This window comes from Nocardioides sp. InS609-2, assembly GCF_023208195.1.
Classification (GTDB): Bacteria; Actinomycetota; Actinomycetes; order Propionibacteriales; family Nocardioidaceae; genus Nocardioides.
Genome location: NZ_CP060034.1, coordinates 3,412,760 through 3,467,119, shown reverse-complemented (window position 1 = coordinate 3,467,119; position 54,360 = coordinate 3,412,760). Strand labels below are relative to the sequence as shown.

Sequence of the window (54,360 nt, the reverse complement as noted above, 5' to 3'; positions counted from 1 at the left end):
CATCGCGGTGATGATCACCTCGACGGCCTTCGAGAACAGCTCGGAGTCGAAGGTGTCGTCCTGCTTGAGGAACTTCAGCAGGTTGAGCGACGCGAGGTTGCACGACGAGTTGTCGAGCGACATGTATTCGGAGCACGGGTTGGACGCCGTGATCCGGCCGGTCTCGGGGTTGGTGTGCCAGTCGTTGATCGTGTCGTCGTACTGGAGGCCGGGGTCGGCACACTCCCACGCGGCGGTGCTGATCTTGGTGAACAGCTCACGGGCGTCGACGGTCTCGATGACCTCACCGGTCGAGCGCGAGCGCAGGCCGAACGGCGTGCCGTCCTCGACCGCGCGCATGAACTCGTCGGTGACGCGGACCGAGTTGTTGGCGTTCTGGTACTGCACCGAGGTGATGTCGGAGCCGCCGAGGTCCATGTCGAAGCCGGCGTCGCGCAGGGCGCGGATCTTGTCCTCCTCGCGCGCCTTGGTCTCGACGAACTCGACGATGTCGGGGTGGTCGACGTCGAGGACGACCATCTTGGCCGCGCGGCGCGTCGCGCCACCGGACTTGATGGTGCCGGCTGAAGCGTCGGCGCCGCGCATGAAGGAGACCGGGCCGGACGCGGTGCCGCCGCTGGACAGCAGTTCCTTGGACGACCGGATGCGGGAGAGGTTGAGGCCGGCACCGGAGCCGCCCTTGAAGATGAAGCCCTCTTCCTTGTACCAGTTGAGGATCGAGTCCATCGAGTCGTCGACCGAGAGGATGAAGCAGGCGCTGACCTGCTGCGGTGAGGTCGTGCCGACGTTGAACCACACGGGAGAGTTGAAGGAGAAGTACTGGTTGACCAGCAGCCAGGTCAGCTCGTGCTCGAAGAGCTCGGCGTCGGCGGGGGTCGCGAAGTAGCCGTGGTCCTCGCCGCCCTTGCGGTAGGTCTTCACGACGCGGTCGACGAGCTGCTTGAGGCTCCACTCGCGGGCGTCGGTGCCGACGGCGCCGCGGAAGTACTTGGTGGTGACGATCGTGGAGGCGTTGACGCTCCAGAAGTCGGGGAACTCCACACCGCGCTGCTCGAAGACGGTGTCGCCGGTCTTCCAGTTGGTCTGGACCACATCGCGACGCTCCCAGGTGAGCGCGTCGTAGGGGTGCACGCCCTCGGTCGAGAAGACGCGCTCGATGCGCACTCCCGACTGCTTGTGCGCGCCCTTTGCGGTGCCGGTGTTCACCGTCTCGGTCATGGTTCTCCCTTGATCCCTCGTGAGTTGATCTTCAAGTTGATGACCCATGTCGTGCAGTCATCGAAGTGGTACGCCCGGCACGCAGCTTCCCCACTACGTGCCGGGCAGTCTGTGGTCAGCCCGTTTCGACGAGGACCGCTTCAGCGGTCTCCGGCGGGCTTGGTACGGCGCGCTCGGCGCGCAACATCGCTATCTCGTCCTCGAAGTCGTCGGCCGACTCGAACGCCCGGTAGACGCTGGCGAAGCGGAGGTAGGCGACTTCGTCGAGCTCTCGCAACGGCGCCAGGATCGCCAGGCCCACCTCGTGGGCCGGGACCTCGGCGAAGCCGTCGCTGCGCAGGGCGTCCTCGACGGCCTGGCCGAGACAGGCGAGCTGGTCCTCGGTGACCGGGCGGCCCTTGCAGGCCTTCCGGACCCCGGAGATCGCCTTGTCGCGGGTGAACGGCTCGGTGGCCCCGGAGCGCTTGAGGACGACCAGCTGCATCAGCTCGACCGTGCTGAACCGCTTGCCGCAGTCCTGGCAGGTACGTCGCCGGCGGATCTGGCCGCCGTCGTCGGAGACGCGCGAGTCGATGACCCGGGTGTCGGTGGTGCGGCAGTAGGGGCAGTGCATCTCGCGGCCTCCTCTCGTAGCTGGCCAGTCATCGTCGGGGCGCGACAAATAGCACCCTTCGTAGGGTGTAACGCCTGTGGATGAAGGTCTGATTCCTGTGGATGAACTACTGCTGTGCTGTGGGCCACACGCCGGGCAGCTGTGCACTAGATGTGGATAACTACACCGGTGTAAGTCCTAGATGTTGTGGTAACCGTACGTCGCGGCACCAGGGATTGGCAAGCCGAACCCGACAAGTTTTCCAACGGGCCCAGACGGTGCGACAAAGGTGCAGGTCAGGGGCCGAATGACTACTCATTTCCGGTCCTTGGTAGCGGCGTGTCGTGCGCGTCGACCGGATCGGTCACAATGTCCTCGTGACGGGGAAGAGTGCTGGGTCGCGGAGGGCTGCGAAGCAGTCGCGAGTCAACCTCTCGGCCGCCCTCGGCTATGCCATCGGCATCACGCTGCTCATCGTCGCCTGGGGCTATCTGGTGTATGTCGCCATCGACTTCGGCAGCTCGGCCCGCTCCGGACAGTCGGCAGGCTGGTGGCTGCTCGGCCTGGCCTCGCTGGGTGCGGTGGCGTGCCTGTTCATCGGGTTGCTTCTGATCACCCGGCTGCTGCGCTTGCTGGAGCAGCGGCCCAAGGCCGACGATGGCCACCCCGCTCCCCCGCGCATCCCGGGCGGTCGGCGCGCAGCGCGCTGAGTCTCGGCTCTGCTCGACCACCGCAGGCCCCGGACGCCGCGAAGGGCGGGCCAGATGGCCCGCCCCCCGTCTTCCCCGGCCCACCAGCCGGGGTCGAGTCGGCTGGTGGAATATTCAGTTGTAAGTCATTCTGCGATGGGAACGCGCAGCTTCTGGCCGGCGGTCACCATCGCGGTGTCGAGCGCATTGAGCCGTTCGATCCTCGAGACCATCTCGCGGGTGCTGTCGTCCCCGGCCGCCTCCGACGCGATGCCCCACAGGGTCTCGCCCTCGCCCACCATGACCACGCGTGTCGGCTCGGGCGTGCCGCCCTGCTCGCTCGCCACGGAGCCGGTGCCCAGGAAGACGCCGATCACCAGGGCAACAGCCAGCGTCGCGAGGAGCACGACGAGCCGGCCACGCCGGGTGAGGCGTAGCTGAGCAGCGGCGGGCTGCGGCGTCGTACGCACGGGGCGCAGGTCGCGGACCGGAGCCAGCGTCAAGGTGGGGTAGGGCGTGGTGGTCATGGTGCTCATCGGGACCTCCTGGGGAAGGGGGCGGTCTGCCTAGTTGGTTGTTGATCGATGTCTAGTGGCGACCACCGACAGTCTCGGTAGGTCGATCAGACGTTCGATCGAACATGTGTGCGACATTAGAGCATGTGTTCGAACAGGTCAAGCACCTGCCCGAACAAATGTTCGAGGCGTGTCGCCGCGTCGTGGCTGTCCACAGGCTCCGGGCGACGGCAGCTGAGCGGCCAGCGTCTATCTAGGCTGACAGCGGACCGATGGTTCGGAATCGGCCGTCTCGCGAAGTTGGTCTTGCATGGCGCGCAGCCGCCTCGGCCTACTCGCTGCTTGTTGCCCGCTGTCCGGGGCTGCTGGCGTTGGCGAGCCGGTCGGACCACCCCGACGCTGGCGCCGTGGGTGCGCGTGTCACGAAAGCCGGTATGAGTGCGGCCGCGATGAAGTGCCCAGCGGCGGCCACTCGCGGAAGGCAGGCCCGGTGAGCGAGGAACAGACTGACCCGAAGCCATACACGCCGAGTGCTTACCCGACCTGGCCGGCCGAGGCAAGCTCTTTGACCAACACGACACTGCCGAGACGATCACGCCGAACCCGACCTCAACGAGCACCGAACCGGGCCAGTGCCCGCCGAAGGGCAACGCCGCGAGACGAACCCCCAGGCGATGGCACCGCGCCAGCGAAGACGCTGGTCGCTGCGGCGTAGAAGGTGTAGAAGGCGGCGAAGGCCCCGCCCGCGGCGACTGCGGCACCTCGCGCGCCGTGGGCGGGGACAACGGCCCTACTCGTGATGGTCGAGCCTCCTAGCTCGTGACCTCGTGCTTGGTGCGCGGAATCTTGGGGCTGTCGGCGAGCTTGAGCCAGACGACGCCGCCGATGATGACGGCTAGCCAGAAGGCACGGACCGGGGTCAGGACCTCGTCGAAGAAGACGGGCCCCAGGAGCGCGGCGCCGACCGCTCCGATCCCGGCCCACACGGCGTAGCCGATGCCGACGTCGATGGCTTTGAGAGCGACGCTGAGGCAGAACAAGGTGAGCAGGAAGAAGACGAAGGCGGAGATCGACCATCCGAGGATGGTGAATCCTTCGCTGCCGGCCACGCTGAGCGCGTAGCCGATCTCGAATGCGCCGGCCAGCAGCAGGACCAGCCAGGCGCCGGCCTTCTTTTCGGTGTTCGTGGTAGTGGTCATCACATGGGTCCTTTCAGGATGGTCGGGGAGGGACCGGTTATGCGGCCCCGCTGAGCTGGAGTCCGACGACACCGCCGATGACGACGGCGATGCCGAGGGCCTGCTTCCAGTACAGGCGCTGGCCGAGGAACAGGGCGCTGACGATGACGATCCCGACGCCTGCCACGCTGGTCCAGATCGCGTAGCCGACGCCGACGTCGAAGGTCAAGAGGGCCAGGCCGAGGAAGAAGGTGGCGATCGCACCGCTGACGAGGGTGCCGGTTGTCCACGACAGTTTTGTGAAGCCATTTGCCTTGCTTGCGAAGATGCCGACGGCGACTTCGAAGATGGTGGCAATGCCTAGGTAGAGCCAACTCATGATGATGTTCCTTTCATGTTCATTCGATGGAAGAGGTCGAACGGTTCCCGGCCGCGCTCGACCGGGAGCGGGCGGACGAGGTCGGTGGGTCGGGAGCGGTCGATGCCGAACGCTGGGTAGCTGTGGCGGTAGTCGAAACCGTGGGCTGCGACGGTGTCCGCGTCGACGGCTACGTAGATTCGCTCGATACCGCGGTCCATGGCGAACCGATAGCACAGGCCACAGGGTTCGCCGGTGGCCAGCAGACGCAATCCGCGCAGGTCTGGTGCGCCGCGGTCCTCCATGGCCTGTCGCATGGCGACGATCTCGGCGTGCGCGGATGGGTCACCCGTCCTGTGGACCTCGTTGACGCCGAAATCGCTCTGGTCTCCGCAGTCGTCCGAGATGACGCCGACGAAGGGCAAGCCACCGGATGCCACGTGCCGGATGCTGAACTCGACCGCCTCGGCCATCAGCCCGGCCAGCTCGGGTTCGGTCCCGATCACGATGCCTGCTCCGAGCCGGTGGCCTCGTCGGTGGCGCGCTTCAGCCGGTCGGCATCCAGAACTCCGGAAATCAGCCGGCCGTTCACCCGGAAACTGGGCACGGCAGTGACCCCCACCGTCTCGACCGCGTGCCGCTGGTGAACGAGCTGGCGATCGCGCCGCTCCTGGCTGACAAGGGCCTGCTCCACCTGCGACCGGTCGAGCCCGGAGGACGCGGCGACGCCGATGACTACATCGTCCTCGCCGATGTTGCGGTCCTGCTGGAAGAAGGCGCGGAACATCGCGGTCGAGTACTCGCGCGCCAGTCCCTGCTCCTGTGCCAGCTGCAGCACGGCGAACGCCTTCGCGGTCCGGGGTTGCGGAGACATCGTCGGCAACGCGATGTCCACCCCGATCCGCCGGGCCATCGGATAGACCGAGCGGCGCCAGATGCGAGGCAGATAGTCGTCCTCCGCCCTCAGTGTGGGTACCGGGTCCGGTCGCAGCTCGAACGGGCGGATCTCGATCTCCACATCGCGATCCCGCTCGAGTTGCGCCACAGCGTCCTCGACCAGGAAGCAGAACGGGCAGACGTAGTCCACGAACACTTCAACTTTCGTGCTCATGACCATGGGCTCCTCTCGCTGGATCTTTCTCTGCATGTACACACATGCACCTAGGCATGCTTTGGGATTGCCGCAATGACTCTCGTTCAGGGAGTGATCAGGGATTCGACCTCGCGGAGGGCGTGGCCGAGTAGGCGCACGTCCAGCTGCGGAAAGTGCACGGCAGCCTTGCTCAGGAGCTCGTGCAACCGGTCCTCGTAGGGACCCCGCACCTCGCGGAACAGTGTCTCGCCTTGATCGGTGATGACTGCGTAAACGCCGCGTCCGTCATCCTCGCAGACATCGCGCCGTGCCAACCCCTTCGCCTCCAGCCGGCTCACCAGGCGCGTCGTGGAACTCTGGTTCAGGCCGACCCGCTGCGCGAGGTCGTTGACCCGGAGCTCCCTATCTCGGGCTTGACTCAGAAAGGTCAGGGCGCGGAACTCCGTCAGCCCGATCCGATGGGTGTCCGCAAGCCACTTGTCCAGGCTGGCGTCGACCGCAGACGCGAATGCGGCCACCTTGGACCACGCGACGCTCACGTCACGCCCACAAGAAGTTCTTGAATCGATCTGCCTGCATGTGCATGCAAATAATGTACCACAGGTCGATGCCCTGCCAAATGCGCGTCAAGCGAGCCCCAGGGCCGGGTCGACGGCACTGTCACCAAGGTCGACGAGGCCCAGGAGCTCGACGTGCTCGAGTCCCGGCCAACCCTGGTGAACTGAACGCTCAGCGGCGCTTGGCGATCGCCCGGCGACCGAGCGCGGCGAACAGTCCGAGACCGTGGGCCGCCACGCCGGGCGCAAGGGTGCTGGCACGGACGAGACCGCCGCGCCAGGCAGGCACCGCGAGTACGACGCGGCGCGAGCCGACCAGCCCGACGGCGGCACGCGCCACGTCGTCGACGGTGAGGATCGTGCTGGAGTGCACGAGCTGGGAGCCGATGCCGTCCGGGTTCTGAGCGTTGAGCATCGCCGTCTGCACCCCGTCGGGGCAGAGCGCGTGCACGCGCACGCCGCGTGGGGTCTCGGCGTCGCACGACATGGTCAGTGAGACGACAGCGGCCTTCGTGGCGGCGTACACGCTGTAGCCGGGGACGGGTCCGAGGCCGGCGATCGAGGCGGTGTTGACGATGTCGCCTCCACCCGGTCCGAACGCCTCGAGGGCGGTGCGAGTGCCCCACATGCAGCCGAGGACGTTGACCTCGACGAGGCGGCGTACCTGCTCCTCGATCAGCTCGGAGAGCCGGCCGTCGTCGCCGACGCCGGCGTTGTTGAACCACGCGGTGAGTACGCCGTGGCGCGAGGCTGCCGCGGCGACGACCCGGTGCGACTCGGGATCGCGGACGTCCTGCGCGATGCCCTCGGCGGCCCCGATCTCGGCCGCGGTGGCCGTCGCGGCCGCTCCGTCGAGGTCGGCCACGACCACGTGATGACCGCGACGAACCATCTGTTCGGCGATCGCCCGGCCGATCCCGCGACCGGCTCCGGTGACCACACAGCTCGTCTCCATGCCGGGAGTGTGGCACGACACGCCGTTCGAACACTTGTTTGAAGTCATGCCGTGATCGGTCTACGGTGAGGCAACCGGCGAGACGATCCACAGCGTGACATCCAGGAGGACCCATGGCCAAGACAAGCGGCACCGGCAAGAAGGTGCTCGAGATGCCCGACGGGCCCCCCGACGCCACCGGTCTGACCCCCCGCCAGCAGCGCGTGCTGGCCACGATCAAGGACGCCATCGAGATGCGCGGCTACCCGCCGAGCATGCGCGAGATCGGCGAGGCGGTCGGGCTCACCAGTTCGAGCAGCGTCGCCCACCAGCTCAAGACGCTCGAGGAGAAGGGCTTCCTCAAGCGCGACCCCAACCGGCCGAGGGCCCTAGAGGTGTTCCTGCCCGAGGTGATGGCCGCGCGTCGGTCGCTCGGCAACTCGGCCGAGGAGAGCTCGATCGACGAGTCCGACATTGGCGACGCGATGCCGCCGGCCACCTACGTCCCGATGGTCGGGCGCATCGCCGCCGGTGGTCCGATTCTCGCCGACGAGCGCATCGAGGAGGTCTTCCCGCTGCCTCGCTCGCTGGTCGGCGAGGGCACGCTCTTCATGCTCGAGGTCGCCGGTGACTCGATGATCGACGCGGCCATCTGCAACGGCGACTTCGTCGTCATCCGCCAGGAGCAGACCGCCGAGAACGGCGACATCGTGGCCGCGCTGATCGAGGGCGAAGCCACCGTCAAGACGTTCCAGCGCAAGGACGGCCACGTCTGGCTGCTCCCCCACAACGACGCCTACGACCCCATCGACGGGTCCAACGCCAGCATCCTCGGCATCGTCACGGCGGTCCTGCGCCGCATGTGACCGCGGTGGGTCGGTCACTGTCGGCGCCTGCACATAAGGTGCCCGGGTGACCGATCAGGACGACATCCCCAGCAACCCGCACAGCCGGGTGCACGAGGTGCTGTCCGAAGCGGTCACTGCCCTCGGGGGCGAGCAGCGCGACGGCCAGGTGCAGATGGCCGACGCCGTCGCCGACGCGATGGAGGGCGGCGAGCACCTCCTCGTCCAGGCCGGCACCGGCACCGGCAAGTCGCTCGGCTACCTCGTGCCGAGCCTGCTGCACGGCAAGCGGGTCGTGATCGCCACCGCGACGCTCGCCCTCCAGCACCAGCTGGTCGAGCGCGACCTCCCCCGCCTGGTCGAGGCGGTCGGCGGCACCATCGACACGTCGTACGCCGTGTTGAAGGGTCGCTCCAACTACGCCTGCCTCCACCGCATCCGCGAAGGCGTGCCCGACGACCAGGGCGTGCTCGTCGACCTGCCCACCGGGTCGCTCGGCGGCGAGGTCATCAAGCTGCGCGAGTGGGCCGAGAAGCAGAGCTTGGACGGCGGTAGCGGCGAGCGCGACAACGCCCCCCGGCACACCGACCGGGTCTGGCGGCAGGTCAGCGTCAACCACCGCGAGTGCCTCGGCGCCACCAAGTGCCCGTTCGCCCAGGAGTGCTTCGCCGAGCGCGCCAAGGAGAAGGCCCAGCGCTCGCACCTGATCGTCACCAACCACTCGCTGCTCGCGATCGACGCGATCGAGGGGGTGCCGATGATCCCCGACTACGACGCGGTGGTGATCGACGAGGCCCACGAGCTCACCGGACGGGTCACCCAGGCGGCGACCGACGAGCTTGCCGCCAACGACGTCGAGCGAGCTGCGCGTCGCGCCCAGCGGCACATCGACGGCGAGCAGGCCGACGACCTGTCCGACGCCGGCGAGGCGCTCGCCGACGCACTGTCCCGCACCGAGCCGGGTCGCATCGACACGATGGGCGAGCAGCTCTCCGACGCGCTGGTGCTGGTGCGCGACGCCGCCCGCGCGTTGGTCTCGGCCTTCCCGAAGGAGTCGGCGGGCGACGGTGACTCCGACGCCGGCCGTACCCAGGCAAAGGGCTTCGTGCAGGAGGTGTTCGTCAACGCAGAGCGGATGGCCAAGCATGCCGAGGCCGACGTGCTCTGGCTCAACGAGGCCCGCGACCGCATCCCGGCCCGGCTCCACGTGGCTCCCCTCCAGGTGTGGGGGCCGATGCGCGACAAGCTGCTGACCGACACGACCGTCGTGTTCACCTCGGCCACCCTGATGCTCGGCGGCGACTTCAACGCGGTCGCCACTTCGCTCGGGCTCAAGCCTTCCGAGCGGGTGCTCGACGAGCCGATCAAGCGTGCTGACGGCGTGCTGCCCTGGCGCGGCATCGACGTCGGGTCGCCGTTCAACTACGGCCAGCAGGCCATCCTGTACGTCGCCCGCCACCTGCCGCCGCCCGGCCGCGACGGCCTCGGCACTGCCCAGCTCGACGAGATCGCCGAGCTGGTCGACGCGGCCGAGGGCCGCACGCTGGGCTTGTTCTCGTCACGACGGGCCGCCGAGGCCGCCGCCGAGGCGATGCGCCTGCGGCTCCCCCACCTCACGATCCTTGCCCAGGGCGACGCTCAGCTGCCTGAGCTGGCGAGGCAGTTCGTCGACGACCCGCACACCTGCTTGTTCGGCACGCTCTCGCTGTGGCAGGGCCTCGACGTCCCCGGCGAGACGTGCCAGCTGGTGATCATCGACCGGATCCCGTTCCCGCGGCCCGACGACCCGCTCATGTCGGCGCGTCAGCGGGCCGCCGACAAGGCGGGCGGCAACGGCTTCATGCAGGTCGCGGCCACCCATGCCGCGCTGCTGCTTGCGCAGGGGTCCGGGCGGCTCATTCGCACGACCACCGACCGTGGCGTGGTCGCCGTACTCGATCCTCGGCTGTCGACCGCGAGGTACGGCGGGTTCCTCAAGGCGAGCCTGCCGCCGATGTGGACCACGACCGACCCGGCCGTCGTGCGCAAGGCGCTGTCACGGCTGGCGGGCAACTGACCCGTCGGTCAGCGCTTGCGGTTGATCTGCCGGTTGACGCGGCCCTCGGACTGGCCGAGCACCTTGGCCAGCAGCGGGACCCGCATCTTCCACGCCACTGCGGCCACCACGACAACGAGCAGGATGATCAGAAAGGTCATGTCGCGAGCGTACGCCGGCGTTCCTTGGGGTAGTCCGGGGCAGATCGCACCTGATTTCGCCTCGGAAGGTGCGATCTGCCCCGGACTACCCCGAGAAGCGGTCCGTCAGATGACGGCGCCGGAGTCCCGGGGCTCGCTGGTGCGCGGCACCTTCGCCGCGCGCGACATCGGCCAGCGCTCCTGGAAGTAGGTCACCAGCGGGGTCGCGGTGAACACCGAGGAGTAGGTGCCGATGATCAGGCCGAGCAGCAGGGCGATGGCGAAGTCGCGCAGCGAGTCTCCGCCGAGCACGGCGAGCGCGGCCAGGATGAACATCGCGCCGAGGCCGGTGTTGACCGTGCGCGGCATCGTCTCGACGGCGGCCTTGTTGGCGAGCCGGTTGAAGGTCTGCTCGGGGCGGGAGCCCTGCCAGCGCTCGCGCACCCGGTCGAAGACGACGACGGTGTCGTTGACCGACAGTCCGACGATGGTCAGCGCGGCGGCCAGGAAGATGCCGTCGATGGGCTTGCCCAGCCAGGCGAAGACACCGGTGACGATGACCACGTCGTGGAACATCGCGAGCACCGCCGCGACGCCGAAGGTCCACTTGAAGCGGAAGGCCAGGTAGACCATCTGCACGAGGAGCGCGATGCCCAGGGCGATCAGGGCCTTGTCGCGCAGTTCGGTGCCGAGTGAGGCACCGATCTTCTCGTCGCGCTCCTTGGTGGCGCCGCCAGCGGCGTCGCCGATCGCCGTCTCGATCTTGATCGCCTCGTCGTCGCTGATCTGGCCCGTGCGCACGGTGATCTTGTCGTCGTCGGACTCCTGCACCGTGGCCTCGGGGTAGCCGACCTCGGAGACAACCTCGCGTGCCCTGTCGGCGGAGATCGGCGTGGTGGTGGAGTACTCGAGCACCCGCCCACCGGTGAACTCGACACCCAGGTTGAGCCCCTGGCTGACGATGCCCGACACGGCGAACACCAGGGCCGCACCGGAGACGGCCAGCCACAGCGCACGGCGCGACATCAGGTCGGGGTCGCGGCGCTCGAGCCAGAGGCGGACCCTGCCGACCGAGCCGATGCCGCTGAACCCCGGTCGCTGCTCGACCCAGCGGTTGGAGACACCGATCTCGGTGAGCACTCGGGCGATCACCAGCGCCGAGATCATGGAGGCCACCACACCGATCGACAGCGTGACACCGAAGCCCTTGATCGGACCCGAACCCAGGATGAAGAGCAGCGCCGCCGCAAGCAGCGTGGTGACGTTGGAGTCGATGATGGCGCTCCACGCCTTGTTGAAGCCGATCGTCAGTGCTCGTCGCAGGCCGGCGGACGGGTTGGCGGCGTACTCCTCACGGGCGCGCTCGAAGACCAGCACGTTGGCGTCGATGGCCAGACCGATCGCGAGCACGAAGCCGGCCAGGCCGGGCAGCGTCAGGGTCGAGCCGAGGCCGACGAGCATGGCGTAGGCGAGCAGCGCGTACGACGTCAGCGCGAGCGCCGCGAGGAGGCCGACGAACCAGTAGACACCGGCAATGAAGAGGCCGGTCAGCAGCAGCCCGATCAAGCCCGCCTGCCACGAAGCGTCGATGGCGGCCTTGCCGAGCGTCGGGCCGACGACGCGCTGCTCGATGACCTCGACGGGCAGTGGCAGGGCGCCGCCCTCAATCAGGACGGAGAGATCCTTGGCCTCGGTGAGGGTGAACGAGCCGGTGATGTCGGTGGTGTCCCTGATGGAGCCACCACACGGCACGTTCACGCTCGGGGAGGAGATGATCTCGCCGTCGAGCACGATCGCGATCCGGTTGGGGTCACCCTGGGCACAGGCCGCCGCGGCCGGGGGCAGGGAGGTGGCGGGCGACGCACAGGATTGCCTGCTGACCGTAGTCGAACGGCGACCCGACGTGGATCCCCCGCCACGGCGACACGGCGCCGGAGCGAGACAGCGCCTCGCGCTCGGTCGGCTTGAGGCCGAGCGAGGCGGCGACCGCGTTGAAATCGCACCGAGCATCAACGTCGCGCTCGTGAACACCAACGTCTTGTCGGTCAGCAGCTTGTCGCGCATCGGCCCCCACAACCTGCAGCGGCGCGACGTGCAGCAGCGCGGGGACGCGGACGCGCGCCTCGTTGAGCCAGAGCACATCACACTCGAGGTTGGCGGCCATCCGCTCGGCGTTGACGATGACCTCCTGCACCATGCCCTTGTCCTGGGTGCGGCCGGCGTCGCCGTCGGAGAAGGCGCGTCCTTGGGGTAGGCCGACAGGCACTTGCGGCGGTGGCCTCGATCGCCTCCGCCAAGGAGTCAGCGGCCTCGCTCAGCGCATGGGCCGACTCGTCCTCGACCCCACGCTGGGAGCGCCAGGATGCCCGCTCGACGTCGTTGACCGCCAGCTCGTCGATCCCCGCCTGGGTGACCCGCGCGGTGAGCTCGTGCGCCTCGTCGATCGCCACCGCGTCGTAGCCGGGGATCATCGGCACCCGCTCGATCGCGTCGATCGCGAGCAGCGAGAGGTTGGTGACGATCAGGTGGGACTGCTGCGCCTTCTCCCGCGCCCGCTCGGCGAAGCAATCAGAGGCAACCGGGCGCTTCGTCGCGCCGAGGCACTCGCGGTGGTTGACGCTCACCTGTCGCCATTCGCGGTCGGTGTGGCGAGGAGCGTTGTCGCGCTCGTCGCTGCCGCCGGCCTCGTCTCCTTCTCAGCCCATGACCGCAACTCGAGCACCTTCTCGGCCATCGACCCCGTCGGCACGTCGAGGAGACCCTGTTCGTCGGTCACGCCCTCGCGGATGCGGTGCAGGCAGGCGTAGTTGCCCCGACCCAACAGCACGGCGGACGTCGCATCGGCCTCGTCGCCGCTCGCCTCGACCAGCCGCGGGATGTCCTGCTCGTTGGGCTGGTGCTGCAGGGTCAGCGTCGCCGTGGCGACCACGACCCCGGTCGTGGTGGAGCAGGCTGGGGGCGACGTAGGCCAGCGACTTGCCGGTGCCGGCCCGGACGAGGAGATGCTTTCCGGCGCCCAGCGCCCGCGCGACCGCCTCGTCCATCTCGATCTGGCCGCCGCGCTCCTGCCCGCCGAGTGCCTTCACCCAGTGGCGAGCACCCCGGAGACAGCGGGGGTGGAGCGCTCGGGTTGGTCGTCGGAGTCAGGCACTCAAGAACCCTACGGGCGCGCACCGACAACGCGGGCATCGTTCCCTGCGGTGCGCTCTCGACCTGCCCAAGACGGCCGACGACCGACGACCGGTCTGGCAACTGGACCACCAGCCGGCCGCCGGTCAGTTCGTCACCGTGCAACACCCCGGTCAATCTTTGTTGGGGTTGAGATCCGTCAGAATTCGGAGATTCTGCCGGTCGGCTCTGTCAGCTTGCCTTCCACTTGTATGCGCCGCCCAGGAAACCGGGCTGAACCTTGGCGCGGACAGCAGGGGACGACAAACCACTGGACGTTCCCGACTGCACGTTCGCAGTGCCGCCCGTCCCACAGCCAAGGGTGGTCCATCGGTACACCCATTGCCCGTCGACCCTGACTGTTCGGCGGCCTTCAACACAGATTCGCGTGTTGGTTCCCGGCTGAGTTTGCCACGTGTAGGTCCAAGTCCCCCCATACATGCCGCAGTTGGGCTCGGACGTGGCCCACGACCCAAGTCCAGCTACGGCGCTCCGCCATTCGTAGCAGCCCGATGCTTTCGCTCTAGCCGCCGGCACTGCACTGTGCGCTGCGATCCGAGCATCGAGCGTTCCTTCTCTCGGCACGACTGCCGACGAGGGCGCCGTCACCGCACCGCAAGCCACGGTCAAGCCCAATCCAACCAGCCACTTCGTCCACGCATGAAGTCTCCCGAGATCAAAATGATGACGCGCCTTAAATGAACCGGCAATTGGCTCGTCACAAGTTATCACCGGGGGTGACTGCGACGATGACCAGCGCTCATCCCAGATGACCGCTCAGATCACGGCGCCGGAGTCGTCGGGGGTGCGGACCATCTTCTCCCGCTTGACGCGGCTCATCGGCCACTCCCCCTGGAAGTAAGTGAGCAGCGGTGTGGCGGTGAACACCGAGGAGTAGGTCCCGACGACGAGACCCACGAGCAGCGCGATCGCGAAGTCGCGCAGCGAGTCGCCACCGAGGATGGCAAGCGCCGCGAGGATGAACATCGACCCGAGGCCGGTGTTGACCGTCCGCGGCATCGTCTCGACCGCGGCCTTGTTGGCCAGGAAGGTGAACTTGTCCTCGGGGCGCGAGTTGTGCCAGCGCTCGCGGATGCGGTCGAACACGACGACGGTGTCGTTGATCGACAGGCCGATGATCGTCATCGCCGCGGCCAGGAAGACGCCGTCGATGGGCTTCTGCAGCCAGGCGAACAGCCCGACCACCAGGACCACGTCGTGGAACATCGCGACCACGGCGGAGACCCCGAAGGTCCACTTGAACCGGAACGCGAGATAAATGAGCTGGACCAGCAGCGCCACACCGAACGCGATCAGTGCCCTGTCGCGCAGCTCGTCGCCCAAGGCGGCGCCGATCGTCTGGTCGTCGACCTTATCCACGTCGCCACCGACGGCGGCGAGCGCGTCCTCGATCTGCTGCACCTCGTCGTTTGTGATCTCGCCCGTACGCACCGTGAAGTCGGCGGTGTCAGCGCCCTGCACGACCGCCTGGGGGAAGCCGGCGTCGGCGATCGCCGCACGCGCGTCGTCGACCGAGATGGTCTTGCTCACGGAGTAGTCGAGCTGGCGCCCACCGGTGAACTCCACGCCCATGTTGAGACCCTGGGTGAAGATGCCGGTCAGGGCCAGCACCAGCGCGGCGCCCGAGATGCCGAGCCACAGCTTGCGCTTGCCCATCAGGTCGGGTTCCTTGTTGTCCAGCCAGGTCCGGACGCGACCGATGTTGCCGAGACCGCTGAGCATCGGCCGCCGCTCGACGAACTTGGTCGCGACGCAGATCTCCGCCAGCACCCGGGCGATGATCAGCGCGGAGATCATCGACGCGACGACACCGATCGACAGGGTGACGCCGAAGCCCTTGATCGGGCCGGAGCCGAGCAGGAAGAGCAGGCCGGCGGCGAGCAGGGTGGTGACGTTGGAGTCGATGATGGCGCTCCACGCCTTGTTGAAGCCCATCGCGAGGGCGCGCCGAAGGCCGGCCGACGGGTAGGCGGTGTACTCTTCGCGCGCACGCTCGAAGACGAGCACGTTGGCGTCGATCGCCATGCCGATGGCGAGCACGAAGCCCGCCAGACCCGGCAGGGTCAGCGTCGAGCCGAGCGCCAGCAGCATGGCGTAGGCGAGCAGGGCGTACGACGCGAGCGCCATCGTGGCCATCGCGCCGACGAGGCGGTAGACGAAGATGATGAAGAGGCCAGTCAGGATGATGCCGAGGACGCCGGCCTCGAGCGAGGCGTCGATCGCCTGGGCGCCGAGGGTCGGGCCGACCAGGCGGTCCGAGATCAGCTCGAGCTCGAGGGGCAGCGCGCCGCCCTCGATGAGGGCGGCCAGGTCCTGGGCCTCGGTCAGGGAGAAGTCGCCCGTAATGTCCGTGCCGCCGCCCTGGATGCCGACATCACAGCCCACCCCCTCGTTGACCTCGGGCGAGGTGATGATCTGCTTGTCGAGCACGATGGCCACGCGACGCTTGGGGTCGCCCAGCGGGTTGCAGGCGGCCTTGCCGGTTATGTCGGCCCACGCGTCACCCCCGGCACCGCTGAAACTGAGCACCACGACGTAGCCGACGGCCTGCTCCCGCTGGAGCCCGTCGGCGCCAGTGATGTCCTCGCCGGCGAGGGCGGTCGGACCGATCTCGAGGAAGTCGCCCTGGTCGGAGGGCAGGATCTGGCGGTCCTGCTCCTCGGCCTTGGCCAGCTGCTCCTCGGTGGGCTCGGCCCGCAGGCTCGTGATGACCGGGTGGGCCGAGAGCTGGGCCGTCTGGCCGATGCGCTCCTCGGCCTGCTGCGCCTCCTCGTCGTTGGTGACGCCCGGGAGCTCGACGAGGATCCGGTTCTCGCCCTGGCGGACCAGCGTCGACTCGGCGACGCCGAGGGCGTCCACGCGGCCGCGCAGGACCTCGAGCGTCTTGTCGACGTTCTCGGCGTTGGCAGGAGCTTCTTCAGTGCCGGTCGCCTGGAAGACGAATTGTGCGCCGCCCCGGAGGTCGAGCCCCAGGTTGGGCTTCACCGTCAGCGCGAGGGCCGCACATCCGCCGAGGAGGCCGAGGACAAGCAGGAGACGGACTAGCGCACCGCGAGACATGGTGCGAATCCTCCCCCAGTCATGCGGGCTGCCCCAAAACTTCGGGTAGTCCAGTCACGTGCGGTCGTCGTCGGTGGTGCACAACGACAAGAAGTGACTGGACTACCCGAGATCAGCGGCGCCTCTTGGAGACCACGCCCGCGGCGCCACCACCACGTCGTACAGGCTCGGCCACGGCGGTGACCTTGCCCTTCCTTCCGAACTCGATGGCGGTCGCGGCACCGATCTCGGCGGCGCTGGTGAACGCGTCCCCTGCGGGCACCAGCTTGTGACCCAGCGGCTTGAGCAACGCGTCGTACGCCGTGATGAAGGCCGGCTCGGCGGTGACGTTGGCGGTGTTGCGCTGGGTGGCACGCGGCGCCGCGATGGCCTCCTGCACCGTCATGTCGCGGTCGATGCGGTTGAAGATCATCTGCAGCACCGTGGTGATGATCGTCGAGCCACCGGGCGAACCGAGCGCCAGGAACGGCTTCCGGTCCTTGAGGATGATGGTCGGCGACATCGACGAGCGCGGACGCTTGCCGGGCTGGATGCGGTTGGGGTCGGCCGCGACGTACACCGTGGAGAAGTCGGTCAGCTCGTTGTTGAGCAGGAATCCGCGGTGGGGTACGACGATGCCCGAGCCACCGGTCTGCTCGATCGTGAGGGTGTACTCGACGACGTTGCCGTCCTTGTCGGTCACGGTCAGGTTGGTCGTCGAGATGTTCTCGGTGTCGGTGTCGACGGCGCCGTTCTGGGCCGCAGCCGGCGTGCACACTCCGTCGTACGCCGCGACGTCACCGGCCGCGACCGGCTTGGTGAGCGCCTTGGCCGGGTCGATCGAGCAGGCCCGCTCCTTGGCGAAGGTGTCGCTCAGCAGGTTGTCGAGCGGGACGTCGACGAACCTCGGGTCGCCGAGGTACTTGCCGCGGTCGGCGAACGCCAGGGCACTGGCCTCGAGGTAGCGGTGTAGCGCGTCGGCGTCAGACATGGAGCCGACGTCGTACTGCTCGAGGATGTTGAGTGCCTCGCCGACCGTCGAGCCGCCCGACGACGACGGCGCCATGCCGTAGACGTCGTAGCCGCGGTAGCCCACCTTGCTCGGCTTCTGCGGGATGGCCTTGTAGTTCTTGAGGTCAGCGCGCGTCATGGAGCCGACCGGCACCGGCAGCTTGGTGGTGCTGGTCTTCGGCGGCGCGGTCACCGCCTTCACGATCTCGCCCGAGAGCTTGCCGTTGTAGAACGCCTTGATGCCCTTGCGGGCGATGATGGCGTAGGTGCGGGCGAGCGCCTTGTTCTTGAACACCGAGTCGACGGCCGGCGCGTCGCCGCCCGGCAGGTACAGCTCGCGCGTGGACGTGAACGCGTCGAAACGCACCTTGTTGTCCAGTGTCTGCGAGCGGAACGTGTCGTCGACCCGGAAGCCCTTGCGGGCGACCTTCCTGGCGGGCTTCATGGCGCCGGCCAGGTCGAGGGTGCCCCACTTGCGCATCGCCCTGTCCCAGGTGGCAAGGGTGCCGGGCACGCCGACCGAGACGCCGCTGGTGACCAGCTCGGGCGTGAAGTTGTAGGGCTTGCCGGTCGCCTTGTCGATGAACGCGTCGCCCTTCATCGCCGCCGGCGCGGTCTCGCGTCCGTCGATGGTGGAGACCTTCTGCTTCTTGGCGTTGTAGTAGACGAAGTAGCCGCCACCGCCGATGCCGGCGCTGTAGGGCTCGGTCACGCCGAGGGCGGCGGCCGTGGCCACCGCGGCGTCGACCGCGTTGCCGCCCTGCTTGAGCACCTTGAGGCCGACGCGCGTGGCCGTCGGGTCGACGCTGCTGACGGCGCCGCCGTAGCCGGTCGCCGTGGCCTGCTTGGCCAGGCCCCCGGCTTGCTGGCGCGCGGGCGGCGCAGCCGCTTCGCGCTTGCCGCTGTCTTGCGCCGAGGCCTGGGTCGCGGTGAGGGCGAGCGAGCCGGCGAGTGCCAGGGCCAGGCCGGGTACGAGCAGGGACCGTGGAGTGACTGGACTGTTGGACATGTGGGGGGCCTTCCGAGTCGTCGTCAGATCACCCTCTCTCTCAGGGCTGGGTTTGTCGAGACGACCTGCCGACGTCAGACGTCAGACGGCGTACGCCGCGAGCTCGCCCGCAAGGTCGTCGTTGGCGCGGCCGGTGACATGGGTGCCGTCGGCGGTGTGCTCGAGGGTGGCGATCTCGCCCTGCTGATGGATGCGGTTGAGCAGGTCGCCGCGCTCGTAGGGCAGCAGCGCCGCGAAGGCGACGTCGGGTCGCGGTAGCTCGCTCTCGATGACGGCCAACGCGTCGGCGATGCCGACACCCGTGCGAGCGCTGACCACGACTGAGTGCGGCTCGCGCTGTCGCAGGCGGGCGATCACCATCGGGTCGGCGGCGTCGGCCTTGTTGATCACGACGAGCTCGGGCACCCGATCGGCCTTGATCTCGGCGAGCACCTCACGCACCGCAGCCAGCTGGCCCTCGGGGTCGGGGTGCGAGCCGTCGACGACGTGCAGGATCAGGTCGGAGTCGCCGACCTCCTCCAACGTCGAGCGGAACGCCTCGATCAGCTGGTGCGGCAGGTGACGCACGAAACCGACGGTGTCGGACATCGTGTAGACGCGGCCGTCAGTGGTCGTCGTACGACGGGTGGTGGCGTCGAGCGTCGCGAACAGCGAGTCGTCGACCAGCACGCCGGCGTTGGTGAGCCGGTTGAGCAACGACGACTTGCCGGCGTTGGTGTAGCCGGCGATCGCGACGCTGGGGATGTGGTGGCGGACCCGCTCCTGGCGCTTGGTCTCGCGGGTGCCCTTGAGGTCCTTGAGCTCGCGGCGCAGCTTGGCGATCTTGGTGTTGATGCGCCGCCGGTCGGTCTCGATCTTGGTCTCACCGGGGCCACGGCCACCGATGCCGCCACCGTCGGCGCCGACGCGGCCACCGGCCTGACGGGAGAGGTTGCCACCCCAGCCGCGCAGCCGCTGCTTCATGTAGTTGAGCTGGGCGAGTTCGACCTGCGCCTGGCCCTCCTTGGACTTCGCGTGCTGGGCGAAGATGTCGAGGATCAGCGCGGTCCGGTCGATCGCCTTGACCTTGAGCTTGTCCTCCAGGTTGCGCAGCTGGCTGGGCGCCAGGTCACCGTCGAGGATCACGGTGTCGGCGCCGGTCGCCTGCACGATCTCGCGGAGTCCGTCGACCTTGCCGCGCCCGATGTACGTCGCGGGGTCGGGCTTCTGGCGGCGCTGGTAGATCGCCTCGAGCACCTCGGAGCCGGCAGTCTCGGCGAGCAGGGCGAGCTCGGCCATGGAGTTCTCGGCGTCGGCGACGGTGCCCTCGGTCCAGACACCGACGAGTACGACGCGCTCCAGCCGGAGCTGGCGGTACTCGACCTCGGTGATGTCCTCGAGCTCGGTGCGCAGGCCGTCGACCCGGCGGAGCGCGTGGCGCTCGGCGAGGTCCTGGGCGCCGATCGTGGGGTCGGCTTCCGGATCGGGGCCGTCGGCGGAGACGCGCTCGTAGGCGTCGCCTTCTTCGTCCCAGCCCTCGGTGGCGGCCAGCTCGGTGTCGAGCGTGAAGTCAGGTGCGTTCGTCATATGTCCCCAAGAGTAGGTCGGCGGGGGTCACGAGGCGAGCGGGTTCGGCGGACTCACACGAGCAGGGCCTCAAGCGCCGGCTCGGCGGCCTCGCGCGGCAGGTGCCCGAGCATGATCAGCTGGGCCATGCCGTGCACGGTCGACCACAGCGCCGCGGCCAGCGCCAGGGGGTCCCGGCCTGCGTAGCCGGGCTCGGCGACGAGTGCGGCCACCTCGCCACCCAGCAGTTCCTCGTTGCGGGCGATCAGCGGCACCATCTCGGCCGATGGTGCACCGACCGCGCAGTACTCCGGGTCGAACACCAGCGCGAACGCCTGCGGGTGGTCAGCGGCGTACCCGACGTAGGCCGCGCCCAGCGCGCGCAGCCGCTCGACGGGTTCGGTGTGCGCCGCGACCGCGTCCTCCTGGGCGGCGAGCAGGTCTGCCATCGCGCGGACTCCGAGGGCGCCGAGCAGCGCGGCCCGGTCGCCGAAGTGGTGGTACGGCGCGTTGTGGCTCACGCCCGCGCGCCGTGCGACCTCGCGGAGGCTGATCTTGGCCGCCGGCTGGGTCGCGAGCAGTGAGAGCGCGGCGTCCTCGAGGGCCGCCTGCAGATTGCCGTGGTGATAGGTCGCGCTGGATCTTGACACGAGCAACATCCTACCGCAAAGTGGTCACTGTCCAGATTGTTGACAGTGCCCAAATAGGAGAACTCCATGACCCGCACCCTCGTCATCGACGGCCATCCCGACGCCGGCTCGCTCACCGCCGCCCTCGCCCAGCAGTACGTCCTCGGAGCCGGCGACACGGCGGTCGCCCTGACCCTCCGCGACCTCGACATCGACCCGATCTCGCCCGGGCCCGCGAACTGATCGAGTTGAGCGAGCACATCACCGTGCTCACCCCGGTCTGGTGGGGCTCGGTGCCTGCAGTGCTCAAGGGTTTCCTGGACCGCGCGCTGATCATCGAGTGGGCGTTCAGCTACCAGGAGAACGGACGACCGGAGGGTCTGCTGCACGGCCGCACCGGCCGGTTGATCGTCACCTCGGACTCGCCCCGTTGGTACCTCCCGTTCGTCGGTGACTCCACCGTCAAGCAGATCAAGGGCAGGACGATGGAGTTCTGCGGGATCAAGCCGGTGACCGTCACCCGCTTCGCCGACGTACGCAACGCCACTGACGCGAAGCGCGCCGGGTGGCTGGAGCAGAGCCGGGCGCTGGGCGAAGTCGACGCAGGTGCCAGGACGCAGACGAAGGTGGCTACCCCCGCCTGAGGTGGGTCACTTTGGTGGCATCCGGATGCCGCCGTCGACGCGCACCGTCTCACCGTTCATGTACGAGTTGGTGACGCACTCGATGACCATGCTCGCCAGCTCGTCGGGCTGACCAAGGCGCTTCGGGAACAGCACCGACTCCCCCAGCTTGGCCTTGAACGCCTCGGCCTGCTCGCCCTCGCCGTAGATCGGGGTGTCGATCAGGCCGGGCGCCACCGTGTTGACGCGCACGCCGATCGCCGCGAGGTCGCGGGCCACTGGAAGGGTCATGCCGACGATGCCGCCCTTGGAGGAGGAGTACGCCGCCTGCCCGATCTGGCCGTCGAACGCCGCCACGCTGGCCATGTTGACGATCACGCCGCGCTCGCCGGTCTCGGTCGGCTCGAGGAGGCCCATCGCGGTGCCGGCGACCCGGATCGCGTCGAACGTGCCGATCAGGTTGATCGCGATGACCAACTTGTACATCTCCAGGTCGTGGGCCGACTCGACTGTGCCGTCACGGCCGACCGTGCGGGCAGCCGGACCGATGCCGGCGGAGTTGACCAGCACGCGCAGCGGGCCGAGCTCGCCGGCCCTGGCCACGGCGGCCTTGATCTGCTCGGTGTCGGTGACGTCGACGTGCGCGAACACGCCCCCGATCTCGGCGGCTAGAGCCTCGCCCTTCTCGTCCTGTACGTCGGCGACGACGACGTGTGCGCCATTGGCTGCTAGCCGGCGGGCGACGGCTGCGCCGATGCCCGAGGCGGCGCCGGTGACGAGGGCGGAAGCTCCGGTGATGTCCATGCCGAAGAGGTTAGTGGCCTCAGATATCGGTCACGCCGCTGGCCACCACGACGGCCGGGCCGGTGAGCAGCACGTGGTCGTCGGCGGTCCAGGTGACCGCCAGCTCGCCCCCGGGTACGTCGACCCGGTAGGTCACCGGGCGCTCTGCACGGTCAGCCAGCGCACTGGCCACCATCACCGCACCGGCGCCGGTGCCGCAGCTGCGGGTCTCGCCCGCGCCACGCTCGTGCACGCGCATGGCGACATGGCGGTCGCCGCGTCGTACGACGAACTCGACGTTGACTCCGTGCGGGTAGATCGCGTGGTCGTGGTCGGGCGGCGCGAGCAGGTGCCCGGCGTCGGCCAGGTCGTCGACGAAGGCCACGGCATGCGGGTTGCCCATGTCGACGTGCAGCGCCGGCCAGGACAGATCGCCGACGCCGACCAAGGTCCCGCCGAGCGTGCGCGGGCTGCCGAGGTCTGCCGTGAGCAGGTCGCCGTCACCGTCGATGGTCTTGACGCCCGCGCGCGTGCCGATCTCGACCGGCAGCGTGGCCAGCCCGTCGTCGACGAGGTGGCGCACGAACACCCGGATGCCGTTGCCGCACATCTCGCTGGCCGACCCGTCGGCGTTGCGGTAGTCCATGAACCACTCCGGACCGTCGACGCCCATCGCGACCGACCGGATGACCCGCAGCACACCGTCGGCACCCAGCCCGGCCCGGCGGTCGCACAGGGCGCGCACCCGGGCAGCGTCGAGCTCGCCGTGCACGGAGCCGTCGTGGTCGGGCAGCAGCACGAAGTCGTTCTCGGTGCCGTGGCCCTTGAGGAACGCGTAGGTCACCCGACCAGTCTCGCATCGAGTGCGGTCACTTCACGACGGTGAACCTGCTGCAGACCAGCTCGCGGTTGCGCACCACCTCCTCCAGCTTCAGCTCCAGCCGACGCGGCAGCAGGGGCGCCCCCGAACCGAGCGTCACCGGCGCGTGCTGCACCCAGATCTCGTCGAGCAGCCCCTCGTCGGCGAACTGCCCCACCAGGTCGCCGCCCCCGACGATCCACACGCCCTTCCCGTCGGCCGCCTCGACCATCGCCTGATGGATCTCCGCGACCGGAGCCTGGGTGAACCTCACGCTCGGAGCCGGCGCGAACCCACGATGCGTGAAGACCCACGTCGGCTTGGCCGACCAGCCGTCGGAGTCGTTGTCGCAGATCCACTGCCAGGTCGTCGCGCCCATCGCGCAGGAGCCGATCAGCGGGCTGAACGTCTCGAAGCCCATGTCGGCCCCGTGATCGACGTCGCGGCTCAGCAGCCACGACAGCGAGTTGTCTGCATCGGCGATGAAACCGTCCAGCGACGATGCCGTGTAGTAGTAGGTCGTCATGGCGCCATGCTGCACCCGACCACCGACACTCCCCTTGATCAGAGTTGCGCCGCCTCGGCAGCCTTGTCGACGCGCTCCGGGTCGTCGTACCGGATCCAGACGACGCGCGGGTCCTTGCGGAACCACGAGTCCTGACGGCGTGCGAAGCGACGCGTGGCGAAGACGGTCTGCTCGCGCGCGGCGGCCAGGCTCAGCTCACCGCGGAGGTACGCCGCCACCTCGCGGTAGCCGATCGCGCGACCGGCCGTGACACCCTCCGCCAGCCCCTCGCCCAGCAGCCGGTCGACCTCGTCGACGAACCCCGCGTCGAACATCGCCTCCACCCGCGCCTCGATGCGGACGTCGAGGGTGGGCCGGTCGATGTCGACGCCGATCTGCACGCTCGCGGGGTCGGCGTACTCGAGCTGCGGGAGATTGGCGCTGTAGGGCCGGCCGGTGAGGGCGATCACCTCCAGCGCGCGGACGATGCGGCGGCCGTTCTCGGCGAGGATGCGCCCGGCCGCGTCCGGGTCGAGGCGTTCGAGCCGCTGGTGGAGGGCAGCCGGGCCGACCTCGGCCAGCTCGCTCTCGAGCTCACGCCGTAGGGACTCGTCGGTGCCGGGGAACTCGAACCGGTCGAGGATGGCGCGGGCGTAGAGCGCCGAGCCGCCCACCAGCACCGGGGTGCGGTCTCGGCCACGGATGTCGGCGATCGCGTCCCGCGCCCACTGCTGGAAGTCAGCCACCGTCGCCGTGTCGCGGACGCCCAGCATGTCGAGCAGGTGATGCGGGATCCCACGCCGCTCGGCGACCGGCTGCTTCGCCGTCCCGATGTCCATGCCGCGGTAGACCTGCATCGCGTCGGTGTTGACGATCTCACCGCCGAGTCGCTCGGCCAGGTCGAGGGAGAGACCGGTCTTGCCGGACGCGGTCGCGCCGACGACGGCCACGACGCGACGGGGGTGTGCGGGGATGGCCACGCTGGCTAGTCTTCCAAACAGCATTGTGTTCCTACTTAGGAGACGTCATGGGATTCCTCGACAACGCCAAGGACAAGCTCGCGAAGGCTGTGGACCAGCACGGTCACAAGATCTCCGACGGCATCGACAAGGCCTCGAAGGTGATCGACGACAAGACCGGTGGCAAGCACTCCGTCAAGATCGCGTCCGGATCGGCCCGGGCCAAGGACGCGCTCGACAAGCTCGACGGCAAGAACGACGACATCCGCGACACCACCACGCCGCCGGAGCCCTACGACCCGACGATCCCGACGCACCCGGCCCCGGTCGACCCGACCGACCCCATCCCGCCGGGCCCGCCCACCGACCCGGCGAACCCGACCGGATCGCCGCGACCGTAGGACGTCTAGCCTGCCCAGCATGCGATTCGTCGTCGTACCCGCGGCCTACATCTACCTGTTGCGCGACACCGGCGGCGGCACCGAGGTGCTGCTGCAGCTGCGCCGGGGCACCGGCTACATGGACGAGCACTGGGCCGCAGCGGCAGCCGGGCACGTCGAACGCGGCGAGACGGCGTACGACGCGGCCCACCGCGAGGCCCGCGAGGAGCTCGGCATCGGGGGCCTCGACCTGGTCTTCGAGACCACGATGCAGCGGACCCAGCACGCCGATCCGGTCGACGAGCGTGTCGACTTCTTCTTCTCGGCGCGCTCGTGGACCGGCGAGCCGGTGATCGTCGAGCCGGAGAAGTGTGCGGAGCTGCGCTGGTGTCGTCTCGACGACCTCCCGGAGCCGGTGGTCCCGCACGAACGTGTCGCACTCCATCATCTGGGTACCGGCACGGCGTACCTCACCCACGGTTTCTGACGAACGGAGCAGTCATGGCGGACGACAGCAAGCTCAGCCCCCAGCCCGAACCCGAGATCGAGCCGGGTGAGCCCAACCCCGGCGGCGCCGACGCCGTCGAGCAGACCGAGCACACCCCGCTCGCCCGCGACCTAGACCCCGAGGACAACCCGGCGGTCGACGAGGTGCTCCCCGACGAGGTGGCCGAGGCCGACGACAAGTCGCAGGAGCCCACCACCGACGGCGCCAGCGACCCCCAGTCGGAGTCACCCGCCTGATCGTCGTAGTCGAGCGGGAGTATCCAACTGAACCGGCAGGCGCTCAGGCGGAGCGGCACCCGTGGCACAGCTGATGCTCCCGCTCGACTACGGCCGCTGCCAGCGCTGACCGCACGTTTGCGGGCTCGAGCATGACGTCCTCCCAGGTGAAGCGCAGGACCAGCCAACCTGCGAGGCCGAACCGGTTGTAGCGGCGGGCGTCGCGCGCGAGCGCGACCCGGCTACCGTGCCACTCGAATGAGTCAGCCTCGAAGACGATCCGCAGTCGCTCGTCGATGAGATCGGGGCGACCGAGGAAGCCGCCTTCGTGGATGGAAACCTGCGGCTCGACGTGCAGACCGGGGACTTCGTGACAGATCGCCCGCAACCCGGACTCGAACGGGTTGGCCGCTCGAGGGTCCGCGTTCCGGGCAACCCGGCGGACCGCTGCTGAGGATGGTCCCCGGGCGGACAGCGCGAGCGCCACAAGGCGGGCTTGCGGGAACCCGTTGCGCACTGCGGAGTCCGCGACGGCCAGGGCCTCGGCGTACGGCAGCGTACGGAGGCAGTCGACCAATGTGCGGTCGGCCCTGGTGACCATGCCGTCGACATCTTCGGTGCCGAGCCGCGACCAGTGCAGCGCGACGTCACGGCGCTGCTCCATCGAGACATGCCGGTTGCTGGACACGGTCACGTGCGGCTGGTCAGGAGGACGCATCACGCTCCAACCGAGCGAAAGCGCGGCGCTGAGATGTGACACCACCCCGCTCAACCGATGCGCTTCGAGAACCGCCCGCTCCGCCTGCGGTAGCGCGTAGCGACCACGCGCCAGCACCGTGAGATCGCCAGCAGCCAGGGCCGCGTCGACCGCCGCACGTGAGCACACCCGGACCAGGGTCGCGCGGGTTGCCACGCCACCCATCCGCTCGAGGTGCTCCAGCACTGACATGCCCCGAGCATGACCCGAAGTCAGCTCAGCGCGCGGAGCTCATCCACAGGCAGGGGCGGACGGCAGCGGCGCGGGCACGCCGAGCGCCGGCATGCCCAGCCCGACGGCGGCCGGGCCGGGGGGTGTGACGTTGCGAGCCTCCCAGGCATCTCCCGAGCGAGTACGACGCACGTCCAGCACCGCACCGTCGGCGACCAGGTGGTGCGGGGCTGCCTTGGTGATCTCGACCTCGACCATGTCGCCGGGACGGACTCCATCGGCACCTGAGGGGTTGAAGTGCACGAGCCGGTTGTCGGGACCGCGTCCAGAGAGGCGGTGGGTCGCGGCGTCCTTGCGCCCCTCCCCCTCGGACACCATCAGCTCGACCGTGGTGCCGACCAGCTTCTTGGCCTCTTCCCAGGCAACGTCGTTGACCAGCTCGACCAGCCGGTTGTAGCGAGACGAGATCACCTCAGCAGGCACCTCACCCGCCATGGTCGCGGCGGGAGTGCCGGGGCGCTTGGAGTAGATGAAGGTGTACGCGCCGGAGAAGCGCGCGCGGCGGACGACCTCCAGCGTCTGCTCGAAGTCCTCCTCGGTCTCGCCCGGGAAGCCCACGATGATGTCGGTGGTGATCGCCGCGTGCGGCATGGCTTCGCGCACCCGATCGATGATGCCGAGGTATTTCGACTGCCGGTAGGAACGGCGCATCTCGCGCAGCACCTTGTCGGAGCCGGACTGCAGCGGCATGTGCAGCTGCGGCATCACCGTCGGCGTCTCGGCCATCGCGGCGATCACGTCGTCGGTGAACTCGGCGGGGTGCGGCGAGGTGAACCGCACGCGCTCGAGCCCCTCGATCTCGCCACACGCGCGCAGCAGCTTGGAGAACGCCTGCCGGTCGCCGAACTCGACGCCGTACGCGTTGACGTTCTGGCCGAGCAGCGTGACCTCGCTGACGCCCTCGGCAACCAGCGCGCGGATCTCGGCGAGGATGTCGCCGGGGCGGCGGTCCTCCTCCTTGCCGCGCAGCGCCGGCACGATGCAGAACGTGCACGTGTTGTTGCAGCCGACCGAGATCGACACCCAGGCGGCGTACGCCGACTGCCGCTTCGTCGGCAGCGTCGAGGGGAAGACCGACAGCGACTCGAGGATCTCGACCTGCGCCTCCTCCTGCACCCGTGCGCGCTCCAGCAGGGCCGGCAGCGAGCCGATGTTGTGGGTGCCGAAGACGACATCGACGTACGGCGCCTTCTCGGTGATCGTCGCGCGGTCCTTCTGCGCAAGGCAGCCGCCGACGGCGATCTGCATGCCGGGGCGCGCGGCCTTCACCGGGGCCAAGTGCGACAGGTTGCCGTATAGCTTGTTGTCGGCGTTCTCGCGCACGGCGCAGGTGTTGAAGACGACTACGTCTGGATAGCCGGCCTGCTCGCCTGCGGGGCTCTGTTGAAATGGGGCGTACCCCGCGTCCTCCAGCAGGCCGGTCAACCGCTCGGAGTCGTGGACGTTCATCTGGCACCCGTAGGTGCGCACTTCATAGGTACGCATCGCGCTATCAGAGTACGGCGACCCCTCGCGGCGGCTCGAATCGCGCCAGGGTCGCGCCATAGGTAGGGCACACACCTCATGATCGGGGCCCGTCGCAGGTTGGTCCCCGACGGATGTAAACTATCGTCCAGCCGTCCGCCGCTTCGCGGCGATATCAAAAGGAGACTGTTCTCGTGCGTCAAATGATTGTTGGAATTGCGGTCGCACTGGCTGCAACAAGTTCCATCGGCCTGATTTCGGTTGAGTCAGCTAATGCTGCTACCTGCGGTGCGTGGCGCCAGACCAATGGAAGCCAGGAGGGCGCTTATGCATGGTGCGACAACGGGCCAAGTCGAGTCTCGATTCGTTGCGAAAGACTGTCTCAAGAGTATATTCGCCGAGGCCCCCTCGTTGGTGCCGGGAGTTCCTCTAACGCTTGGTGCGACGAGGGCTGGCGACTCACTGACTACCGACGGCTGACGAGTTAGTTGTCGCAGAAACCTGCATGATTGAACCCTGATCCACCGATGACCCGCGGACGACACCAGGTTCGGGTCATTGAAAACTGGTGAGATTTTGTGAGATACTCGCATCTATGAGATGACCCTTGCTGCTCGGCGAATCGTGTGTGGTAACTCCGATTCTCCAACCCAGCAAGGGTATTCTCGTTCTACGCCACGCTCACGCCGGCACCTTCTGGTCCCGGTGCTTCTCTTGGCCGAGTCCGCGGGCTTGCACGACCTGTTTCGCGAGCACCTCACGGTGGACTCGCAAAACCGGGTGGTCAAGGCGGGCTGCCTCGTCTGCGGGATGCTGGCCGGCGCCGACAGCATCGACGATCTGGACCTGCCCCGTCACGGGGCGATGGGGAGGCTGTTCGACGGGGTCCGGGCGCCCTCCACGCTGGGCACCTATTCTGCGCTCGTACACCCACGGGCGCGCAGCAGTTGGATGCGGTCTCCTCCCGGCTGCTGGCCGGGCTCGCAACTCAGGCGCCGGGACTGCTCGCCGGCGGCGGTAACGAGGGGATCGCATTCCTCCATGTCGACGACGCCATCCGCGAGGTCCACGGTCGGGGTCTGAACTTCCAGGTGGCCGCGTTGTCCACCCCGCTCGCGTCGCCGGTGATCGCCGGGGCCTGGCTCCGCAGGGGCAGCACTGCCTCGGGTCGGGGCAGTGGCCGGCTGCTTGCCCCCAAGCCATCAAGACCGGCCGTCGGGCCGGAGTGAGTGGCCAGATCATGGCCCGCGCCGACTCCGCCCACTACGGTCACGACTTCGCCTCCGCCGCGATCCGGGCCAAGGCCTGGCTCTCGGTCACCGCCCGGATGAACCCCCAGGTCACCGCGGCGATCGCAGCGATCGACCAGGACGCATGAACGCCGATCAAGTACCCCCACGCGGTGTGGGAGGAAGACGAGCACGCTGAAGGACCCGGTGAAGGGCACCGGGTCTCCAACGCCGAGGTCGCCGAGGTCGCCGAGGTCGCCGAGGTCGCGATCACCGTGTTCACCTCCCGCCGCAAAGCGGCTCTTCCTACTTCAGGTGGGGGTGGCTGAGTCCGCCGCCGATGAGGAGCATCCGTAGGCGGTAGTTGTCGGGGTTGCGGAATCCTCGGGCGACGCGGCGGTGGAGCTCGATGAGGCCGTTGATCGCCTCGGTGCCGCCGTTCTTCAAGCGGCCGGTGTCGAAGTAGGCCAAGAACGCGTTGCGCCAGCGCTTCAGGGTGTGGCCGAGTCGGGCGATCTCGGGGATCGGGCAGGTCGGGAAGGTCTCGACGATTCGCTCGGCGATCTTGCGGCCCTCGATGGGGTCGCGGTGGCGGTAGGCCGAGCGGAGCTGCTGTGCGCACGACCAGGCGACATAGACCTCGAGGTGTCGTTCGGCGGCGGCGATCGCGGTCTCGACTCTGGTCCACTGCTTGTCGGTGAGCTTCTCGGCGCCGGCACTCATCGAGTGCGGCGGTGCCGAGCTTCACGATGTAGAAGGCCTCGAGGACCGCAACGGCGTCCTCGAGCATGTCATCGATCGCGGTCTTGTACCTGGAACCGGTCCAGGGCGGCGACCTTCACGCCCTTGCGGAAGCCCTCGCCACGTTCGGTGAGCCAGTCGGCGTAGGCCTTCCCCGACCGGCCCAGCACCAGGTCGAGCAGACGAGCACGGACGCGTCCTTGCTGGTCATGGGTCAGGTCGACCATCCCTGTCAGCTCCTTGGGACCGCGGCCACCGGCGCCGATCGGCTTGGTCGACACGTGGTGCCAGATGTGTTCGTCGACGCCCAGAGAGGTGACGTTCTCGAACCGTGCCGGGTCTGCGGCCATGACCTCGAGCAGCGGCTTGATCGAGCGCCACACGGTCCGCCACGTCGTGCCGATCTGGCGGGCCAGACCCTGCACGGAAGCGCCCTCGCGGCGGAGCTGGTTGATCGCCCACCAGCACGCCCGCACGCTCAGCCACGACCTCGGGCCGGCGAGGTCGTTGTTCTGCTCGATGAATGACCCGGCCGGGCACTTCTCCTCGCCGCAGCACCATGTTCGTTTGCGCCAGATCAACCTGACCGGGCGTCCGAAGCAGGGCACGTCGACCAGGCGGACATCGCGTCGGCCGTGGCTGTGCGCGACAACGCCGCACGCCCGGCATCCCATCGGCTCGACGGGTGTCTCGACCACGACGCGGACCACGACGGCGCGTTCGCCGACGTCGATGACGTGGAACCCGTCAAGGCCCACGAGAAGGTCGCAACGGGTCGCAGTAGCAAGGCGGTTCAGAACGTGGGCGTGCGCGGTCGCACGCCGTAGGCTCGGACATCGTCGAGGCCTTCCGGGTTGAGCGGCTTAGTCACTGCCGATCTTGGAAGGTCTCGACCCGATTTCAGGGTCAGGCGCTCAGGGCGTGTCGCTCACTGCCCCCACCGCAGGTAAGAAGAGCCGCCAAAGGCCTCGCCAACCTGCTCCATCTGCCAGCTTCATCCTGCATGTTGTGGTCCCCGAGCCATAGCCCCGTGGTCACCACACCCGCGTAGCGAATGCGAGACTCATGAGCGTCACCCTTGAACGCATCTAGTGGTCCGCGTGGGAAATAGTCATCGGGTTGATGAAGTGAAATCATGGGCGCATGGCGAATCGACCTGCTCCGGCCCTGGTGCTGCGTGATGGTGACCGGGACAAGCTCGAGCGACTGACTCGCTCCTCGACGGTCTCGGCTGGTGCGGCTCAACGGGCTCGGATCGTGTTGCTGGCAGCCGACGGGGTGCCGAACGACCAGATCTGCGAGCTCGTCGGGTGCGGCCGTCAGAAGGTGCTGCAGTGGCGGGGCCGCTACCAGGGCAAGGGCATGGCCGGGCTCCTCGACCGGCAGCGTCCGGGCCGTCCGCGCACGATCGACCATCGCAAAATCGTGGCCGAGACACTGAAGCCCCCGCCGAAGAAGCTCGGCGTGACGCACTGGTCCACGCGGCTGTTGGCGGCTCGGTTGAAGGTCAGCGCCTACACCGTCGCGGAGGCTTGGCGTTCCTACGGGGTCAAGCCGTGGCGCTCGGAGTCGTTCCGGTTCTCCACCGATCCCGAACTCGAGGCCAAGGTCATCGACATCGTCGGGCTGTACCTGAACCCGCCAGAGAACGCGATCGTGCTGTGCGTGGACGAGAAGTCCCAGATCCAGGCACTGGACCGCACCATGCCGGTCCTTCCGATGCAACCCGGGCTCGTCGAACGCCGCTCTCACGACTACGTCCGCCACGGCACCACCACCTTGTTCGCCGCGCTGGAGATCGCCACCGGGAAGGTCACCGCCGCTCTCAAGCCGCGGCACCGCAACCAAGAGTTCCTCGCGTTCCTCAAGCAGGTCGAACGCGCCTACCGCGACGTCGTCGACGAGACCGGCCAGCCCGTCGATCTGCACCTGGTGATGGACAACTACGCCGCCCACAAACACACCAACGTGAAGAACTGGCTCATCGAGAACCCGCGCTTCAAGATCCACTTCACCCCGACCCACGCCTCCTGGATGAACCTCGTCGAGGTCTGGTTCTCCCTCATCGAACGCCAAGCCATCCGCCGCGGCGTGTTCACCTCGGTCAAGGACCTCAACACCAAGATCCGCACCTACATCGACTGCTGGAACGAACGCTCCCACCCCTTCGTCTGGACCAGGACCGCCGACGAGATCCTCACCAAAGCCAACCGGATGAAGACTTCAAATCCGGACCACTAGTCGGTTGCGGTCGTAGTTGAACGCGTCATACATGAACTCGCTCATGTGATGCAGAGCTTCCTTGGCAGACGTCAGGACTTCACGCTGACGCTCACGAAGATGCTTGTCTCGTTCGTGCTCGAACTTATCTCGCTCCAGCGACAACGCCTCGCGGCGGTCGTCAGACTCTTTGCGAGTTGCGTAGACGGTCGCGATGGACCCCATAACGCCGCCGGCGATGAAGGTGCTGACACCGACCCACAAGGTTCCCCAGTCCATGACCACAGCGTGTGATCGCCCCCCGTAGCCATCCGTCAAGAACATCCACGCATCGGCAACGCATAGTCGTGACCGCGTAGCGGGGCCGTCAGGCAAGTTTCATCTGGCACCCGGAGGTGCGCACTTCGTAGGTACGCATCGCGCCTTCAGAGTACGGCGGTCGCCCGAGGCGGCTCGAATCGCGCAGCCACCGCCAGCATCTCGGTCCGGCAACGAATTGCCGTCCCCCTCGCGCCGCCGTAGCCCGTGGCTGCGAGGTAGGGATAGGTTTCCGCCATGTCTGTGCAGCAGGAGCCGGCCAGCGCCGGCCATGGGGAGCCTCTGGTCGTCCTCAAAGGCGTCGACAAGTACTTCGGGTCGCTGCACGCCCTGGCCGACATCAACCTGTCGGTCAAGCGCGGCGAGGTCGTCGTGGTGATCGGGCCGTCGGGCTCGGGCAAGTCGACCCTGTGCCGGGCCATCAACCGGCTCGAGACCATCGACAGCGGCTCGATCACCCTCGACGGCAAGCCGCTTCCCCAGGAGGGCAAGGAGCTCGCGGCGCTGCGCGCCGAGGTCGGGATGGTCTTCCAGAGTTTCAACCTCTTCGCTCACAAGACGATCCTCGAGAACGTCACGCTGGGGCCCATCAAGGTCCGCGGCATCAAGAAGGAAGCGGCCGACAAACACGCCCGCGAGCTGCTCGAGCGCGTCGGCGTGGGTCACCAGGCCGACAAGTACCCCGCCCAGCTCTCCGGCGGCCAGCAGCAGCGCGTTGCGATCGCACGGGCGCTGGCGATGGACCCGAAGGTGATGCTCTTCGACGAGCCCACCTCCGCGCTCGACCCGGAGATGATCAAGGAGGTCCTCGACGTCATGGTCGAGCTGGCCAAGGACGGCATGACCATGGTCGTGGTCACCCACGAGATGGGCTTCGCGCGTACGGCGGCACACCGGGTGGTCTTCATGGCCGACGGCGCGATCGTCGAGGAGAACACTCCCGAGGAGTTCTTCACCAATCCGGCGTCCGACCGCGCCAAGGACTTCCTAGGCAAGATCCTCAAACACTGAAATCACGGGAAGAAGGAGAAGAGATGCGATTCAAGCGCTCCAAGGCGGTGTTCGCCGCCATCGCGCTCGCGAGCACGCTGGCGGCCTGCGGCAACGCCGGCGGCGACAGCGAAGGTGTCGATGTCAAGGCGAAGGAGGTCGACGCTGGCAAGTTCGAAGCAGGCAGCAAGATGGCCGAGCTCGCCGATGCCGGCAAGATCACCGTCGGCGTGAAGTACGACCAGCCCGGACTCGGATTCAAGGACGCGTCGTCCGACATCCCCACCGGCTTCGACGTCGAGATCGCCAAGCTCCTCGTGGCCGACCTCGGCATCGACCCCACCGACACCGGCGCGGTGACCTACGAGGAGACGATCTCCGACAACCGCGAGCCCTACCTGCAGAAGGGTCGCGTCGACCTCGTGCTGGCGTCGTACTCAATCACAGACGACCGCCGCAAGGTGGTCGGCCAGACCGGTCCGTACTTCCTCACCGGCCAGCAGGTGCTCGTCGCCGCTGACAGCGACATCAAGGGCATCGAGGACCTCAAGGGCGAGGAGGTCTGCTCCGTCACGGGGTCGACCTCGCTGGAGAACGTCGAGGCTGCGGGCGCCGTCGGTGCCCCTGCTGACACCTACTCCCAGTGTGCTGAGGACGTCCTCAACGGCTCGGTGAAGGCCATGTCCACGGACGGCTCGATCCTGCTCGGCCTCGCCGCGCAGAACGACGGCGAGCTCAAGGTCGTCGGCGACGAGTTCTCCGAGGAGCGCATCGGCGTCGGCTACTCGCTCGACTCCCCGGAGATGTGCGGCTGGATCAATGGCGTACTCCAGGAGGCCTACGACAACGGCGACTGGGCCAAGGCCTTCGAGGCCACCCTCGGTGGAGACGGCGTCGAGACGCCCGAGCCGCCGGCCCTCGACGACTGCGCTGCCTGATCAACGTCTGAGGTGAGGGCGGCCGGCACCTCCGGCCGTCCTCACTCCACCTCTCGCCAACATCCCCCGGAAGGACGCCGCTGGTGAACGCGGTCCTCGACAACCTCGAACTGGTGCTGCGCGCGTTTTCCTACACCGTGCTGCTGTTCCTGATCTCGGGCGTCCTCTCACTCGTCTTCGGCACGCTGCTGGCCGCGTTCCGCGTGGGTCCCATCGCCGTGCTCAGCAGGGCCGCGGCTGTCTACGTCACTGCCATCCGCAACACCCCGCTGCTCATCATCTTGATCTTCTTCCGGATCGCCGGGCCAAAGGTCGGCATCAACTTCAACTTCATCGACATCAAGATCGGGGACCTCACCCTCAACAACCTCTTCGCCGCCTGCGTCGTTGGTCTGACGGTCTACACCTCGACCTTCGTGTGCGAGGCGATCCGTTCCGGCATCAACGCCGTCCCGCTCGGCCAGGCGGAGGCCGCCCGTGCGATCGGGCTGCCGTTCAGTGGGGCGATGCGCGAGGTGATCCTGCCGCAGGCCTTCCGCGCCTCCGTGCCCCCCGTGGCCAGCGTGCAGATCGCCCTGCTCAAGAACACCACCGTCGCGGGCGCCCTGGGCGTCTTCGAGGCGTTCGCCCGCATGAAGAGCCTCATCAACGACGACGTTGCCTCGCGCAACGCCATCTTCTTGACCTTCGCCGTGATCTTCGTGGTCCTGGTCGAGGTCGTGTCCTTCGGGGCCAACCGACTCGAACGCCGCTGGAGGATCGCGCGATGACCGCACCCGCCGTACTCTTCGACGCCCCCGGCCCGAGGACCATCGCCCGGCACCGGCTCTACACGATCATCGCCGGGGTCGCGCTGGTCGCCGTACTCGCCTTCGTCGTCTGGCGACTCTACGACCGCGGGCAGCTCGAGTACGCCAAGTGGGAGGCGTTCCTCACGCCGAAGTACATCTCGGCACTGCTGCTCGACGGCGTGCTGGTCACGATGAAGATGGCCCTCAGCGCCGTCCTGGGCGCGGTGGTCTTCGGACTCGTCCTGGGCGCGGGCAAGCTGTCCGACCACGCAAGCGTGCGCTGGCTCAGCTGGGCGGTCGTAGAGTTCTTCCGCGCCGTCCCCGTGCTGATGCTGATGATCTTCATCTTCTTCGCCTACGGCATCAGCCGCGGTGACAGCGGTGCCTACTGGAGCGTCGTCATCGCCCTCATGCTCTACAACGGCGCCGTACTTGCCGAGGTCTTCCGCGCGGGTGTGCTCGCGGTGCCGAGCGGGCAGGCCGAGGCGGCGTACGCCATCGGCATGCGCAAGTCGCAGGTCATGAACATCATCCTGCTGCCCCAGGCAGTGAAGATCATGCTGCCGGCGATCATCAGCCAGTGCGTGGTGGCGCTGAAGGACACCAGCCTCGGGTACGCCGTCGCAGCTCCTGGTCTCACTAAGGTCGGCCAGTCCATCTACCAGGGCTTCGGCAACCAGGTGCCCACGGTGATCGTGCTCGCGGTGCTGTACATCCTGATCAACCTGGCGCTCACGACCATCGCCACCTGGGTGCAGAAGCGCTTCGTGGGCGAGAAGAAGGTCCTCGAGGTGTCGATGGTGGGCAAGACCGACGCCGGGTCGGGCCTGTCGGTCTAGCGACCGGTCACTTCTTCGGCGTCACCCAGAGCCTGATGACGCCCTCGATGACGACCGTGCCGTCGTCGCGCACGCCCTTGACGCGTACGCCGACGTCAGGGTCGCCGCCGGTCCACTGCCCCGGGTCGGTCTCCGCGCTGCAGACGATGTCGCTGGTGGCCTTGGCGGTGTAGGCGACCTCCATCCCCTTCGGGATCCAGCGCTTGTCGCTCGGGATGCTCGACTCGGCCAGCGCACCCATCGCGGCCTCCAGGCCGTTGCAGAGGGCGATCGCGTGCACCGTCTTGATGTGGTTGTGCACGCCGCGGCGCTTGGGGATCACGAGCTCGGCGTAGTTGGGCCGGATCTCGGTGAAGCGCGGCCGGATCGTCGCGAAGTACGGCGCGCGCTGCGAGAAGAGGATCGAGAAGATGCGCTTGCCCTGCGGCAGGGCGCTGGTCTTCTTCCAGAGGTCGAGTACCTGAGTCATGCAGACATGTTACCCACAGGTAATGACCCTCGGTTTCGAGGCTCACTACGCTCGCACCTCAACCAGCGGAGAGCCAGGTCAGGATCTCCGCGGCAGACTCGGCCGGCGACAGCGCGCTGTTGTCGAGGCGCAGGAAGCGGTGCCGGTCGAGCAGGTCCTCGGCGACGGTGCGACGCTCGGGGCTGGTGTTCATGACCAGGCCCTCCGCCTCGCGCACGTTGCCGTCGGACCACTCCACGTCACGCTTCGACGCCTTGTGGGCCAGCCGGTGCTCGGTGCGGTTGCGCTCGAGCCGGGTGTCGAGCGGCGCGGCCAGCTCGACGAACGCGACCTGCTTGCCGGCATCGACGTACGGTGCGATGTAGCTCTCGACCACGGCCAGGTCGTCGACGTCGTCGAGCGGCCACAGGAACGTGAAGACCAGGCGCACATCGGAGGCGGCGGCCTCCTCGACGATCCGGATGCGGAACTCGTCCCTGAGGATGTTGAACGGTCGAGTGCCGTAGCCGAAGAGCTCCAGAAGCGGCTCGATCGTCATGTGGTTGTGGAACAGCCGGAAGTCACTGGCGTCGGCGACGGCCCGGCCGACGGTCATCTTGCCGACGGCCGGCGGGCCGAAGATCAGGAGCAGCATGGGCGCGATGGTGTCACGCGGCGTCGTCGGGCACGACGAGATATCGGCTCAGACCAGCGCCAGGCGGACTAGCGCCCGGACCGCGGCGGCCCGGAGCCCCTCCTCGTCCAGGTCGATGGGTTGATCGCGCAGCGACGGGTCCTCGACGTAGCAGTCACACTCGACGAACAACGTGTCGAGAATGAGCCACGCCTGCTCGTCCAACCCGTCGGCGAGGTGGAAGAGCCCGCGGAAGCGCTCGTCGTACGACGCGGCGTCGATCTCCCCCATCAGGAGCTGACCGGTCAGCTCGACGAGCGGGCGGATCTGCTCGCGATCGCGAGACCGCCGGAGCCAGGCCATCGTCAGGGACGACCGAGGTCGGCCTCGTAGGCCTGACCCGCCTTGATCGCCTCGGCCCGCTCCTCCGCGCTCATCGACGACCACAGCTCGTCGTAGGCCTCCATCCCGCGGGTGGTGAACGCCTGGAACTCCGAGTCCTCCGCGAGCTCGCGGATGCCGAGTCGCCCGGTGAGTACGTCGCGGACCCGGTCGCCCAACGGCGTGCCTGCGTAATCCTTGGCCATTGCCTCCAGGGAGCGTCGCATGATCTCGCCACCGGCGGCATCTCCGGTGAACGCGTCCAGGTCGTCGCGCCCGACGCCGGTCACGCGAGACCAAGCCGGGTCAGCGCGTGGGTCGCCGCAGCCCGCAGACCCTCCTCGTCGAGGTCCGTCTCCTCCAGCCGAAACTCCGGCTCCTCGATGTAGTCGGAGCAGGCGACCGCGAGGTTCTCCAGCGCGAAGAAGGTCTCCTCCTCGAGGTGGGGCATGCGGGAGAAGATCTCGCGAAATCCTTCGTCGAAAGTCGAGGCATCCATCTCACCGGCCAAGAACGACTGGGTGAGCACGATCAGGGGTCGCGCGGTCTCGTCCATCATCCTCCTCCGAGTCTGCCCGTCTTGATGACGTGCTGCAGTTGGTCATAGCTGAGCTTCCACGCCGAAACGAACTTACCGTCGGGCGAGAGGATGACGCACTTGCCGTTCGCCGGGTTGAAGCTCAACGTGCATGGGGTTCCCCTGTACTCACCCGTGCGTGACTTCGTCGCGGGATTGCCCAGGATGTCATCAAGCGACTTCTTGAATGCGTCGAATCCCTTGCGACCCCGCGGTAGGTCGACTCCCATGGCCTTGGCGTGCTTGTATTTGGCCTCGAGCTGCTTCAGGGGCGAGGTCATCTTCGGCGTGGCCACGGTCTTCATCTTGACCAGCGCGCGTGCGTCTCTTCAGCTTCTCGAGCGCTGACCGGACGCGGTTGAGCTTCGGCGCGTTCTTGGACAGGACCAGCACCGCGCGTGCGGCCTTGAGGGCCTTGAGGGCGGTGATGATGCGGTGGGCATAGCGGATGGCCCGAGCGGCGATGACGCCGGCGCCCACGGCCGCCGCGCCACCGAAGGTGACGAAGCTGAGTGCCACGCTGACGCCGGCCGTGACACCGCACTCGATGGCCAGGTCCTTGAGCAGGTCCTTGATCGCCTCGCGCGTCTGGTCGACCTGGGTGGCGTAGTCCTCGCACGCATCGCCCTGGGCGCGGAGGCCGTCGGCGAGGTCGGTGATGTTGGTCTTCGTGGTGCCCACGATCTGCACGGCTATCGGGATCTCAGGTGACCGCTGAGCCTCGAGGTGACCGATGGCCGTGTCGAGCCGGCCGGTGAGCCCGTCCACCGTGCCGCCGGCGGCGCGCCACGCGCCGGCGGCACTGCGGAGCTGGTCGGTGTTGGTGCTCGGCCAGCCCCAGCCCTGCAGGTGGTCGACGACGTGGTTCCACCAGTCGGGCAGGTCCGCGTTGTCGCCACCGAGCGAGCTCGGCAGGCTGCGTGAGGCGACCTGGACGGGCCCCTTGCCGGTGTCGCCGCCGTCGTACGACGGACGGGGCCGGTTGTAGACAGAGTCGGCGTTGGCCTGGCGGTGGTTGGCCACCGACGCGGCCGCGACGTCGCCCAGGTTGCCGAGCCCGTCGACCAGGCTGCGCAGGGCGTCGACGGCGCTCTGGGCGGCGGCGTCGTACTCGCGGACGAAGTCCTCGGAGCTGGTGTCGTCCCCGCCCAGGGCCTGGAAGCCGGACAGCTTGTCGGTGAGGCCGTCGTAGGCGATGGCCGCACTGTGGTTGGCGGAGTAGAGCGCCTCGGCCGCCGAGTCGTAGGTGGTGCCCTCGATCTCGAGCCTCACTGCATCTGCTCCCACATCGAGCGGTTGGCCTCGGCCGCACCGGTGTAGTTGCCGTGGGCAGCGCGGGCGGCGGCCCGCAGGTCGGCCATCGCCTGGCGCATCGCGTTCATGCCGCTGGTCCACTCCTGGCGGGCCTCGGTGTGCGCCAGGGCGGCCAGCCCCTCCCACGTGTCGTGGAGGGTCTTCATCTGGGCCTCGAGATCCGCGGTGAAGAGCTCGAGAGCCGACTCGGTCTTCTCGAGGTCGCCCACCACGGCGTCGAGGTCGTCGGCGTCGATGGAGAAGTTGTCGACGCCGCCCATCAGTCGAGCCTGTCGATCACGCGCTGGGCGATCTGGTCCATGGTCTGCTGCGACGCGTCGTCCTGGTAGATGAAGTCCTGGTGGGCCGCGTCGAGCAGCTGACCCATGGCCTCGAGGCCCTCCTGGACGTCGGTGGCGGCGAGCTTCCACTCGTCCCAGGCCTCGACGAACGAGTCGGCCGCGACGCCGGTCCAGCCGGCGCCGAGGAAGCCGCTCACCCGGCTGTCGATGTTCTTCTTGTCGGCCTCCAGCCGACTGGTGGCCGATGCCACGTCCTGAACGCCCTTCCTGAAGGCGTCATGGATGACTTGAACACTCATTGGCAACCCCCGTGTGGACGGCACGTCGTGCATGGGGTGCCCGGTGGGCCAGCCGCTCAAACCTCGGGCGTCACATGGGTTCGAGGACTTCGACCCGGTTGCCGAACGCGTCGAAGGTGTGGATGCGGCGGTAGCCCTCGAAGGCGTGCTCCTGCGCGCGGTCGACCTCGAACCCGAGGCCGGCCAGCCGGTCGGCGATCTCGTCGAGGTGGTCGACCACGAGGGCCGGGTGGGCCTTGCGCGCCGGGGCGAACGGGTCCTCGACGCCGACATGGATCTCGGCCGTGATGCTGCCGCGGTCGTCGTACGCACGGAACCAGGCACCGCCGCGGGCCCGCAGGTCGGCCGGCTTCTCGACCTCGGTCAGGCCGAGCGCCCCGGCGTAGAACTGCCTCGCGAGATGCTCGGCGCCTACAGGCATCGCGACCTGGACATGGTGGAGGGAGATCATGCGGGCACCTGCGCGACCGCGAAGACGCGGCGGAACGGCAGGGCGACGCCGTAGGGATGTTCGGGGTACGCCGCGCGCAGGCGATGTTTGAACTCGGCCACGAACTCTTCGCGCAGCCCGTCGGGCAGCAGCGCGAGCACCGGCCGGGCACTCGTGCCGGAGACCCAGGTGAAGACCGGGTCCTCGCCGGTGAGCAGGTGGAGGTACGTCGTCTCCCAGGCGTCGACCGTGCAGCCGAGCGCCGTCAGGGCGGCGACGTAGGTCTCGGGGTCGTGGCTGGTGGGCTCTGCGGCGCCGGCGGTGAGCGCGCGGTAGGGCTCCTCGGCGGCGAGCCCGGCACGGATGGTGTGGCTGGGCTCGTCGAAGTTTGCGGGCACCTGGAAGGCGAACCAGCCGCCCGGCCTGACCTGCTCGACCAGCCTCGGCAGCAGGTCGAGGTGGCCGGGCACCCACTGGAGCGTGGCGTTGGAGACGAGTACGTCGACCGGCTGAGGCGGCTGCCAGTCGCGCAGGTCGGCCACGTCGTACTCGATGGTCGAGCCGGTCGCGCGGGCCTTCTGGATCATCTCGGAGCTGGAGTCGACGCCCAGCACCTGCGCATCTGGCCAGCGGTCGGCGAGCAGGCAGGTGAGGTTGCCGGGTCCGCAGCCGAGGTCGACGACCGTGCGCGGATCGGCAGCGCCGACACGGGCGAGCAGGTCGAGGAACGGACGGCCCCGCTCGTCGGCGAAGGCGAGGTATCTGTCCGGGTCCCAGCGATGGCTCATGACTTCATCGTGACCCGAAAAGTATCTTGATGTCAAGATTCTCGACGCATCTGGTTCAATGTCCCGCATGAGGGACGAGGTCGACACCCTGGTCGAGGCGTGGGCGCGCGAGCGCCAGGATCTCGACCTCGCGCCCGTAGAGGTGTTCAGCCGCATCGGCCGGCTGGCCCGGCACCTCGACCTCGCTCGCAAGGTCGCGTTCACGGCGCACGGCATCGAGAGCTGGGAGTTCGACGTGCTGGCCGCGCTGCGGCGCGCAGGGGCGCCGTACGAGCTCTCCCCCGGTCGGCTGCTGCGCGAGACCCTGGTGACCAGCGGCACCATGACCAACCGCGTCGACCGGCTGGTCGCGCGCAGCCTCGTCGAGCGGCTGCCCGACCCGCACGACCGTCGCGGCGTGCTCGTGCGGCTCACCCCCGAGGGCAAGACCGCGGTCGACGGCGCGTTCGAGGCACTGCTCGAGGCCGAGAGCGCGCTGATGTCCGACCTGTCGGCACGCCAGCGCACCGAGCTCGCTCACCTGCTGCGCGCCCTGCTCGCGCCGTTCTCACCGCCGGAGTCGTGACCGCTCAGCGGCGCGTCACCTGTACGACGGTCGGCCTGGGCCCGGCGAACTCACCGCGCCCCGCGCCGTCCTTCGCGTAGTCGGGGAAGTAGGACTGCGGGACCTCCCACGTGCCGTCCTCGCCCGGGTGCTGGACGGCGACGAACACCGAGCCGTCCTGGTCATGGACGACCGGACCGCACGTCTCAGCGCCGGCGGGCACCGCCAAGAACTGCTGCACCCTGCCCCGCTCGGGACCGGCAACCGGCACCTTGAACAGGCCGTCGTTCATCTGGATGGAGCTGGGCTGCCCATCGGTGGCGACCCACAGATTGCCCTCGCTGTCGAAGGCGACGTTGTCGGGACAGGAGATGGGCGAGACCGGCCCGGTCCAACCACCGAAGTAGGTGCCGGCGGTCGCGGCGTCACCGCAGATCAGGATGAGGTTCCAGGTGAACGTCGTGCCGGTGTGGTCACCACCATCCTCGCCGATCTCCACGACATGGCCGTTCTTGTTGGCCGGGCGGGGGTTCGGCTCCGTCGGACCCTCCTTGCCGGGCTTGCCGCGGTCGGCGTTGTTGGTGCACACGACGTAGATCTTGCCGTTGACCAGATTGGGTTGGACGTCCTCGGGCCGGTCCATCTTGGTCGGCGCCACCGCGTCGGCTGCCAGCCGCGTGTAGATGAGCACCTGCTCGAGGCTCATCCCCGGCACCATGGACGCGTCGTCCTTGGTGAGCGGGAGCCACTGGCCGGTGCCATCGCTGACGCCGTCGGCGAGACCGTCGCCGGTGAAGCGGGCGACGTACAGGTCTCCGGCGGACAGGAGCCCCAGGTTGTGGCGGCGGGCCTCCTGGCCGGGACGAGGGTCATAGCGGTCCCGGGAGACGAACTTGTAGACGTAGTCGAAGCGCTCGTCGTCACCCATGTAGGCCACCACGCGCCCGTCGTCGGCCACGATCACATTGGCGCCCTCGTGCTTGAAGCGACCCATCGCGGTGTGCTTGACGGGCGCGGCGTCGGGGTCCTCGGGGTCGACCTCGACGATCCACCCGAAGCGGTTGGGCTCGTTGCGGTAGTCGTCGGTGGTGGCGTTCCAACGCGGGTCGACATTGCGCCAGCCACGAGCGTCCTGGGCGCCGAGGCCGTAGCGCTTCTCCTGCGTTGAGGTGCCGGCCGCGAAGAAGTACTGGTTGAAGTTCTCCTCGCCCGAAAGCACCGAGCCCCAGGGGGTCGTTCCGCCCGAGCAGTTGTTCATCGTGCCGCGCACGATGCGTCCCGTGCTGTCCTCGCGCGTCTTGAGCAGGTTGCTGCCGGCGGCCGGGCCGTCGACGGTGAAGAGGGTGTCGAGCGTGATCCGCCGGTTGCGGTGTCCATCGGGCTGGTACTCCCACTTCTCACCGGCGCCCTTGCGCCTCAGCTCGACGACTGAAAGGCCGTGGGCCGCCCAAGCCGTGCGGACGACGGTCTCCGCAGGTGTGCCGGGCGGGAACATGATGTTCTCGTTGGTGTACTCGTGGTTGGCCACCAGGAGCGCCTTCTTGCCGCGTGGGTGCGTGACGATGATGTCGAGGTAGTCGCAGTTGTAGCCGAACTGGCCGGCCTGCGCCTGCGGCGACTGCGCGGCCGGGTCGAACGCCGGAGCGCCGGGCAGGATCGGGTCGCCCCAGCGGATGATCGGGTCCCAACGGTAGTCCGAGGGCACGGTCATGTCGTCGACCGACTTCACGATCGGCGGGATCGCGGTGAACGGGAGACCGCGGTTGCCCCGCAGACCGGCGGCAGCCGGCGCGGCGCCGAGCGCGGAGGTGGCGGCGACGGTCAGGGTCAGCGCACCCGCTCCCCCGAGCACGCCTCGGCGGCTGAGCGCCGTGGCCGCGATGTCTCGGAAGTAGCCGTTGTCGGTCGTGTTGGGCACCGGGCGGCTGCAGGCGTCGCCGCAGCGCAGGTGACAGGTGACCGCGCTGCGGTTGCCATGGGTGAGGTTGAGCATCGGCAGCAGGCTGCGGCGGTGAGGAGTGAGGGTCACGACGTCGGCTCCAGGGCGGTCGGGGGCGGTGGACCTCCTGAACCTAGGAGCGCACCCGGCCCAGCGGCCGACAGACCGGTGACGAGCAGGTGAAGTCTGGGTGGCCGGCTACTCCAGGACTTCGGAGGCCTCCAGCCATTCGTGCTCGACCTTCTCGCGCTCGTCGTGGAGTGTCGCGCGCTGCTGGCCGAGCTCGGCCAGTCGTTCGTAGTCGGTGATGTGCTCGGCCATCTCGATCTCGAGCTTGGCCTCCTGCTCGGAGATCCGCTGGAGCTGGCGGTCGAGGCGCGCGAGCGCCTTGCGTGCCGTACGTTCCTCGGCGCTGCCGGCCTTGGCCCGCTTCGACGACTGACCTTCCGCGACGTCCGGTGTGTACGACGACACGGAGGGCGCGTTGAGTGCGGCGGCCCGTCGTTCGAGGTACTCGTCGACCCCGCGCGGCAGCATCGAGATCTGGCCGTCGCCGAGCAGCGCCCAGACGGAGTCGGTGACGCGCTCGAGGAAGTACCGGTCGTGCGAGACCACGACCAGCGTGCCCGGCCAGCCGTCGAGGAAGTCCTCGAGCACGTTGAGGGTGTCGATGTCGAGGTCGTTGGTCGGCTCGTCGAGCAGCAGCACGTTGGGCTCGGTGAGCAGCAGGCAGAGCAGCTGGAAGCGGCGGCGCTCGCCACCGGAGAGGTCACCGATGCGGGCGGTCAGCCGGTCGCCGGTGAACCCGAACCGCTCGAGCATCGAGGTCGCGGTGATCTCGCCGTCGGCGGTGCGGGTGATCCGGCTGATCGACTCGACCGTCGGCAGCACGCGCATCTCGGGATCGAGGTCGTCGAGCGCCTGGGTGAGGTGCTGGAGCGCGATCGTGCGGCCGTGCTTGACGCGGCCGGCGTCCGGCGTCAGGTCGCCCGACAGCAGCGAGAGCACCGACGTCTTGCCCGCGCCGTTGACGCCCACGATGCCGACCCGGTCACCGGGACCGAGCCGCCAGGTCGCGTGCGAGAGCAGCTGCTTCTCGCCGCGGCTGAGGTCGGCGTCCTCGATGTCGATGACGTCCTTGCCGAGCCGCTGGGCCGCGAAGCGCTGGAGCTGGAGCCGGTCGCGCGGCTCGGGCACGTCCTCGATGAGGGCGGTGGCGGCCTCGATGCGGAACTTCGGCTTGGACGTGCGCGCGGGGGCACCGCGTCGCAGCCAGGCGAGCTCCTTGCGGGCCAGATTCTGGCGGCGGGTCTCGGAGGCCGAGGCCTGGCGGTGTCGCTCGGCGCGAGCCAGCACCATCGCGGCGTACCCGCCCTCGTAGGAGTCGACCACGCCGTCGTGCACCTCCCACGTCGTCTCGCAGACCGCGTCGAGGAACCAGCGGTCGTGGGTGACGACGACCATCGCGGAGGTGCGGCCGACCATGTGCGCTGCGAGCCAGGCGACGGCTTCGACGTCGAGGTGGTTGGTGGGCTCGTCGAGGATGACCAGGTCGTGGTCGCCGAGCAGCAGCGCGGCCAGGCTGCAGCGGCGGCGCTCGCCGCCGGAGAGGCCGAGCACGGCGCGGTCGAGCGAGACCCCGGCGAGCAGCACCTCGACGATCTCACGGGTGCGCGAGTCGGCGGCCCACTCGTGGTCGGAGCGACCGGCGAGCACGGCCTCGCGCACGGAGTGTGTGTCGACGAGCTCGTCGCCCTGGTGGAGGTAGCCGACGTGCAGGTTGCGCGAGTGCGAGACCCGGCCGGAGTCGGGCTCCTCCAGCCCGGCCATGATCTCGAGCAGCGTGGTCTTGCCGTCGCCGTTGCGGCCGACGATGCCGATGCGCTCACCCTGCGAGATGCCGAGCGAGACCTCGGTCAGGAGCGGACGCACGCCGTACGACTTGGAGACGCGCTCGAGGTTCAGGAGATTGGCCATCAGGCGTACTCCACCACGTGGGCGCCCGCGACCGGACCGTTGGCCGTCAGCACGACGTCACCGACGCCGTCGAGGGCGGCCGCCACCTCGCGGGCGTGGTCGGCAGAGCTGCACAGGAACAGGCACGTCGGGCCGGATCCGGACAGCAGACCATGGAGTGCACCGGCTTCTTCTCCTGCAGTGAGTACGTCGCGCAGCTCGGGCCGCAGGTCGAGTGCGGGCTCCTGCAGGTCGTTGTGGAGCAGGTCGGCGATCGCCTCGACCGGGTCGGCGAGGAAGGCGACAAGCTTGTGCGGGGCGGCCGGCCGTGCGGAGGCGTCGGGGTGCAGCTCGTCGAAGCGGCGGTAGACCGACGGGGTCGAGAGTCCTTCGCGTGCCGTCACGACGACCCACCAGCGGGCGACGTCTCCGCCGCGCACCGACTCGACGACCTCGCCGCGACCGGTGCCGAACGCGTTGCCACCGAGCAGCGCGAACGGCACGTCGCTGCCGAGCTGGGCCGCGAGCCGGAACATGTCCTCGTCGCTCGTCTGCAGGTCCCACAGCCGGTCGAGCGCGACGAGCGCGGCGGCGGCGTCGGCAGAGCCGCCGGCGAGCCCGCCGGCCACCGGGATGTCCTTGCGGATGAGCACCTCGGCGTGGGCCTCGCGACCGTGCAGGTCTGCCAGCAGCTGCCCGGCACGGGTCACGAGGTTGTCGTCACCAAGGGGCACGTCGGCGGGGTCGACGTAGTCGGCGGGCTCGAGGGCCAGCGACCAGGAGTCGGCAGTCCGCACGGTGATGTCGTCGTACAGGCCGATGGCCTGGTAGACGGTCATCAGCGGGTGGAAGCCGTCGTCGCGGGGGCCGCCGACACCGAGGTGGAGGTTGATCTTGGCGGGGGCGCGCACCGTCACGGCGTTCACGGAAAGATCCCTTCGGCGATGCGGGCGAACTGCTCGACGCCGATGACCTCGCCACGGGCCTGCGGGTCGACCCCGGCGGCCTCGATGGCCGCCTCGGCTGCGCCGGCCGAGCCGGCCAGGCCCTTGAGCGTGGAGCGCAGCGTCTTGCGTCGGGTGGCGAAGGCCGCGTCGACGACGGTGAAGACCTGCTGGCGGGTGGCGGTGGTGACCGGCGGCTCGCGGCGGGTCCAGGCGACCAGGCCGGAGTCGACGTTGGGCATGGGCCAGAAGACGTTGCGACCGACGGCGCCCGCACGTCGTACGTCGGCGAACCAGGCGGCCTTGACCGAGGGCACCCCGTAGATCTTGCTGCCCGGGCCGGCCGCCAGCCGGTCGGCGACCTCGGCCTGCACCATCACGAGCCCGCGCTCGAGCGAAGGCAGCAGGGTGAGCATGTGCAACAGGACGGGCACCGAGATGTTGTAGGGCAGGTTGGCCACCAGCGCGGTGGGCGCGGGGCCTGGGATCTCGTCGATCCGCAAGGCGTCGGCCAGGAGCACCTCGAAGCGGTCCACCTGGTTGGGCGCGTGGTCGGCGATGGTCTGCGGCAACAGCCCGGCCAGCGCCGGGTCGACCTCGACGGCCACCACGCGACGTACGACGTCGAGCAGGCCCAGCGTCAGCGAGCCGAGACCCGGACCGATCTCGAGGACCACGTCGTCGGCGGTAATGCCGGAACCGCGCACGATGCGGCGCACGGTGTTGGCGTCGATGACGAAGTTCTGGCCGCGCTGCTTGGTGGGACGCAGGTCGAGGCTGGCGGCCAGCGCACGGACATCCGCCGGGCCGAGAAGTCTCGGCCCGGCGGAGATGTCGTGGTTCACGGTGGTCAGGGTACGGGTGAACCCTGCCGACTCGTTGATCAGCGAGGCAGGCCCAGCTTGGACGAGCACGCCGGCCACGCGCCGTACCCCCCGGAGGCGTCACGGACCTTGGTCGCGATGGCGATCTGGGTCTCGCGACTGGCCTGGCTCGGCAGGCCGCTGCCGCCGTTGGACTGCCAGGTGCCGAGGTTGAACTGGAGGCCGCCGTAGTAGCCGTTGCCGGTGTTGATGGCCCAGTTGCCGCCGGCCTCGCACTGCGCGAGGGCGTCCCAGACGGTGCTGCCGCCGGCGAAGTTGGGTCCGTTGGAACCAGTGCCGACCTTGACGATCGCGTCGGTCGGCTTGCGGCTGACGTCGGCGGTGACGACCTTGCGGGCCACCAGCCTGCCGTTCTCGAAGGTCAGCTCGTAGGTGACGTCGCGCAGGCCGGTGCGGCCCTCCCGCTCGGTCGAGGTGTCGCCCTCGTTCATCGAGTCGTCGTCCTGCTTGATCGTGTCGAAGTCGATGACCTCGTCCTTGACCCTTTTGGTGAGCACCTTGATGCGGGTGACCGACACCTTGTCGCCGTCGGTGATCTCGCGGCCGAGCGCGGGCTTCACCTTGTCGTCGGCGTCGACGTCGACACCCATCTCGTCGAGGACGTCCTCGACGGTGAGCGCGGTCAAGGCGACCTTCTTCTTCTTGTCGGCGACCTTGACGGTGAGCTTCTTGGGGGTGACGACCTCGAGGGCCATCCCGCCGCGCTGGATGTCGGCGCCACGGCTGGTCGACAGCTCGGAGCTGTCGTAGCTGCGGCCGATCTGGCTGAGCGCCTCGCTCACGCTGAGGGCGGTCACCCAGTGGGTCTGGGTCTCGCCGTCGACATTGAGCTCGAGTGGTCGGCCGAAGCGGACCGCGATCTCACCGCCGTCGGTGACCGGCTGGTCGAGGGAGGGAGCCACCTCGTCGTGCGGGCCGATCGCGATGCCTTCGCGCTCGAGGACCTCGCCGACGGTGCCACCCATGGCGCTGACCTGTTCGGTCTTGCCGTCGAGGGACAGGGTCACCGACCGTGAGAGGGCTGCGTATCCGACCGTCGTACCCGCCACGGCGGCGATGACCACGGCGACCAGGACGGCCAGGACGGTCTTGCTGCTGCTGAGGTGTGCGATGCGTGCGCGCACGGTTCTCCGAACGTCGAGCTCCCCGGGCCTCGGGACCAGTGCTCCGCTCGGTCCACCGCGCGCAGCACTCACCGATCGGGTGGGTGGGGATGCGAGCGGGGGTCTCGCGAAGGTGACCTCATACTCCCGACAGTCCGGGGGCCACCACGTGCACTGGCTGAAATCGTCCCGATCCCGGCCATTAGTCACGGAACGATAACGGTGACCGGGTGGGATGCAAACTCCTCGACCACCCTGTGGATCACCAGGGACCGCCGAACGCCCTCTCGGTGTTGGCGTCGACGGCGGCGCACAGCTCCCCCAGATCCTCGCCGCGGACCTCGGCCATCGCCCGCATCGTGTGCGGCACCAGGTACGACGCGTTGGGCCGGCCGCGGTAGGGCACCGGCGTCAGGTACGGCGCGTCCGTCTCGACCAGGAGCCGGTCCCGGGGCGCCATGGCCAGCGCCCCGCGCTGCGCGTCGGCGTTCTTGAACGTGACCGTGCCGGCGAAGCTGAGGTGGGCGCCGCGGTCGAGGCAGGCCCGGGCGAAGGCGGCGTCGCCGGAGAAGCAGTGCATGACCCAGCGCTCGGGCGCACCCTCGGCATCGATCACGCGCAGCACGTCGTCATGGGCGTCGCGGTCGTGGATGACCAGGGTCTTGTCGAGGCGCTTGGCCAGGTCGATGTGGCGGCGGAAGCTGTCCTCCTGCGCGGCCAGCCCGTCGGCATCGGTGCGGAAGTGGTCGAGCCCGGTCTCGCCGATCGCGCGCACCTTGTCGTGGGTCTGCGCCAGCCGCTCGATCTCGGCCATCGCCTCGTCGAGGCTGTCGACGGCCGCGAGGCGGGGCGCCTCATTGGGGTGCAGGGCTACGCCGGCGATCAGGGCGTCGTGCTCGGCCGCCCTCTCGACGGCCCAGCGGGCGCCCGGCAGGTCGCAGCCGATCTGCACGATCCGGGTGACGTTGACGGCTCGCGCTGCCTCGATCGCGGTGACGGTGTCGAGCCACTCGCCGTCGGCGATGTCGAGGTGGCAGTGGTTGTCGACGACCGGGTGCGGCAGCGGCTCCGGGGCCGGCGGCTTCTCGCGGTCGCGCGTGGCGCCCGACTTCTCCTCGGTGGCCGCGCGCTTGCGGCTGGGCCGATCCTGGGAACCGGTCATGCGCCGTGCACCAGGTTGTAGACCTCGCGCTTCGGCACACCGGCCGACCGCGCCACCTCCACGATCGCCTCCTTGCGGCTCATTCCCTGCTCCTCCTTCTCGGCGACCGCGGCGCGCAGCGACTCCGGATCGCCGGCGATGGACGGTCCGCCAGGCGCCCCCGTCACGACGATGGTGACCTCGCCGCGCACTCCCTCGGCAGCCCAGTCGACGAGCTCGCGCAGGGCGCCGCGACGTACTTCTTCGTGGGTCTTGGTCAGCTCGCGGCAGACGGCAGCGGCCCGGTCATCGCCCCAGGCCTCGGCCATCGCGGCCAGTGCCGCCTCGGTGCGGTGCGGGGCCTCGAAGAAGACGAGCGTGCGTTCCTCCTCGGCCAGGGCGGTGAGCCGCCGGGCCCGCTCACCGGCCTTGCGAGGCAGGAAGCCCTCGAAGCAGAACCGGTCGACGGGCATGCCGCTGACGGCGAGCGCGGTGAGTACGGCGGACGGCCCGGGCACCGCCGTCACCCGCACGCCCTGCTCGACGGCCGCGGCCACCAGGCGGTAGCCCGGGTCGGACACGCTCGGCATCCCGGCGTCGGTCACGAGTACGACGCGCTGACCCGCCAACAGGGCCTCGACCAGCATCGGCGTGCGCGCCGCCTCGTTGCCCTCGAAGTAGGAGACGATCCGGCCGCTGATCGCGATCCCGAGGTCGGTGGTCAGCCGCTTGAGCCGGCGGGTGTCCTCGGCGGCGACCACGTCGGCCCCGGCGAGCTCGGCCGCCAGCCGGGGCGGCGCGTCGCCGGCCTGGCCGATCGGCGTACCGGCGAGGACCAGGACGCCGGACTCATCACTCATGGCCCCCATCCTGCCCGGTCGCTTCACGGCTCGCGGATACAGAGGCCACAGATACAGTGCCCACCGTGAGCACCGCCGCGCCCCTTGAGCAGGAGACCGTCCCGCTCTCCCGCACCAGCGCGGGCCGCGAGGTGCCGCCGGCGAGGGAACGGGCACGCGGCTGGCGCAGTGCCGAGGACCCGATCATCGGCTGGACCGGCGCCGTCGCGGTCACGCTGCTCGCCTTCTTCCTGCGCGTCTGGCGGCTCGGCACGCCGCACCAGTTCTCGTTCGACGAGACCTACTACGCCAAGGACGCGTGGTCGCTGCTCAACAACGGCTACGTCCGGGCGTACGTCGACGAGGCCGACCGCACGATCCTGAACGGCCAGACCACCGGGCTCTGGAAGGACGAGCCGTCGATGATCGTCCACCCCGAGGTGGGCAAGTGGCTGATCGCGCTCGGCGAGAAGGCGTTCGGCATGGATCCGTTCGGCTGGCGCGTCGCCGCCGCCGTCGTCGGGTCGCTGATGGTGCTGCTGATGTGCCGCTTCGTCCGGCGCGTCACCGGCTCGACCGCGCTGGGCCTGGTCGGTGGGCTGCTGCTGTCGTTCGACGGCCTGCACCTGGTGCTGTCGCGGCTCGGCCTGCTCGACATCTTCCTGGCGTTCTTCCTGCTCTGCGGGGTGCATTGCATCGTCGCCGACCGCGCGTGGTTCCGCGATCGCCTCGACCGTCGTACGTCGGCGTCGTCGTCGGGCTGGGGCGCCCGCGTGCTGTGGCGGCCCTGGCTGGTCGCGGCCGGGGTGTCGTTCGGGCTGGCGATCGGCACGAAGTGGACCGCGCTCTACCCGCTCGCCGCGTTCGGCGTGCTGGTCTGGCTCTGGAGCGCCGGCGCCCGGCGCAGCCACGGCGTGCGCTGGGCGACCGCGAAGTCGGCCCTGCTGGACGGCGTACCCGCGTTCTTCTCGCTCGTCCTCGTCGCCCTCGTCGTGTACGTCGCGTCCTGGGGCGGCTGGCTCGCGCACGCGGCGGAGTACGAGCAGTCGACGCTCAGCGACTCGCAGTTCACCCAGTACGGCGGCGGCAAGCAGTGGCCGACCGCGACCGAGCCCGACGCGACCGGGCTCGGCGAGGTGACGCAGTCGCTGCGCTCGCTGGCGCACTACCACCACGACGTCTACATGTTCCACGCCCACTTCCTCAACGACAGCACGCACATCTACGCGTCCAAGCCGAGCGGCTGGCTGCTGATGAACCGCCCCGTCGGGGTCGACGCGCAGCTCGACATCCAGCCCGGGACGCAGGGCTGCGAGGCGCCTCCGGGCAGCAACTGCCTGCGCCAGGTGCTGCTGCTCGGCAACCCCATCCTGTGGTGGGGCGGCTGCCTCGCGCTGCTCTTCGCGGTGGCGATGTGGGCCGGCGCGCGAGACTGGCGCTTCGGGGTCGCGGTGGTCGGCGTCGCGTCGACCTGGCTGCCCTGGCTCCTGTACGACGACCGGCCGATCTTCATCTTCTACGCGATCTGCTGCCTGCCGTTCGTCGTGCTGGCCATCACGCTGACCATGGGGAAGCTCATCGGGTCGTCCCGCGCGCCCTCGCCACGTCGTACTGCCGGAGTGACCGTGGCCGGCTCGTTCTTCGTGCTGGTGCTCGTGAACTTCGCGTGGTTCTGGCCGATCTGGACCGACGTCCTGCTCACCCACGCCGAATGGGTGAACCGAATCTGGTTCAAGCGCTGGATCTAGCCCTTGCTGATTGGGAAGCGCCTCCGACCGGGTGCTATCTTTTCGGACGCACATGGGGCTGTGGCGCAGTTGGTAGCGCGTCTCGTTCGCAATGAGAAGGTCAGGGGTTCGAATCCCCTCAGCTCCACTTGAAACCCGATTCCCGCGAGGGAGTCGGGTTTTTTGTTGCCCATTGCCGATTCGCGGCCTACGCATTACTCTAATCAGAGTACTCGATCGAGAGTAACGACAGGAGAGTCATGAAGCGACCGGCCAACGCCTTGTCCCTCGCGGTGCTGACGCTGCTGTTCGAGAAGCCGATGCACCCGTACGAGATGTCGACGACCCTGCGTCACCGCAGCAAGGAGGAGAGCATCCGGCTCAACTACGGATCGCTCTACGCCGTCGTCGAGTCACTGCGCAAGAAGCGGCTGGTCGCAGCGCGCGAGACCTTGCGCGAGGGCAACCGCCCCGAGCGGACGGTCTACGAGCTCACAGAGGACGGCGCGACCGCGATGCGCGCGTGGCTCAGCGAGATGCTGCGCGACCCGTCCCCGCAGTTCACCGACTTCGAGGCGGCACTGTCGTTGATAGGCGCGATCCCGCCCGACGAGGCGCTCGCCCTGCTGCGGCTGCGTCTCAAGGCCCTCCACATCGCCAGCAACCAGTTCGATGGGGTGCGCGCCCACCTGCCCGAGGGGTTTCCGTCGCTCTTCATGGTCGAGGGCGAGTACGCCGAGGCCGTCCGCCTCGCCGAGATCGCCTTCGTCGAGAAGCTCGTCGGCGACCTCGAGAACGATCGGCTCGGCGGCACGGAAGTGTGGCGCCGCATGCACGAGCTCAGGTCCGCAGGTCACACCGGCGAGGAGGCGAACGCCAAGCTCGTGCAGGAGTTCGGCGACCTGCTCACCTGGGACATCTAGATATCCGGTGATCCCCGGCCGACTGGCATCGACCGGGGATCGGAAACCGAGTCGCAAGCGACCCCGGCCCCAAGCACAGGGTAGCGAGCGTCTCTCATCAGAAGGAGACACCATGAGCACCCCTGACCCATCCCCCAAGCGCGCCGTCGCGACGAGCATCCTGATGTTCGCTGCCTTCATGGACCTGATCGACGTCACGATCGTCAACGTCGCCCTCCCGGCGATCCGGTCGGACCTCTCCGCGAGCCCGGCCCACCTGCAGTGGATCCTCGGCGGCTACACGCTGGCCTTTGCCGTCCTGCTCATCACCGGAGGCCGCCTCGGCGACATCTTCGGCCGCCAACGCATCTTCGTGATCGGGGTTGCCGGCTTCACGGCGACGTCGCTCGCCGCCTGCCTGTCCGGCTCCGGAGATGCCCTCGTCATCGCCCGCGTCGTACAAGGGGGATTCGCCGCGCTCATGGTGCCGCAGCTCCTGTCGACGGTGCAGGTGCTGTATCCCCCGAAGGAGCGCGCAGCCGTCTTCGGCATCGTCGGCGCGGTGTCGGGCACCGCGGCTGTCATCGGCCCCGTGCTCGGAGGATGGCTCGTCACGAGCGACGCATTCGGCATCGGCTGGCGCAGCATCTTCCTGATCAACGTCCCGGTCGGCATTGCGCTGATGGCGCTGGCGATCACGTACGTGCCCAACACGACGTCGCAACGAGCGACTCGCCTGGATCTGTCCGGCGTGGCGCTCGCGACAGTCGGCCTGCTCCTTTTGGTGTTCCCGTTGATCGAAGGGCGTGAGCAGGGGTGGCCGGTCTGGATCTGGGCGATGCTGGCCGCCTCGGCGATGGTCCTGGCGCTGTTCGTCGTCAATCAGCGCCGCGCCGAACGGCGCACGCAGTCCTCACTCCTGCCCATGCACCTGTTCGCAAACCGGGGCTTCTCGGCAGGCATCGTCACGCAGGCGGCGTTCCAGGGATCGATGGCCGGATTCGTGCTGGCACTGGTGATCTATCTACAGAGTGGCCTCGGGTTCAGCGCGATCCACGCGGGGCTCGTGCTGCTGCCGTTCAGTCTCGGGGCCTTCGTCGGGGTCGGCATCTCGGCGCCCTTTGGGCTGCGGCTCGGCAAGGTCGTCCCGTTCGCCGGCGCCGTGGCGCAGGCTGCCGGCGTCGCCTGGCTCGCGGTGATCGTCACCCACCGGGGCGACGCCCTCGGCGGATGGAACGCCACCCCGCCGATGCTGCTGGCCGGCATCGGGCTGGGACTGCTGGTCGTTCCACTGATCGACATC

65 protein-coding genes and 1 tRNA gene (2 of these 66 only partly in view) are annotated in these 54,360 nt (G+C 68.7%); 21 read left to right on the top strand and 45 right to left on the bottom strand.

The genetic code is table 11. The features are described 5' to 3' along the window. Positions 1-1,218, bottom strand: partial view of a vitamin B12-dependent ribonucleotide reductase gene (locus H4Q84_RS17975; protein WP_248580441.1) — the 5' portion only. Its footprint begins 1,659 nt before the window's first position; only the first 1,218 of its 2,877 coding nucleotides appear in the window; it begins with the start codon at positions 1,216-1,218; its stop codon lies off the left edge, out of view. 115 nt (positions 1,219-1,333) lie between these two features. Further along, positions 1,334-1,831, bottom strand: a complete 498-nt coding sequence (gene nrdR / locus H4Q84_RS17970; RefSeq protein WP_248580440.1) for a transcriptional regulator NrdR — start codon at positions 1,829-1,831, stop codon at positions 1,334-1,336. Between the two features lie 356 nt (positions 1,832-2,187). On the opposite strand from nrdR, the gene H4Q84_RS17965 reads away from it, so the two are divergent. Beyond that, positions 2,188-2,520, top strand: coding sequence for a hypothetical protein (locus tag H4Q84_RS17965; RefSeq protein WP_248580439.1), 333 nt, complete (start codon positions 2,188-2,190; stop codon positions 2,518-2,520). Between the two features lie 125 nt (positions 2,521-2,645). Here H4Q84_RS17965 and H4Q84_RS17960 read toward each other — a convergent pair whose 3' ends face one another. The 7 genes from H4Q84_RS17960 to H4Q84_RS17930 all read right to left on the bottom strand — a co-directional run bounded on the left by H4Q84_RS17960 (position 2,646) and on the right by H4Q84_RS17930 (position 7,155). After that, positions 2,646-3,035 (bottom strand): LysM peptidoglycan-binding domain-containing protein, encoded by a 390-nt coding sequence (locus H4Q84_RS17960; protein WP_248580438.1) that lies wholly within the window; start codon positions 3,033-3,035, stop codon positions 2,646-2,648. Positions 3,036-3,826: 791 nt separating this feature from the next. Further along, a complete protein-coding gene (locus H4Q84_RS17955) occupies positions 3,827-4,213 on the bottom strand; it encodes a multidrug efflux SMR transporter (RefSeq protein ID WP_248580437.1) in 387 nt (128 codons plus the stop codon). A 37-nt stretch (positions 4,214-4,250) separates the two neighbouring features. Then, positions 4,251-4,571, bottom strand: a complete 321-nt coding sequence (locus tag H4Q84_RS17950) for an SMR family transporter (RefSeq protein WP_248580436.1) — start codon at positions 4,569-4,571, stop codon at positions 4,251-4,253. Continuing rightward, entirely contained in the window at positions 4,568-5,056 is a 489-nt protein-coding gene (locus H4Q84_RS17945) for a nucleoside deaminase (RefSeq protein WP_248580435.1), read from the bottom strand. The genes H4Q84_RS17950 and H4Q84_RS17945 overlap by 4 nt, the downstream gene beginning before the upstream one ends. Beyond that, entirely contained in the window at positions 5,053-5,661 is a 609-nt protein-coding gene (locus tag H4Q84_RS17940; RefSeq protein ID WP_248580434.1) for a DsbA family protein, read from the bottom strand. The genes H4Q84_RS17945 and H4Q84_RS17940 overlap by 4 nt, the downstream gene beginning before the upstream one ends. 86 nt (positions 5,662-5,747) lie before the next feature. After that, positions 5,748-6,182 (bottom strand): MarR family transcriptional regulator, encoded by a 435-nt coding sequence (locus H4Q84_RS17935; RefSeq protein WP_248580433.1) that lies wholly within the window; start codon positions 6,180-6,182, stop codon positions 5,748-5,750. Positions 6,183-6,372: 190 nt separating this feature from the next. After that, positions 6,373-7,155, bottom strand: coding sequence for an SDR family oxidoreductase (locus H4Q84_RS17930; protein ID WP_248580432.1), 783 nt, complete (start codon positions 7,153-7,155; stop codon positions 6,373-6,375). A 113-nt stretch (positions 7,156-7,268) separates the two neighbouring features. Here H4Q84_RS17930 and lexA point away from each other — a divergent pair, with 113 nt between their 5' ends. After that, the gene (lexA, locus tag H4Q84_RS17925) at positions 7,269-8,000 is read left to right on the top strand and encodes a transcriptional repressor LexA (protein ID WP_248580431.1); all 732 of its coding nucleotides are present in this window, start codon (positions 7,269-7,271) and stop codon (positions 7,998-8,000) included. A gap of 46 nt (positions 8,001-8,046) precedes the next feature. Beyond that, complete coding sequence (locus tag H4Q84_RS17920) at positions 8,047-10,035, top strand: ATP-dependent DNA helicase (protein WP_248580430.1); 1,989 nt, start codon at positions 8,047-8,049, stop codon at positions 10,033-10,035. 8 nt (positions 10,036-10,043) lie between these two features. On the opposite strand, the gene H4Q84_RS23225 is transcribed toward H4Q84_RS17920, so the two are convergent. The 9 genes from H4Q84_RS23225 to H4Q84_RS17880 all read right to left on the bottom strand — a co-directional run bounded on the left by H4Q84_RS23225 (position 10,044) and on the right by H4Q84_RS17880 (position 20,597). Next, complete coding sequence (locus H4Q84_RS23225) at positions 10,044-10,175, bottom strand: hypothetical protein (RefSeq protein ID WP_282580258.1); 132 nt, start codon at positions 10,173-10,175, stop codon at positions 10,044-10,046. 105 nt (positions 10,176-10,280) lie between these two features. Beyond that, a complete protein-coding gene (gene secF / locus H4Q84_RS17915; RefSeq protein ID WP_282580355.1) occupies positions 10,281-11,948 on the bottom strand; it encodes a protein translocase subunit SecF in 1,668 nt (555 codons plus the stop codon). A gap of 16 nt (positions 11,949-11,964) precedes the next feature. Then, positions 11,965-12,351 (bottom strand): hypothetical protein, encoded by a 387-nt coding sequence (locus H4Q84_RS17910; RefSeq protein WP_248583722.1) that lies wholly within the window; start codon positions 12,349-12,351, stop codon positions 11,965-11,967. After that, entirely contained in the window at positions 12,296-12,778 is a 483-nt protein-coding gene (locus H4Q84_RS17905) for a hypothetical protein (RefSeq protein WP_248580428.1), read from the bottom strand. Before H4Q84_RS17905 ends, H4Q84_RS17910 begins: the two co-directional genes overlap by 56 nt. Then, positions 12,775-13,083 carry a hypothetical protein gene (locus H4Q84_RS17900; RefSeq protein WP_248580427.1) on the bottom strand — a complete coding sequence of 103 codons (309 nt, stop codon included), beginning with the start codon at positions 13,081-13,083 and terminating at the stop codon, positions 12,775-12,777. Before H4Q84_RS17900 ends, H4Q84_RS17905 begins: the two co-directional genes overlap by 4 nt. A gap of 1,016 nt (positions 13,084-14,099) precedes the next feature. Continuing rightward, a complete protein-coding gene (secD, locus tag H4Q84_RS17895; RefSeq protein WP_248580426.1) occupies positions 14,100-16,403 on the bottom strand; it encodes a protein translocase subunit SecD in 2,304 nt (767 codons plus the stop codon). 112 nt (positions 16,404-16,515) lie between these two features. Beyond that, the gene (gene ggt, locus H4Q84_RS17890) at positions 16,516-18,402 is read right to left on the bottom strand and encodes a gamma-glutamyltransferase (RefSeq protein ID WP_248580425.1); all 1,887 of its coding nucleotides are present in this window, start codon (positions 18,400-18,402) and stop codon (positions 16,516-16,518) included. Positions 18,403-18,483: 81 nt separating this feature from the next. After that, on the bottom strand, positions 18,484-19,968 hold the full coding sequence (gene hflX, locus H4Q84_RS17885; protein ID WP_248580424.1) for a GTPase HflX: 1,485 nt from the start codon (positions 19,966-19,968) through the stop codon (positions 18,484-18,486). A gap of 53 nt (positions 19,969-20,021) precedes the next feature. After that, the gene (locus H4Q84_RS17880; protein WP_248580423.1) at positions 20,022-20,597 is read right to left on the bottom strand and encodes a TetR/AcrR family transcriptional regulator; all 576 of its coding nucleotides are present in this window, start codon (positions 20,595-20,597) and stop codon (positions 20,022-20,024) included. A gap of 66 nt (positions 20,598-20,663) precedes the next feature. Between H4Q84_RS17880 and H4Q84_RS23340 the strand changes: the two genes are divergently transcribed. Continuing rightward, on the top strand, positions 20,664-20,819 hold the full coding sequence (locus H4Q84_RS23340; protein ID WP_349238373.1) for a hypothetical protein: 156 nt from the start codon (positions 20,664-20,666) through the stop codon (positions 20,817-20,819). A 5-nt stretch (positions 20,820-20,824) separates the two neighbouring features. Further along, on the top strand, positions 20,825-21,220 hold the full coding sequence (locus tag H4Q84_RS17875; protein WP_349238372.1) for an NAD(P)H-dependent oxidoreductase: 396 nt from the start codon (positions 20,825-20,827) through the stop codon (positions 21,218-21,220). A 6-nt stretch (positions 21,221-21,226) separates the two neighbouring features. Here H4Q84_RS17875 and H4Q84_RS17870 read toward each other — a convergent pair whose 3' ends face one another. From H4Q84_RS17870 to miaA, 4 genes are read right to left on the bottom strand one after another with little or no spacing between them, the layout of a single operon-like run. Next, positions 21,227-22,003, bottom strand: coding sequence for an SDR family NAD(P)-dependent oxidoreductase (locus tag H4Q84_RS17870; protein WP_248580422.1), 777 nt, complete (start codon positions 22,001-22,003; stop codon positions 21,227-21,229). 19 nt (positions 22,004-22,022) lie between these two features. Further along, complete coding sequence (gene dapF, locus H4Q84_RS17865) at positions 22,023-22,826, bottom strand: diaminopimelate epimerase (protein ID WP_248580421.1); 804 nt, start codon at positions 22,824-22,826, stop codon at positions 22,023-22,025. Positions 22,827-22,851: 25 nt separating this feature from the next. Next, a complete protein-coding gene (locus H4Q84_RS17860; RefSeq protein ID WP_248580420.1) occupies positions 22,852-23,367 on the bottom strand; it encodes a dihydrofolate reductase family protein in 516 nt (171 codons plus the stop codon). A 38-nt stretch (positions 23,368-23,405) separates the two neighbouring features. Continuing rightward, complete coding sequence (gene miaA, locus H4Q84_RS17855; RefSeq protein ID WP_248580419.1) at positions 23,406-24,326, bottom strand: tRNA (adenosine(37)-N6)-dimethylallyltransferase MiaA; 921 nt, start codon at positions 24,324-24,326, stop codon at positions 23,406-23,408. Positions 24,327-24,373: 47 nt separating this feature from the next. Between miaA and H4Q84_RS17850 the strand changes: the two genes are divergently transcribed. The 3 genes from H4Q84_RS17850 to H4Q84_RS17840 are packed head-to-tail and all read left to right on the top strand — an operon-like array spanning position 24,374 to position 25,429. Then, on the top strand, positions 24,374-24,706 hold the full coding sequence (locus H4Q84_RS17850; RefSeq protein WP_248580418.1) for an antitoxin: 333 nt from the start codon (positions 24,374-24,376) through the stop codon (positions 24,704-24,706). A gap of 19 nt (positions 24,707-24,725) precedes the next feature. Then, on the top strand, positions 24,726-25,172 hold the full coding sequence (locus H4Q84_RS17845; RefSeq protein WP_248580417.1) for an NUDIX domain-containing protein: 447 nt from the start codon (positions 24,726-24,728) through the stop codon (positions 25,170-25,172). A gap of 14 nt (positions 25,173-25,186) precedes the next feature. After that, positions 25,187-25,429: a hypothetical protein gene (locus H4Q84_RS17840; RefSeq protein WP_248580416.1), complete on the top strand. Its 243-nt coding sequence runs from the start codon at positions 25,187-25,189 to the stop codon at positions 25,427-25,429. 43 nt (positions 25,430-25,472) lie between these two features. On the opposite strand, the gene H4Q84_RS17835 is transcribed toward H4Q84_RS17840, so the two are convergent. The 3 genes from H4Q84_RS17835 to H4Q84_RS17825 all read right to left on the bottom strand — a co-directional run bounded on the left by H4Q84_RS17835 (position 25,473) and on the right by H4Q84_RS17825 (position 28,718). After that, entirely contained in the window at positions 25,473-26,357 is an 885-nt protein-coding gene (locus tag H4Q84_RS17835; protein WP_248580415.1) for a hypothetical protein, read from the bottom strand. A 39-nt stretch (positions 26,358-26,396) separates the two neighbouring features. After that, a complete protein-coding gene (miaB, locus tag H4Q84_RS17830) occupies positions 26,397-27,881 on the bottom strand; it encodes a tRNA (N6-isopentenyl adenosine(37)-C2)-methylthiotransferase MiaB (RefSeq protein WP_248580414.1) in 1,485 nt (494 codons plus the stop codon). 660 nt (positions 27,882-28,541) lie between these two features. Next, entirely contained in the window at positions 28,542-28,718 is a 177-nt protein-coding gene (locus tag H4Q84_RS17825; RefSeq protein ID WP_248580413.1) for a hypothetical protein, read from the bottom strand. Between the two features lie 89 nt (positions 28,719-28,807). Between H4Q84_RS17825 and H4Q84_RS17820 the strand changes: the two genes are divergently transcribed. The 3 genes from H4Q84_RS17820 to H4Q84_RS17810 are packed head-to-tail and all read left to right on the top strand — an operon-like array spanning position 28,808 to position 29,418. Next, positions 28,808-29,089, top strand: a complete 282-nt coding sequence (locus tag H4Q84_RS17820; RefSeq protein ID WP_248580412.1) for a hypothetical protein — start codon at positions 28,808-28,810, stop codon at positions 29,087-29,089. Then, positions 29,086-29,238 carry a hypothetical protein gene (locus tag H4Q84_RS17815; RefSeq protein WP_248580411.1) on the top strand — a complete coding sequence of 51 codons (153 nt, stop codon included), beginning with the start codon at positions 29,086-29,088 and terminating at the stop codon, positions 29,236-29,238. The genes H4Q84_RS17820 and H4Q84_RS17815 overlap by 4 nt, the downstream gene beginning before the upstream one ends. A gap of 24 nt (positions 29,239-29,262) precedes the next feature. After that, positions 29,263-29,418 carry a hypothetical protein gene (locus tag H4Q84_RS17810; protein WP_248580410.1) on the top strand — a complete coding sequence of 52 codons (156 nt, stop codon included), beginning with the start codon at positions 29,263-29,265 and terminating at the stop codon, positions 29,416-29,418. Here H4Q84_RS17810 and H4Q84_RS17805 read toward each other — a convergent pair. Both H4Q84_RS17805 and H4Q84_RS17800 read right to left on the bottom strand, forming a co-directional pair. Continuing rightward, the gene (locus H4Q84_RS17805) at positions 29,396-29,812 is read right to left on the bottom strand and encodes a transposase (RefSeq protein WP_248580409.1); all 417 of its coding nucleotides are present in this window, start codon (positions 29,810-29,812) and stop codon (positions 29,396-29,398) included. The two genes, H4Q84_RS17810 and H4Q84_RS17805, sit on opposite strands and share 23 nt — an antisense overlap. A gap of 68 nt (positions 29,813-29,880) precedes the next feature. Next, positions 29,881-30,588 carry a helix-turn-helix domain-containing protein gene (locus tag H4Q84_RS17800; protein WP_248580408.1) on the bottom strand — a complete coding sequence of 236 codons (708 nt, stop codon included), beginning with the start codon at positions 30,586-30,588 and terminating at the stop codon, positions 29,881-29,883. 385 nt (positions 30,589-30,973) lie between these two features. Between H4Q84_RS17800 and H4Q84_RS17795 the strand changes: the two genes are divergently transcribed. Further along, complete coding sequence (locus H4Q84_RS17795; RefSeq protein WP_248580407.1) at positions 30,974-32,071, top strand: IS630 family transposase; 1,098 nt, start codon at positions 30,974-30,976, stop codon at positions 32,069-32,071. Here the strand turns inward: H4Q84_RS17795 and H4Q84_RS17790 are convergent. Beyond that, positions 32,054-32,329, bottom strand: coding sequence for a hypothetical protein (locus H4Q84_RS17790; protein WP_248580406.1), 276 nt, complete (start codon positions 32,327-32,329; stop codon positions 32,054-32,056). The two genes, H4Q84_RS17795 and H4Q84_RS17790, sit on opposite strands and share 18 nt — an antisense overlap. A 321-nt stretch (positions 32,330-32,650) precedes the next feature. Between H4Q84_RS17790 and H4Q84_RS17785 the strand changes: the two genes are divergently transcribed. The 4 genes from H4Q84_RS17785 to H4Q84_RS17770 all read left to right on the top strand — a co-directional run bounded on the left by H4Q84_RS17785 (position 32,651) and on the right by H4Q84_RS17770 (position 35,926). Continuing rightward, positions 32,651-33,379 carry an amino acid ABC transporter ATP-binding protein gene (locus H4Q84_RS17785; protein WP_248583681.1) on the top strand — a complete coding sequence of 243 codons (729 nt, stop codon included), beginning with the start codon at positions 32,651-32,653 and terminating at the stop codon, positions 33,377-33,379. A 23-nt stretch (positions 33,380-33,402) separates the two neighbouring features. After that, the gene (locus tag H4Q84_RS17780) at positions 33,403-34,296 is read left to right on the top strand and encodes a glutamate ABC transporter substrate-binding protein (RefSeq protein WP_248580405.1); all 894 of its coding nucleotides are present in this window, start codon (positions 33,403-33,405) and stop codon (positions 34,294-34,296) included. Between the two features lie 83 nt (positions 34,297-34,379). After that, positions 34,380-35,066, top strand: coding sequence for an amino acid ABC transporter permease (locus H4Q84_RS17775; protein WP_248580404.1), 687 nt, complete (start codon positions 34,380-34,382; stop codon positions 35,064-35,066). Further along, positions 35,063-35,926 carry an amino acid ABC transporter permease gene (locus H4Q84_RS17770; protein ID WP_248580403.1) on the top strand — a complete coding sequence of 288 codons (864 nt, stop codon included), beginning with the start codon at positions 35,063-35,065 and terminating at the stop codon, positions 35,924-35,926. Before H4Q84_RS17775 ends, H4Q84_RS17770 begins: the two co-directional genes overlap by 4 nt. Before the next feature lie 7 nt (positions 35,927-35,933). On the opposite strand, the gene H4Q84_RS17765 is transcribed toward H4Q84_RS17770, so the two are convergent. The 10 genes from H4Q84_RS17765 to H4Q84_RS17720 form a co-directional block, all read right to left on the bottom strand. Continuing rightward, on the bottom strand, positions 35,934-36,395 hold the full coding sequence (locus tag H4Q84_RS17765) for a hotdog fold domain-containing protein (RefSeq protein WP_248580402.1): 462 nt from the start codon (positions 36,393-36,395) through the stop codon (positions 35,934-35,936). Positions 36,396-36,453: 58 nt separating this feature from the next. After that, positions 36,454-37,029 carry an AAA family ATPase gene (locus H4Q84_RS17760; RefSeq protein WP_248580401.1) on the bottom strand — a complete coding sequence of 192 codons (576 nt, stop codon included), beginning with the start codon at positions 37,027-37,029 and terminating at the stop codon, positions 36,454-36,456. 48 nt (positions 37,030-37,077) lie between these two features. Next, complete coding sequence (locus H4Q84_RS17755) at positions 37,078-37,371, bottom strand: colicin immunity domain-containing protein (RefSeq protein ID WP_248580400.1); 294 nt, start codon at positions 37,369-37,371, stop codon at positions 37,078-37,080. Positions 37,372-37,373: 2 nt separating this feature from the next. Then, entirely contained in the window at positions 37,374-37,679 is a 306-nt protein-coding gene (locus H4Q84_RS17750) for a hypothetical protein (protein WP_248580399.1), read from the bottom strand. Further along, positions 37,676-37,948, bottom strand: a complete 273-nt coding sequence (locus tag H4Q84_RS17745) for a colicin immunity domain-containing protein (protein WP_248580398.1) — start codon at positions 37,946-37,948, stop codon at positions 37,676-37,678. The genes H4Q84_RS17750 and H4Q84_RS17745 overlap by 4 nt, the downstream gene beginning before the upstream one ends. 189 nt (positions 37,949-38,137) lie before the next feature. Beyond that, positions 38,138-39,238 (bottom strand): hypothetical protein, encoded by a 1,101-nt coding sequence (locus H4Q84_RS17740; protein ID WP_248580397.1) that lies wholly within the window; start codon positions 39,236-39,238, stop codon positions 38,138-38,140. Then, complete coding sequence (locus H4Q84_RS17735) at positions 39,235-39,540, bottom strand: WXG100 family type VII secretion target (protein WP_248580396.1); 306 nt, start codon at positions 39,538-39,540, stop codon at positions 39,235-39,237. Before H4Q84_RS17735 ends, H4Q84_RS17740 begins: the two co-directional genes overlap by 4 nt. Beyond that, on the bottom strand, positions 39,540-39,860 hold the full coding sequence (locus tag H4Q84_RS17730; protein ID WP_248580395.1) for a WXG100 family type VII secretion target: 321 nt from the start codon (positions 39,858-39,860) through the stop codon (positions 39,540-39,542). Before H4Q84_RS17730 ends, H4Q84_RS17735 begins: the two co-directional genes overlap by 1 nt. A 70-nt stretch (positions 39,861-39,930) precedes the next feature. Next, complete coding sequence (locus H4Q84_RS17725; protein ID WP_248580394.1) at positions 39,931-40,311, bottom strand: VOC family protein; 381 nt, start codon at positions 40,309-40,311, stop codon at positions 39,931-39,933. Next, entirely contained in the window at positions 40,308-41,078 is a 771-nt protein-coding gene (locus H4Q84_RS17720; RefSeq protein WP_248580393.1) for a trans-aconitate 2-methyltransferase, read from the bottom strand. The genes H4Q84_RS17725 and H4Q84_RS17720 overlap by 4 nt, the downstream gene beginning before the upstream one ends. A gap of 67 nt (positions 41,079-41,145) precedes the next feature. Between H4Q84_RS17720 and H4Q84_RS17715 the strand changes: the two genes are divergently transcribed. Beyond that, entirely contained in the window at positions 41,146-41,643 is a 498-nt protein-coding gene (locus H4Q84_RS17715; protein ID WP_248580392.1) for a MarR family transcriptional regulator, read from the top strand. 4 nt (positions 41,644-41,647) lie between these two features. Here H4Q84_RS17715 and H4Q84_RS17710 read toward each other — a convergent pair whose 3' ends face one another. From H4Q84_RS17710 to rsmI, 7 genes are all read right to left on the bottom strand, one after another. Beyond that, positions 41,648-43,651 (bottom strand): PhoX family phosphatase, encoded by a 2,004-nt coding sequence (locus H4Q84_RS17710; RefSeq protein WP_248580391.1) that lies wholly within the window; start codon positions 43,649-43,651, stop codon positions 41,648-41,650. A 108-nt stretch (positions 43,652-43,759) separates the two neighbouring features. Then, the gene (locus tag H4Q84_RS17705) at positions 43,760-45,538 is read right to left on the bottom strand and encodes an ABC-F family ATP-binding cassette domain-containing protein (protein ID WP_248580390.1); all 1,779 of its coding nucleotides are present in this window, start codon (positions 45,536-45,538) and stop codon (positions 43,760-43,762) included. Continuing rightward, the gene (locus H4Q84_RS17700) at positions 45,538-46,443 is read right to left on the bottom strand and encodes a 4-(cytidine 5'-diphospho)-2-C-methyl-D-erythritol kinase (RefSeq protein ID WP_248580389.1); all 906 of its coding nucleotides are present in this window, start codon (positions 46,441-46,443) and stop codon (positions 45,538-45,540) included. Before H4Q84_RS17700 ends, H4Q84_RS17705 begins: the two co-directional genes overlap by 1 nt. Continuing rightward, positions 46,440-47,315, bottom strand: a complete 876-nt coding sequence (gene rsmA / locus H4Q84_RS17695) for a 16S rRNA (adenine(1518)-N(6)/adenine(1519)-N(6))-dimethyltransferase RsmA (RefSeq protein ID WP_248583680.1) — start codon at positions 47,313-47,315, stop codon at positions 46,440-46,442. Before rsmA ends, H4Q84_RS17700 begins: the two co-directional genes overlap by 4 nt. 29 nt (positions 47,316-47,344) lie before the next feature. Further along, positions 47,345-48,469 carry a resuscitation-promoting factor gene (locus tag H4Q84_RS23220; RefSeq protein WP_282580257.1) on the bottom strand — a complete coding sequence of 375 codons (1,125 nt, stop codon included), beginning with the start codon at positions 48,467-48,469 and terminating at the stop codon, positions 47,345-47,347. 241 nt (positions 48,470-48,710) lie between these two features. Further along, positions 48,711-49,610, bottom strand: a complete 900-nt coding sequence (locus tag H4Q84_RS17680; RefSeq protein ID WP_248580388.1) for a TatD family hydrolase — start codon at positions 49,608-49,610, stop codon at positions 48,711-48,713. Next, on the bottom strand, positions 49,607-50,449 hold the full coding sequence (gene rsmI, locus H4Q84_RS17675) for a 16S rRNA (cytidine(1402)-2'-O)-methyltransferase (RefSeq protein ID WP_248580387.1): 843 nt from the start codon (positions 50,447-50,449) through the stop codon (positions 49,607-49,609). Before rsmI ends, H4Q84_RS17680 begins: the two co-directional genes overlap by 4 nt. A 65-nt stretch (positions 50,450-50,514) precedes the next feature. On the opposite strand from rsmI, the gene H4Q84_RS17670 reads away from it, so the two are divergent. From H4Q84_RS17670 to H4Q84_RS17655, 4 genes are all read left to right on the top strand, one after another. After that, the gene (locus H4Q84_RS17670) at positions 50,515-52,176 is read left to right on the top strand and encodes a phospholipid carrier-dependent glycosyltransferase (protein ID WP_248580386.1); all 1,662 of its coding nucleotides are present in this window, start codon (positions 50,515-50,517) and stop codon (positions 52,174-52,176) included. 54 nt (positions 52,177-52,230) lie between these two features. After that, positions 52,231-52,303 (top strand) — tRNA-Ala (locus tag H4Q84_RS17665). A gap of 112 nt (positions 52,304-52,415) precedes the next feature. Next, entirely contained in the window at positions 52,416-53,078 is a 663-nt protein-coding gene (locus tag H4Q84_RS17660) for a PadR family transcriptional regulator (RefSeq protein ID WP_248580385.1), read from the top strand. A 112-nt stretch (positions 53,079-53,190) separates the two neighbouring features. Next, on the top strand, positions 53,191-54,360 hold the 5' portion of the coding sequence (locus H4Q84_RS17655; RefSeq protein ID WP_248580384.1) for an MFS transporter. The gene runs 291 nt beyond the window's last position; 1,170 of the gene's 1,461 nt are visible here — the first part of the coding sequence; its start codon is at positions 53,191-53,193; its stop codon lies beyond the right edge, outside the window.

Bases quoted from the DNA above. Each gene is read 5' to 3' on its own strand.
- nrdR (WP_248580440.1), bottom strand. From the start codon at position 1,831: ATGCACTGCCCCTACTGCCGCACCACCGACACCCGGGTCATCGACTCG.
- H4Q84_RS17960 (WP_248580438.1), bottom strand. From the start codon at position 3,035: ATGAGCACCATGACCACCACGCCCTACCCCACCTTGACGCTGGCTCCG.
- H4Q84_RS17955 (WP_248580437.1), bottom strand. From the start codon at position 4,213: ATGACCACTACCACGAACACCGAAAAGAAGGCCGGCGCCTGGCTGGTC.
- H4Q84_RS17950 (WP_248580436.1), bottom strand. From the start codon at position 4,571: ATGAGTTGGCTCTACCTAGGCATTGCCACCATCTTCGAAGTCGCCGTC.
- H4Q84_RS17940 (WP_248580434.1), bottom strand. From the start codon at position 5,661: ATGAGCACGAAAGTTGAAGTGTTCGTGGACTACGTCTGCCCGTTCTGC.
- H4Q84_RS17930 (WP_248580432.1), bottom strand. From the start codon at position 7,155: ATGGAGACGAGCTGTGTGGTCACCGGAGCCGGTCGCGGGATCGGCCGG.
- lexA (WP_248580431.1), top strand. From the start codon at position 7,269: ATGGCCAAGACAAGCGGCACCGGCAAGAAGGTGCTCGAGATGCCCGAC.
- H4Q84_RS23225 (WP_282580258.1), bottom strand. From the start codon at position 10,175: ATGACCTTTCTGATCATCCTGCTCGTTGTCGTGGTGGCCGCAGTGGCG.
- H4Q84_RS17910 (WP_248583722.1), bottom strand. From the start codon at position 12,351: ATGGTGCAGGAGGTCATCGTCAACGCCGAGCGGATGGCCGCCAACCTC.
- secD (WP_248580426.1), bottom strand. From the start codon at position 16,403: ATGTCTCGCGGTGCGCTAGTCCGTCTCCTGCTTGTCCTCGGCCTCCTC.
- ggt (WP_248580425.1), bottom strand. From the start codon at position 18,402: ATGTCCAACAGTCCAGTCACTCCACGGTCCCTGCTCGTACCCGGCCTG.
- hflX (WP_248580424.1), bottom strand. From the start codon at position 19,968: ATGACGAACGCACCTGACTTCACGCTCGACACCGAGCTGGCCGCCACC.
- H4Q84_RS23340 (WP_349238373.1), top strand. From the start codon at position 20,664: ATGACCCGCACCCTCGTCATCGACGGCCATCCCGACGCCGGCTCGCTC.
- H4Q84_RS17870 (WP_248580422.1), bottom strand. From the start codon at position 22,003: ATGGACATCACCGGAGCTTCCGCCCTCGTCACCGGCGCCGCCTCGGGC.
- H4Q84_RS17860 (WP_248580420.1), bottom strand. From the start codon at position 23,367: ATGACGACCTACTACTACACGGCATCGTCGCTGGACGGTTTCATCGCC.
- H4Q84_RS17850 (WP_248580418.1), top strand. From the start codon at position 24,374: ATGGGATTCCTCGACAACGCCAAGGACAAGCTCGCGAAGGCTGTGGAC.
- H4Q84_RS17845 (WP_248580417.1), top strand. From the start codon at position 24,726: ATGCGATTCGTCGTCGTACCCGCGGCCTACATCTACCTGTTGCGCGAC.
- H4Q84_RS17840 (WP_248580416.1), top strand. From the start codon at position 25,187: ATGGCGGACGACAGCAAGCTCAGCCCCCAGCCCGAACCCGAGATCGAG.
- H4Q84_RS17835 (WP_248580415.1), bottom strand. From the start codon at position 26,357: ATGTCAGTGCTGGAGCACCTCGAGCGGATGGGTGGCGTGGCAACCCGC.
- miaB (WP_248580414.1), bottom strand. From the start codon at position 27,881: ATGCGTACCTATGAAGTGCGCACCTACGGGTGCCAGATGAACGTCCAC.
- H4Q84_RS17805 (WP_248580409.1), bottom strand. From the start codon at position 29,812: ATGAGTGCCGGCGCCGAGAAGCTCACCGACAAGCAGTGGACCAGAGTC.
- H4Q84_RS17795 (WP_248580407.1), top strand. From the start codon at position 30,974: ATGGCGAATCGACCTGCTCCGGCCCTGGTGCTGCGTGATGGTGACCGG.
- H4Q84_RS17790 (WP_248580406.1), bottom strand. From the start codon at position 32,329: ATGGACTGGGGAACCTTGTGGGTCGGTGTCAGCACCTTCATCGCCGGC.
- H4Q84_RS17780 (WP_248580405.1), top strand. From the start codon at position 33,403: ATGCGATTCAAGCGCTCCAAGGCGGTGTTCGCCGCCATCGCGCTCGCG.
- H4Q84_RS17770 (WP_248580403.1), top strand. From the start codon at position 35,063: ATGACCGCACCCGCCGTACTCTTCGACGCCCCCGGCCCGAGGACCATC.
- H4Q84_RS17765 (WP_248580402.1), bottom strand. From the start codon at position 36,395: ATGACTCAGGTACTCGACCTCTGGAAGAAGACCAGCGCCCTGCCGCAG.
- H4Q84_RS17760 (WP_248580401.1), bottom strand. From the start codon at position 37,029: ATGCTGCTCCTGATCTTCGGCCCGCCGGCCGTCGGCAAGATGACCGTC.
- H4Q84_RS17755 (WP_248580400.1), bottom strand. From the start codon at position 37,371: ATGGCCTGGCTCCGGCGGTCTCGCGATCGCGAGCAGATCCGCCCGCTC.
- H4Q84_RS17745 (WP_248580398.1), bottom strand. From the start codon at position 37,948: ATGATGGACGAGACCGCGCGACCCCTGATCGTGCTCACCCAGTCGTTC.
- H4Q84_RS17735 (WP_248580396.1), bottom strand. From the start codon at position 39,540: ATGGGCGGCGTCGACAACTTCTCCATCGACGCCGACGACCTCGACGCC.
- H4Q84_RS17730 (WP_248580395.1), bottom strand. From the start codon at position 39,860: ATGAGTGTTCAAGTCATCCATGACGCCTTCAGGAAGGGCGTTCAGGAC.
- H4Q84_RS17725 (WP_248580394.1), bottom strand. From the start codon at position 40,311: ATGATCTCCCTCCACCATGTCCAGGTCGCGATGCCTGTAGGCGCCGAG.
- H4Q84_RS17720 (WP_248580393.1), bottom strand. From the start codon at position 41,078: ATGAGCCATCGCTGGGACCCGGACAGATACCTCGCCTTCGCCGACGAG.
- H4Q84_RS17715 (WP_248580392.1), top strand. From the start codon at position 41,146: ATGAGGGACGAGGTCGACACCCTGGTCGAGGCGTGGGCGCGCGAGCGC.
- H4Q84_RS17705 (WP_248580390.1), bottom strand. From the start codon at position 45,538: ATGGCCAATCTCCTGAACCTCGAGCGCGTCTCCAAGTCGTACGGCGTG.
- H4Q84_RS17680 (WP_248580388.1), bottom strand. From the start codon at position 49,610: ATGACCGGTTCCCAGGATCGGCCCAGCCGCAAGCGCGCGGCCACCGAG.
- rsmI (WP_248580387.1), bottom strand. From the start codon at position 50,449: ATGAGTGATGAGTCCGGCGTCCTGGTCCTCGCCGGTACGCCGATCGGC.
- H4Q84_RS17660 (WP_248580385.1), top strand. From the start codon at position 52,416: ATGAAGCGACCGGCCAACGCCTTGTCCCTCGCGGTGCTGACGCTGCTG.